General features: G+C 42.9%; 50 protein-coding genes, 2 pseudogenes and 1 riboswitch (1 of these 53 only partly in view). Of the genes and pseudogenes, 21 read left to right on the top strand and 31 right to left on the bottom strand.

Features of this window, described 5'->3' with window-relative positions; genetic code table 11:
* The 3 genes from thrS to FTU42_RS02400 all read right to left on the bottom strand — a co-directional run.
* Positions 1 to 1,480 carry the 5' portion of a threonine--tRNA ligase gene (gene thrS / locus FTU42_RS02410; protein WP_005095787.1) on the bottom strand. Its footprint begins 443 nt before the window's first position, so the window shows 1,480 of its 1,923 coding nt (coding positions 1-1,480); its start codon is at positions 1,478 to 1,480; the stop codon falls past the left edge of the window.
* 224 nt (positions 1,481 to 1,704) lie between these two features.
* On the bottom strand, positions 1,705 to 2,874 hold the full coding sequence (locus tag FTU42_RS02405; RefSeq protein ID WP_159138721.1) for an alanine racemase: 1,170 nt from the start codon (positions 2,872 to 2,874) through the stop codon (positions 1,705 to 1,707).
* 12 nt (positions 2,875 to 2,886) lie between these two features.
* Complete coding sequence (locus FTU42_RS02400) at positions 2,887 to 4,170, bottom strand: D-arabinono-1,4-lactone oxidase (RefSeq protein WP_180072058.1); 1,284 nt, start codon at positions 4,168 to 4,170, stop codon at positions 2,887 to 2,889.
* A 233-nt stretch (positions 4,171 to 4,403) separates the two neighbouring features.
* Here FTU42_RS02400 and FTU42_RS02395 point away from each other — a divergent pair, with 233 nt between their 5' ends.
* The gene (locus FTU42_RS02395) at positions 4,404 to 6,044 is read left to right on the top strand and encodes an acyl-CoA synthetase (protein ID WP_159138719.1); all 1,641 of its coding nucleotides are present in this window, start codon (positions 4,404 to 4,406) and stop codon (positions 6,042 to 6,044) included.
* Between the two features lie 186 nt (positions 6,045 to 6,230).
* Here FTU42_RS02395 and trpB read toward each other — a convergent pair whose 3' ends face one another.
* Together trpB and FTU42_RS02385 are read right to left on the bottom strand one after the other, a co-directional pair.
* A complete protein-coding gene (gene trpB / locus FTU42_RS02390; RefSeq protein WP_005095779.1) occupies positions 6,231 to 7,475 on the bottom strand; it encodes a tryptophan synthase subunit beta in 1,245 nt (414 codons plus the stop codon).
* On the bottom strand, positions 7,456 to 8,100 hold the full coding sequence (locus FTU42_RS02385; RefSeq protein ID WP_159138718.1) for a phosphoribosylanthranilate isomerase: 645 nt from the start codon (positions 8,098 to 8,100) through the stop codon (positions 7,456 to 7,458). The genes trpB and FTU42_RS02385 overlap by 20 nt, the downstream gene beginning before the upstream one ends.
* A gap of 144 nt (positions 8,101 to 8,244) precedes the next feature.
* A riboswitch (cobalamin riboswitch) is annotated at positions 8,245 to 8,457 on the top strand.
* A gap of 36 nt (positions 8,458 to 8,493) precedes the next feature.
* Between FTU42_RS02385 and FTU42_RS02380 the strand changes: the two genes are divergently transcribed.
* The 8 genes and pseudogenes from FTU42_RS02380 (at position 8,494) to FTU42_RS02350 (ending at position 16,455) form a co-directional block, all read left to right on the top strand.
* Positions 8,494 to 10,353: a TonB-dependent siderophore receptor gene (locus FTU42_RS02380; protein WP_159138717.1), complete on the top strand. Its 1,860-nt coding sequence runs from the start codon at positions 8,494 to 8,496 to the stop codon at positions 10,351 to 10,353.
* Between the two features lie 91 nt (positions 10,354 to 10,444).
* Entirely contained in the window at positions 10,445 to 11,029 is a 585-nt protein-coding gene (locus tag FTU42_RS02375) for a cob(I)yrinic acid a,c-diamide adenosyltransferase (RefSeq protein ID WP_005172582.1), read from the top strand.
* 142 nt (positions 11,030 to 11,171) lie between these two features.
* On the top strand, positions 11,172 to 11,885 hold the full coding sequence (locus FTU42_RS02370) for a glycerophosphodiester phosphodiesterase (RefSeq protein ID WP_005095772.1): 714 nt from the start codon (positions 11,172 to 11,174) through the stop codon (positions 11,883 to 11,885).
* A 440-nt stretch (positions 11,886 to 12,325) separates the two neighbouring features.
* Positions 12,326 to 13,489 carry an acyl-CoA desaturase gene (locus FTU42_RS02365; RefSeq protein WP_005095770.1) on the top strand — a complete coding sequence of 388 codons (1,164 nt, stop codon included), beginning with the start codon at positions 12,326 to 12,328 and terminating at the stop codon, positions 13,487 to 13,489.
* A 134-nt stretch (positions 13,490 to 13,623) separates the two neighbouring features.
* Entirely contained in the window at positions 13,624 to 15,069 is a 1,446-nt protein-coding gene (locus tag FTU42_RS02360; protein WP_180075554.1) for a YdiU family protein, read from the top strand.
* Between the two features lie 193 nt (positions 15,070 to 15,262).
* A pseudogene (locus FTU42_RS14750) lies at positions 15,263 to 15,673 on the top strand (hypothetical protein); the annotation flags it as partial.
* A gap of 6 nt (positions 15,674 to 15,679) precedes the next feature.
* Entirely contained in the window at positions 15,680 to 15,994 is a 315-nt protein-coding gene (locus FTU42_RS14745) for a hypothetical protein (protein WP_218945072.1), read from the top strand.
* Positions 15,991 to 16,455 carry a hypothetical protein gene (locus tag FTU42_RS02350; RefSeq protein ID WP_005095764.1) on the top strand — a complete coding sequence of 155 codons (465 nt, stop codon included), beginning with the start codon at positions 15,991 to 15,993 and terminating at the stop codon, positions 16,453 to 16,455. The genes FTU42_RS14745 and FTU42_RS02350 overlap by 4 nt, the downstream gene beginning before the upstream one ends.
* 249 nt (positions 16,456 to 16,704) lie before the next feature.
* Here the strand turns inward: FTU42_RS02350 and FTU42_RS02345 are convergent, their stop codons facing one another.
* The gene (locus FTU42_RS02345; RefSeq protein ID WP_004278304.1) at positions 16,705 to 17,391 is read right to left on the bottom strand and encodes a response regulator; all 687 of its coding nucleotides are present in this window, start codon (positions 17,389 to 17,391) and stop codon (positions 16,705 to 16,707) included.
* A gap of 13 nt (positions 17,392 to 17,404) precedes the next feature.
* A complete protein-coding gene (gene baeS, locus FTU42_RS02340) occupies positions 17,405 to 19,057 on the bottom strand; it encodes a sensor histidine kinase efflux regulator BaeS (RefSeq protein WP_159138715.1) in 1,653 nt (550 codons plus the stop codon).
* Positions 19,058 to 19,192: 135 nt separating this feature from the next.
* Here baeS and FTU42_RS02335 point away from each other — a divergent pair, with 135 nt between their 5' ends.
* From FTU42_RS02335 to FTU42_RS02325, 3 genes are all read left to right on the top strand, one after another.
* Positions 19,193 to 19,804, top strand: coding sequence for a hypothetical protein (locus tag FTU42_RS02335; protein WP_100534591.1), 612 nt, complete (start codon positions 19,193 to 19,195; stop codon positions 19,802 to 19,804).
* 303 nt (positions 19,805 to 20,107) lie between these two features.
* On the top strand, positions 20,108 to 21,910 hold the full coding sequence (locus FTU42_RS02330; RefSeq protein ID WP_159138713.1) for an acyl-CoA dehydrogenase C-terminal domain-containing protein: 1,803 nt from the start codon (positions 20,108 to 20,110) through the stop codon (positions 21,908 to 21,910).
* A 168-nt stretch (positions 21,911 to 22,078) separates the two neighbouring features.
* Positions 22,079 to 23,860 (top strand): acyl-CoA dehydrogenase C-terminal domain-containing protein, encoded by a 1,782-nt coding sequence (locus FTU42_RS02325; RefSeq protein ID WP_159138712.1) that lies wholly within the window; start codon positions 22,079 to 22,081, stop codon positions 23,858 to 23,860.
* Positions 23,861 to 23,922: 62 nt separating this feature from the next.
* Here the strand turns inward: FTU42_RS02325 and FTU42_RS02320 are convergent, their stop codons facing one another.
* Positions 23,923 to 24,129: a hypothetical protein gene (locus FTU42_RS02320; protein ID WP_005095746.1), complete on the bottom strand. Its 207-nt coding sequence runs from the start codon at positions 24,127 to 24,129 to the stop codon at positions 23,923 to 23,925.
* A gap of 173 nt (positions 24,130 to 24,302) precedes the next feature.
* Between FTU42_RS02320 and FTU42_RS02315 the strand changes: the two genes are divergently transcribed.
* Positions 24,303 to 24,800: a phosphate-starvation-inducible protein PsiE gene (locus FTU42_RS02315; RefSeq protein ID WP_005172599.1), complete on the top strand. Its 498-nt coding sequence runs from the start codon at positions 24,303 to 24,305 to the stop codon at positions 24,798 to 24,800.
* Positions 24,801 to 24,838: 38 nt separating this feature from the next.
* On the opposite strand, the gene FTU42_RS02310 is transcribed toward FTU42_RS02315, so the two are convergent.
* Positions 24,839 to 25,294, bottom strand: a complete 456-nt coding sequence (locus FTU42_RS02310) for an RcnB family protein (protein ID WP_005095740.1) — start codon at positions 25,292 to 25,294, stop codon at positions 24,839 to 24,841.
* Positions 25,295 to 25,473: 179 nt separating this feature from the next.
* Here FTU42_RS02310 and FTU42_RS02305 point away from each other — a divergent pair, with 179 nt between their 5' ends.
* Positions 25,474 to 25,926: a hypothetical protein gene (locus FTU42_RS02305; RefSeq protein ID WP_074384053.1), complete on the top strand. Its 453-nt coding sequence runs from the start codon at positions 25,474 to 25,476 to the stop codon at positions 25,924 to 25,926.
* A gap of 83 nt (positions 25,927 to 26,009) precedes the next feature.
* On the opposite strand, the gene FTU42_RS02300 is transcribed toward FTU42_RS02305, so the two are convergent.
* Complete coding sequence (locus tag FTU42_RS02300; RefSeq protein WP_100329215.1) at positions 26,010 to 27,473, bottom strand: phospholipase D-like domain-containing protein; 1,464 nt, start codon at positions 27,471 to 27,473, stop codon at positions 26,010 to 26,012.
* Positions 27,474 to 27,578: 105 nt separating this feature from the next.
* Positions 27,579 to 29,756: a zinc piracy TonB-dependent receptor ZnuD gene (gene znuD, locus FTU42_RS02295; protein WP_180082976.1), complete on the bottom strand. Its 2,178-nt coding sequence runs from the start codon at positions 29,754 to 29,756 to the stop codon at positions 27,579 to 27,581.
* A 137-nt stretch (positions 29,757 to 29,893) separates the two neighbouring features.
* On the opposite strand from znuD, the gene FTU42_RS02290 reads away from it, so the two are divergent.
* The 4 genes from FTU42_RS02290 to FTU42_RS02275 all read left to right on the top strand — a co-directional run bounded on the left by FTU42_RS02290 (position 29,894) and on the right by FTU42_RS02275 (position 33,820).
* Positions 29,894 to 30,658 carry a DUF4184 family protein gene (locus tag FTU42_RS02290; protein ID WP_034609136.1) on the top strand — a complete coding sequence of 255 codons (765 nt, stop codon included), beginning with the start codon at positions 29,894 to 29,896 and terminating at the stop codon, positions 30,656 to 30,658.
* Between the two features lie 162 nt (positions 30,659 to 30,820).
* Positions 30,821 to 32,605, top strand: a complete 1,785-nt coding sequence (gene aspS / locus FTU42_RS02285; protein WP_159138709.1) for an aspartate--tRNA ligase — start codon at positions 30,821 to 30,823, stop codon at positions 32,603 to 32,605.
* A gap of 114 nt (positions 32,606 to 32,719) precedes the next feature.
* Positions 32,720 to 32,941, top strand: a complete 222-nt coding sequence (locus FTU42_RS02280) for a hypothetical protein (RefSeq protein ID WP_004733007.1) — start codon at positions 32,720 to 32,722, stop codon at positions 32,939 to 32,941.
* Positions 32,942 to 32,959: 18 nt separating this feature from the next.
* A complete protein-coding gene (locus FTU42_RS02275; protein WP_180082975.1) occupies positions 32,960 to 33,820 on the top strand; it encodes a lysophospholipid acyltransferase family protein in 861 nt (286 codons plus the stop codon).
* A 5-nt stretch (positions 33,821 to 33,825) separates the two neighbouring features.
* Here FTU42_RS02275 and FTU42_RS02270 read toward each other — a convergent pair whose 3' ends face one another.
* Positions 33,826 to 34,656, bottom strand: coding sequence for a glycosyltransferase (locus FTU42_RS02270; protein ID WP_180082974.1), 831 nt, complete (start codon positions 34,654 to 34,656; stop codon positions 33,826 to 33,828).
* Positions 34,657 to 34,838: 182 nt separating this feature from the next.
* Here FTU42_RS02270 and FTU42_RS02265 point away from each other — a divergent pair, with 182 nt between their 5' ends.
* Positions 34,839 to 35,531 carry a glycosyltransferase gene (locus FTU42_RS02265; protein ID WP_180082973.1) on the top strand — a complete coding sequence of 231 codons (693 nt, stop codon included), beginning with the start codon at positions 34,839 to 34,841 and terminating at the stop codon, positions 35,529 to 35,531.
* Here FTU42_RS02265 and FTU42_RS02260 read toward each other — a convergent pair whose 3' ends face one another.
* The 5 genes from FTU42_RS02260 to glnE all read right to left on the bottom strand — a co-directional run bounded on the left by FTU42_RS02260 (position 35,532) and on the right by glnE (position 41,658).
* Positions 35,532 to 36,329 carry a glycosyltransferase family 25 protein gene (locus FTU42_RS02260; protein WP_180082972.1) on the bottom strand — a complete coding sequence of 266 codons (798 nt, stop codon included), beginning with the start codon at positions 36,327 to 36,329 and terminating at the stop codon, positions 35,532 to 35,534.
* Between the two features lie 14 nt (positions 36,330 to 36,343).
* Positions 36,344 to 37,090, bottom strand: a complete 747-nt coding sequence (locus FTU42_RS02255; RefSeq protein WP_180082971.1) for a glycosyltransferase family 25 protein — start codon at positions 37,088 to 37,090, stop codon at positions 36,344 to 36,346.
* 15 nt (positions 37,091 to 37,105) lie between these two features.
* Positions 37,106 to 37,828, bottom strand: coding sequence for a glycosyltransferase (locus FTU42_RS02250; protein WP_074384044.1), 723 nt, complete (start codon positions 37,826 to 37,828; stop codon positions 37,106 to 37,108).
* 128 nt (positions 37,829 to 37,956) lie between these two features.
* Positions 37,957 to 38,883: a branched-chain amino acid transaminase gene (locus tag FTU42_RS02245; RefSeq protein WP_074384043.1), complete on the bottom strand. Its 927-nt coding sequence runs from the start codon at positions 38,881 to 38,883 to the stop codon at positions 37,957 to 37,959.
* 24 nt (positions 38,884 to 38,907) lie between these two features.
* Positions 38,908 to 41,658 (bottom strand): bifunctional [glutamate--ammonia ligase]-adenylyl-L-tyrosine phosphorylase/[glutamate--ammonia-ligase] adenylyltransferase, encoded by a 2,751-nt coding sequence (glnE, locus tag FTU42_RS02240; RefSeq protein ID WP_180075562.1) that lies wholly within the window; start codon positions 41,656 to 41,658, stop codon positions 38,908 to 38,910.
* Positions 41,659 to 41,856: 198 nt separating this feature from the next.
* On the opposite strand from glnE, the pseudogene FTU42_RS02235 reads away from it, so the two are divergent.
* Positions 41,857 to 42,938, top strand: a pseudogene (locus tag FTU42_RS02235) (RNA-guided endonuclease InsQ/TnpB family protein).
* Between the two features lie 12 nt (positions 42,939 to 42,950).
* On the opposite strand, the gene FTU42_RS02230 reads toward FTU42_RS02235, so the two are convergent.
* From FTU42_RS02230 to mazG, 10 genes are all read right to left on the bottom strand, one after another.
* Positions 42,951 to 44,219, bottom strand: a complete 1,269-nt coding sequence (locus FTU42_RS02230; protein WP_180082970.1) for a sensor histidine kinase KdpD — start codon at positions 44,217 to 44,219, stop codon at positions 42,951 to 42,953.
* Positions 44,220 to 44,922: 703 nt separating this feature from the next.
* Positions 44,923 to 45,456: a ribosome biogenesis factor YjgA gene (yjgA, locus tag FTU42_RS02225; protein WP_005172645.1), complete on the bottom strand. Its 534-nt coding sequence runs from the start codon at positions 45,454 to 45,456 to the stop codon at positions 44,923 to 44,925.
* A gap of 2 nt (positions 45,457 to 45,458) precedes the next feature.
* Complete coding sequence (locus FTU42_RS02220; protein ID WP_034608740.1) at positions 45,459 to 45,728, bottom strand: HPr family phosphocarrier protein; 270 nt, start codon at positions 45,726 to 45,728, stop codon at positions 45,459 to 45,461.
* Positions 45,725 to 46,576 (bottom strand): RNase adapter RapZ, encoded by an 852-nt coding sequence (rapZ, locus tag FTU42_RS02215; protein ID WP_005172647.1) that lies wholly within the window; start codon positions 46,574 to 46,576, stop codon positions 45,725 to 45,727. The genes FTU42_RS02220 and rapZ overlap by 4 nt, the downstream gene beginning before the upstream one ends.
* Before the next feature lie 18 nt (positions 46,577 to 46,594).
* Positions 46,595 to 47,443, bottom strand: a complete 849-nt coding sequence (panC, locus tag FTU42_RS02210; protein WP_100357509.1) for a pantoate--beta-alanine ligase — start codon at positions 47,441 to 47,443, stop codon at positions 46,595 to 46,597.
* Between the two features lies 1 nt (position 47,444).
* Complete coding sequence (gene panB, locus FTU42_RS02205) at positions 47,445 to 48,254, bottom strand: 3-methyl-2-oxobutanoate hydroxymethyltransferase (protein WP_005095698.1); 810 nt, start codon at positions 48,252 to 48,254, stop codon at positions 47,445 to 47,447.
* Between the two features lie 53 nt (positions 48,255 to 48,307).
* The gene (gene folK / locus FTU42_RS02200; RefSeq protein ID WP_180082969.1) at positions 48,308 to 48,793 is read right to left on the bottom strand and encodes a 2-amino-4-hydroxy-6-hydroxymethyldihydropteridine diphosphokinase; all 486 of its coding nucleotides are present in this window, start codon (positions 48,791 to 48,793) and stop codon (positions 48,308 to 48,310) included.
* The gene (gene pcnB / locus FTU42_RS02195) at positions 48,790 to 50,262 is read right to left on the bottom strand and encodes a polynucleotide adenylyltransferase PcnB (protein ID WP_180082968.1); all 1,473 of its coding nucleotides are present in this window, start codon (positions 50,260 to 50,262) and stop codon (positions 48,790 to 48,792) included. Before pcnB ends, folK begins: the two co-directional genes overlap by 4 nt.
* A 136-nt stretch (positions 50,263 to 50,398) precedes the next feature.
* Complete coding sequence (locus tag FTU42_RS02190) at positions 50,399 to 50,812, bottom strand: ComEA family DNA-binding protein (protein WP_005172659.1); 414 nt, start codon at positions 50,810 to 50,812, stop codon at positions 50,399 to 50,401.
* Positions 50,772 to 51,584 carry a nucleoside triphosphate pyrophosphohydrolase gene (mazG, locus tag FTU42_RS02185; RefSeq protein ID WP_180082967.1) on the bottom strand — a complete coding sequence of 271 codons (813 nt, stop codon included), beginning with the start codon at positions 51,582 to 51,584 and terminating at the stop codon, positions 50,772 to 50,774. The genes FTU42_RS02190 and mazG overlap by 41 nt, the downstream gene beginning before the upstream one ends.
* A gap of 90 nt (positions 51,585 to 51,674) precedes the next feature.
* Between mazG and FTU42_RS02180 the strand changes: the two genes are divergently transcribed.
* Positions 51,675 to 52,445, top strand: coding sequence for an SDR family oxidoreductase (locus tag FTU42_RS02180; protein ID WP_100329226.1), 771 nt, complete (start codon positions 51,675 to 51,677; stop codon positions 52,443 to 52,445).
* Between the two features lie 22 nt (positions 52,446 to 52,467).
* On the opposite strand, the gene FTU42_RS02175 is transcribed toward FTU42_RS02180, so the two are convergent.
* The 4 genes from FTU42_RS02175 to FTU42_RS02160 all read right to left on the bottom strand — a co-directional run bounded on the left by FTU42_RS02175 (position 52,468) and on the right by FTU42_RS02160 (position 57,488).
* The gene (locus tag FTU42_RS02175; RefSeq protein ID WP_218946067.1) at positions 52,468 to 53,064 is read right to left on the bottom strand and encodes a 4'-phosphopantetheinyl transferase superfamily protein; all 597 of its coding nucleotides are present in this window, start codon (positions 53,062 to 53,064) and stop codon (positions 52,468 to 52,470) included.
* Positions 53,065 to 53,208: 144 nt separating this feature from the next.
* On the bottom strand, positions 53,209 to 53,904 hold the full coding sequence (locus tag FTU42_RS02170) for a hypothetical protein (RefSeq protein WP_005172668.1): 696 nt from the start codon (positions 53,902 to 53,904) through the stop codon (positions 53,209 to 53,211).
* Positions 53,905 to 53,925: 21 nt separating this feature from the next.
* On the bottom strand, positions 53,926 to 55,977 hold the full coding sequence (locus FTU42_RS02165; protein ID WP_180082966.1) for a hypothetical protein: 2,052 nt from the start codon (positions 55,975 to 55,977) through the stop codon (positions 53,926 to 53,928).
* Between the two features lie 2 nt (positions 55,978 to 55,979).
* On the bottom strand, positions 55,980 to 57,488 hold the full coding sequence (locus tag FTU42_RS02160) for a hypothetical protein (protein WP_180082965.1): 1,509 nt from the start codon (positions 57,486 to 57,488) through the stop codon (positions 55,980 to 55,982).
* Positions 57,489 to 57,671 lie beyond the last annotated feature (183 nt).

Raw genomic sequence — 57,671 nt, 5'->3', positions numbered from 1 at the left:
CATCTAAACGTTCTGGCAAGTTAAAGTCACACTGAATGGTACCACACTGCCAGACACGCCCCAGACAGTCTTTCAGAGAGAATTCAATCTTTGGACCATAGAATGCACCCTCGCCCGGCTGAAGCTCCCATTCAAGACCCGCAGCATCTAAAGCATCTGCTAAAGATTTTTCAGCCATATCCCAAAGTTTGTCATCACCGACACGTTTTTCAGGACGTGTTGATAATTTCATTTGTACTTCTTCGAAGCCAAAATCTTTGTATACGTCGAGTGTCAATTTGATAAAGTCTGCAACTTCAGGCCCAATCTGTTCTTTGGTACAGAAGATATGCGCATCATCTTGGGTAAAGCCACGTACACGCATAATGCCGTGTAAAGAACCTGATGGCTCGTTACGGTGACATGAACCAAATTCTGCCAGACGTACCGGAAGATCACGGTATGATTTTAAACCCTGGTTGAACACTTGTACGTGACAAGGACAGTTCATTGGTTTAACCGCGTAGTTACGGTTTTCAGAATGCGTGGTGAACATGTTGTCTGCATAGTTGGCAGCATGTCCTGATTTTTCCCACAGCGTGAAATCAACCACTTGCGGGGTACGGATTTCTTCATAGCCGTTGTCTTGCTGAACTTTACGCATGTATTGTTCAAGTACCTGGTAAATGGTCCAGCCGTTCGGATGCCAGAACACCATACCCGGTGCTTCTTCTTGCATATGGAACAAGTCTAGCGCTTTACCAATTTTACGGTGATCGCGTTTTTCTGCTTCTTCAATACGTTTTACATAAGCTGCAAGCTGTTTCTTGTCTGCCCACGCTGTACCATAAATACGTTGTAATTGTTCGTTTTTCGCATCACCGCGCCAGTAAGCGCCCGAGATTTTAGTCAGCTTGAACGATTTTAAGAATTTGGTATTTGGAACGTGCGGACCACGGCACATATCCAAGTAATCTTGATGGTAGTACAAGCCCATTTGTGTTTCTTCAGGCATGTCGTTGATCAAGCGTAATTTGTATTCTTCGCCACGCGCTGTGAATTCTGCAATCACTTCGTCACGCGGGGTCATTTTTTTCACAACATCATAGTCTTGATCGATGAGCTTTTTCATACGCTCTTCGATGGCTGCCATGTCGTCTAATGTGAATGGACGTGGCATCCAGATGTCATAGTAGAAACCTTCTTCAATGACCGGACCAATGACCATCTTTGCTTCTGGGAACAGTTGCTTAACCGCATGACCCACCAAATGCGCGCAAGAGTGACGAATAATTTCGACACCGGCTTCGTCTTTAGGCGTAATAATTTGTAAGGTTGCATCTTCAGTGATGAGATCAGACGCATCCACTAAACGGTCATTTACACGACCAGCAACGGTATTTTTTGCAAGACCAGGACCAATGCTGAGTGCAACGTCCATCACAGATACGGCTTGATCAAACTGTTTTTGATCGCCATTTGGCAAAGTGATAATTGGCATAAGAAATCCTTAAGGAGTGATGCCCCGTACCATGGAGCATGTCACCGCGAGATTATGATCGAGGAAAACCTCAAAAGATAAAAACGGTGGATAAATAAAATCGATTCGAATTTTACACGGCTTGGCCGCATGATTAAACCTTTTCCCCAATAAAAATCAGATTTACCCCCAAATCTTTCCCTGATCTTTAAAGACTTAGGCTCATCTCTTAATTCAAAATGTGGTTATTCCCGGAAAGTCTGCCACTCAATAAATGTTCTCTCACGATAAACATAGAGCTGGGCAAATTGTGGAATGATGGCTTCACTTTGTGTCGGCCTTAAAAACACATAATCATTGACATGAATATTGCATTGCCTAGGTACCTGAAGCATTTCCTGATTACTACTGCGACCATACAACAGATGCGGCCGGCTTTTTTCAGGATAAATATAATCTGCCTGCCAATAGCCACCATAGATAAACAGTGCTTTATGCCGATGCGGCAAATGATTCAGCATTTCCAGACCCGGAATCTGGCTATAAGACAATACCTTCAAAATCGGTGTGGCAATCCAGAGCGCACATTTTAAAGCGGATAAATTGTCCAGATCGAAGTCACTGGGTTTGAGCAGCATCGAGCCAAAAGCCAGATCATTACAGACACTCTGCTGGCAATGCTGCATAAAGGTCGGACTGCCACCACCGTTAAAACACAAATCTGCCCGCCATAAATCTGGGAATTGCTGCTGAATAGTATTTTTATATTGTTGATAAATCTGCTGCGATTGCTGATAACTTTTTTCGGGGCTTTTCAAAATATTCGGCAATTTGGCGACATGTGCATCATAGCCCATCAACCCCGAAAGCCTGAGAGCGTCGGGATGTTGCTGAATGAGTTTGAGTAAGGCTATTAACTGTTGCTGGCTACTCACCCCACCACGATGTAAGCCGACATCAATTTCAATATTGATATTTAACTGAAGATTAGATTCTTGAGCGAATTGCAGATATTGCTTCAAGCGTTTTATGTCATCGACCAGCCATTGAATATTGCTTTGATCATTTGCTTTATTTTGTTCAGGAACGTTTTGATAAAAACCTTGTACCGCATGAATCGGCATTGGCTTACCTAGCAAGATATCGGCCTGTTCAAATGCTCTCATCATTTCTAAAAGATGGGGTAAATGAAATACCATAAATCGTCGGGTATTCAGCTTTTCACTGGCCAGTTTGAGTAGCTGGATACTGGCTAGAGACTTCACCACCAGACGCGGCTTGAGCTGCGCAGGGATTTTTGCCTGTACAATCTCCAGATTCTGCTGATATTGAGCCAGATCCAGAATCAGTTGCGATGTACCAGTTCCCTGCTGCTGCAAATCTCGGGTCAGTTGCTGAAAATACTTCGATTGCATAATTCGCTCCTGCTATTCAGACAAAAATAACTGCTGTAAATGCGGATTAAGCCATTTTTGCTGCGGATCCAGTTGCTGCCGCAATCTCATAAAATAATCCCATTTTGGGTAAAGATCACACAGCGAAGCGGCTGTCATGCTGTGCAACTTTCCCCAATGTGGCCGTCCCTGATATTTCTGAAAAATCGGCTCGACCAGATCGAAAATAGCTCGGCAATCCTGTTTATAAAATTGATGAATCGAAATCGAAACCGAATCACGCTGATAAAAAGGACTCAGCCAGATCTCATCGCCTTTAACATAACGGAATTCGATCGGGAAAAACATCGGCACATTCTGCTTCCTTAAGGTGGCTAAAACCTCCTGCAGACATTGCAAGCCGGAATCGACCGGAAGCTGATATTCCATTTCATTAAATCTGGTCTGACGCGGAGTCGGAAAAATCCGGGATGACCAATCTACATAACAACTCGGTTTAACAAAAACACCCAATAATTTTTGCAGATAAGGATTAGATGCAGGAATAAATCGGGTCAATTCAGAACACAAAGTCAATAACGCATCTTCAGATGGCCAGTTCTCCTGCCTTGGCTGAATTTCATCCTCCGTTTCATCCAGGGTTTTTAGCATGACCTGATCGGCATGCAGAAAAGCCCAAAATTCAATATGCCGGTGCTGATGTTTCCATTGATCGATATGCGCAAATACTTCTTTTAATGGACACAGCCGAATCTGTTCTTTTAATTTATAGCGCGGACGATTTTGCAGGGTAATTTTGGTCAATATCCCCAGACTACCTAACGCCACACGCCCCGCTTGAAATATCTCGGTATTCTGCTGATGATCACATTGCAACAGCTCTCCATCTGCAGTCAGCAATTCAAAACCGTCCACAAAAGCAGATAAACAGGGTAAATCGATGCCGGTGCCATGCGTTCCCGTGGAAATCGCTCCCGCCAGACTTTGCTGATCAATGTCACCCTGATTGGGTAAAGCTTGATTGATCGGGGCAATATATTCACCTAAATCATATAAACGCGTACCAGCGTGCACGGTACATTGAACTTTTGCCTCATCCAAAGCCACCACACCTTTTAAATGATCGAGATGAAGCAGCACATCATTGGTTTTAGCCAAAGCACTAAATGAATGCCCCGCACCTACTGCACGAATCTTTGCCTGTGACTTCACCAAACCTTGTAATTCGCTTATTTCTCTGGGCTGAAAAACTTGAGGAGCGCTGTGCTGACTCCCTGACCAGTTTCGCCAGACTGCATTCGCCTGTTGTATTTTCATTATTATTCTCTGGCTCATATTATTTTACTGACTCAATTAGAGTAAAATACCTAAAAAATCAAATATGGGAACCCACGGGTTCAAAAAAATCAAATAGGGCTAAATATTTTAATTAATATTCAATGACTTAAAATTTATATTAATTTACTCGACTAAAGCATAAATGCAAGATTTCGAAGAAGTGCATATCTTTTCAAAAGGATATGAAAATAACGATACAACGGAGTTTTACCATGGTTAGCGCATACGATGAATTACCGCGTACCCCCGCAAATTTTGTAGCCTTGTCACCTTTACGCTATCTAGATCGTGCAGCTTATATCTATCCGAATCAAAATGCGATTATTCATGGTCAGCGCCGCATTACCTGGCGTGAAAAATACAATCGCTGCCGTCAGTTTGCCAACCAACTCCAAAAATTAGGCATCGGTAAAAATGATACCGTGTCTGTCCTGCTGCCTAACGTCCCTGCCATGATTGAAGCGCACTTTGCTGTGCCGATGGCAGGTGCGGTACTCAATACCTTAAATACCCGTCTGGATGCCAAGACTCTCGCCTTTATGCTGGAACATGCTGAAAGCAAAGTCTTATTGGTCGACCCTGAATTTACTGCACTTGCGACCGAAGCACTGGCGCTGGTTTCACAAGAGATCTATGTGATTGATGTGGCCGATGCAGAGTTTGAAGGTGAAGACAGCCGTATTGGTCAAATCGAATATGAAGACTGGATTGCCCAAGGCGATGCAAATTTTGACTGGCATTTGCCTCAAGATGAATGGGATGCCATCAGCTTAAGTTACACCTCTGGAACTACCGGCAATCCCAAAGGTGTGGTTTATCATCACCGCGGTGCCTACATTAACGCAGCCAGTAATATCATTGCTTGTGGCATGATGCCGCGTGCCACCTATTTATGGACACTGCCACTGTTCCACTGTAATGGCTGGTGCTTCGCCTGGACTATGGCGGCCAACGGCGGAACCAACGTCTGCCTGCGTAAAGTCGATGCCGAACTGATTTTCAAACTAATTGCTGAACATAAAGTCGATTACTTCTGTGGCGCACCGATTGTCCTGTCAATGCTGATCAATACCCCTGAAGAGAAAAAGACCAAAATTGACCATCGGGTCGAAGTGATGGTGGCCGGTGCTGCACCACCGGCTGCAATTATTGAAGGCATGCGCAATATTGGCATTAATGTGACGCATGTCTATGGCTTGACTGAAACCTACGGTCCTTCTGCCCTGTGTGCGTCACAAGCCGGCTGGAGCGATCTGTCTATTCAAGAACAGGCGCAGCTGCATTCCCGGCAGGGCGTCCCCTATCCGCTACAAGATGGTATGAAAGTGCTTGATCCTGACACCATGCAGGAAGTTCCGCATGATGGTCAGACCATGGGCGAGATCATGTTCCGTGGCAATATCGTGATGAAAGGTTATCTGAAAAATCCGGAAGCGACCGCAGAAGCCTTTGCCGGTGGCTGGTTCCATACCGGCGATCTGGCCGTGTGTCAGCCTGATGGCTATGCCAAAATTACTGACCGATCTAAAGACGTGATTATTTCCGGAGGGGAAAATATTTCCTCACTAGAAGTCGAAGAAGTGCTGTATCAGCATCCTGCCATTTTAACGGCAGCTGTTGTGGCCAAGCCGGATCCACGCTGGCAGGAAGTACCATGTGCCTTTGTAGAACTCAAAGCAGGACAAACTGCAACAGCGGAAGAGATTATGGAATTCTGCAAACAGCATCTGGCACGTTTTAAAGTGCCTAAAGATGTTGTGATTACCGAAATTCCAAAAACCTCGACCGGAAAATTGCAGAAATTTGTTTTACGCGAATGGGCCAAAGAACGCGCGCAAAGTGAGTTTTCTTAAAAGATTACACTCCTCCCGAATAGATCTATAGATTGTTAAGATCAATCGGGAGCACGCGGGTTTATTCATTTAAAGCTTATCCAATAAAAAATCGTGCCAGGAAGACCTGGCACGATTTTTTTATTTATCTCTGGTGAGATTCAACCTCTCCCAAACCCTCTCCTAAAAGGAGAGGACTTAAGGAAATTACATCTCAACCATTTCCACGCCATCAATACGCGCTACAGTCATCAAGTCCTTATCACCACGACCTGAAACCGTCGCAATAATAATTTGATCCTTGTCCATGGTCGGTGCAAGTTTAGACACATAGGCCATCGCGTGCGCACTTTCCAGTGCAGGAATAATCCCTTCAATCTTGGTCAAGTCACGGAAGCCTTGTAGGGCTTCATTGTCCGTGATCGGTACATAGTTCACACGTTCCATATCTTTCAGGAAGCTATGTTCTGGCCCCACACCCGGATAATCCAGACCGGCAGAAATTGAATGCGTTTCAATGATCTGACCTTCTTTATCAGACATCAGGTAAGTTCGGTTTCCATGCAGTACACCGACATGACCGGCATTCAATGGCGCTGAATGTTTACCGCTTTCAATACCCAAACCCGCGGCTTCTACACCGTACATTTGCACATCTTGATCGTTCAGGAATGGATAGAACAAGCCCATTGCATTGGAACCACCACCAACACAGGCTACCAAGGCATCAGGCAGACGACCAGCTTGCTCCTGAATCTGACGGCGTGCTTCACGGCCAATAATCGACTGGAAATCACGTACCAGCTGCGGATATGGATGTGGGCCTGCCACGGTACCAATCACATAGTAAGTTGAATCGACATTGGTTACCCAGTCACGCATGGCTTCGTTCATGGCATCTTTCAAGGTTTTAGAGCCACTTTGTACAGGCACAACTGTCGCACCGAGCAAACGCATACGGTACACGTTCATGGCCTGACGTTTGACATCTTCAGCGCCCATAAATACCACGCACTCAAGACCTAAACGTGCTGCAATTGTGGCGGTTGCTACACCATGCTGACCGGCACCTGTTTCGGCAATAATACGCTTTTTACCTGACAATTTTGCAAGCAAGGCCTGACCAATAGTGTTGTTGACCTTATGCGAACCGGTATGGTTCAGGTCTTCACGTTTCAGATAAATTTGCGCACCACCCAACTCTTTCGACCATCGTTCAGCATGATATAAAGGACTCGGACGACCGACGTAAAACGCCAGATCACGGTCAAATTCTGCCAAAAACTGTGCATCATCTTTCATACGGAAGTAGAGCTTTTCCAAGTCTTCTAAAGCCGCCATGAGTGTTTCTGACACAAAACGTCCGCCATGAATACCGAAATGCCCGCGTTCATCCGGGAATTGGGTATAGTCAACTGCCTGACTGTTCTGGCTAGTACTTTGCTGATCCACGATGGACTCCTTGCATAAAGCGTTCTATGAGTTGTTGGTCTTTAATACCTTTTGCGGACTCGACACCGCCACTCACATCTACGGCATAGGCCTGTGTGGTGAGAATTGCCTGTTCGATATTGTCAGGATTTAAACCGCCTGCCAAGATCAAGGGAATATCAAGTTTGGGAAATGTCTCCCAATCGAAGCTGTGGCCCGTACCACCTTTCAGATCAGGATGCCATGCGTCTAACAGCACTGCACTCGCGCCAGCATCTTGATAACGTTGAATTTCTACAACTACGTCAAGATCAGGTTTGACCTGAATGGCCTTGTACCAGCGGCGTCCGACCTGTTGAGCGATTGTCTGACATTGTTCCGGCGTTTCATCACCATGGAATTGCACAATATCAAGATGAACCGTTTGCAAGATATCCTGAATCTCATTAGCTGAATGATTCACAAACAGTCCAACCACTTGCACATAAGGTGCAATGGCTTGAACCAGTTGAGCAGCTTGAGCGGCTGTAACAGCTCGGGGACTCGGTGGATAAAATACGAATCCTATCGCATCTGCACCTGCGTTCACCACAGCATGAACATCTTCGACTCGGGTGATTCCACAAATTTTGGCACGGGTTCGCATATTATTCTGGCTCTAGATCTACCAATGTCTTGAACAATCTATAAGATTGGGGCAAATCATTGTAATGCAATTTTTCCGGCTTGCGTAAAGTTCATCCGGATTATTCTTGCTGTAGATTGTGTATAAGGCATACAAACTTTATACTGCGCCCATCTTGCAACGAGCCAAAGCAGCCTCCTGCTTTAGGGAAGCTGGTGTAAATCCAGCACTGCCCCCGCAACGGTAAAAATGAAACGTCTATCAAATAAACCGCTTCGGTTTACACCACTGCATCTTGATGTGGGAAGGTGGATAGACAGCAAAGCCTGTACTTTGCACATTTAAGTCCGGAAACCTGCTTGTTGTGTTCTATCACCCAATCATTCACGGGGAAGTGAATGTATGGAGCATTTCATGTCTATTCAATTTCAACCTACTGCCTTGGTAGGTGCGATCGCACTTGCGTTGGGTACCACTTCATCTGTTTTTGCTGCCGAGCAAAAAGTTGCAAAAGCATCTTTGGATACCATTGTGGTGACTGCTTCTCGTAGTGAACAAAATATCAAAGATGTACCCGCGCGTATTTCGATTATTGAGCCTGCAATTCTTGAGCAATCTCCCTTAGCCTCATTACCACACTTATTAAGTAATGAAGCATCTCTAAATATGGTGCAGTCAGGTGGCTATGGTCAACAATCATCTATTTTCCTAAGAGGCACAAATTCAACACACACTCTTGTTTTACGTGATGGTGTGAAACTTAATAGTGCAACAAGTGGTGTTGCATCTCTAGCATATATTGATACAACAGACCTCAAACAAATCGAAATACTTAAAGGTCCTGCTTCAGTTTTATATGGTACGAATGCTATTGGTGGGGTCGTACAGCTTGTTTCTAAAACTCCTGAAAAAACAGGTGTATTTGTTACAGGTGAAGTTGGTGAAAATAAAACTTATAAATCTATTGTCGGTGCTGACCTCGCTGAAAATGGGTTTTATGCCCAAATTCGTGGTCAACGCCTAGAATCAGATGGAACTCAAGTGACCAACGCTGAGCAATCTGATATTAAAACTGGTGATTTCGAACAAAAAGGTTTTAGTACTAAATTTGGTTTTGAAGATGAGCAAGTCGCTCTTTCTTTGGATTATGCACAAAACGAAGGTCAATCCACTTATGTTTCAAGTGTTTTTGCATCAGCTCCCTCTTATGCATTTTTAAATTTAAAAAATAACGCTGTCGATTTCAAAAATGAAAGTATCAATGTGAAAGCAAAATATAAACTTTCTGATCAACTTGAATTAAATGCACGTTTATCTCAATTTAAAGATGAAAGTGATCAATTAGATTCAAAAGATTTTGTAAATAGTAAAACCCAAGAAGCTGACCTATACACGAAAGTCATTTTACCAGCTCACCAAAACATCCTATTAGGTACCACTTTCCAAAATACCAAAGCCGATGCTATTTCTAGCGGATCTCCATATAAAGGAGACGTTGATTCACAAGGTTATTATATTCAGCACCAATACAGCAATCACGGTTTAAATACTCAAATTGGTATTCGTGTAGAAGACAATGACCAATTTGGCACGCATACCGTCGGTCAGGTGGCAGCTCGCTATCAAATATTGAAAAACACAAGTATTTACACTAATTGGGGCACAGCATTTAGAGCACCTAACTTAAATGAGCTCTATGTTAACTATTATGGCAATCCAAATTTAAAACCTGAAGAAAGTGCATCTTTTGAATTCGGTATTGATCAGAAGCTCCCTCTTGGATTTACCACTGGTTTGTCTGCGTATACTAACCAAGTGAAAAACCTCATTGATTATAATGATAAAAATGGCTACATCATTGACAACGTGAGTAAAGCAAAATTTGAGGGTATCGAAAGCTACGTTCATTGGGAACAAGATCAACTGTTTGCAAAACTTTCACACAACTATGTGAAAGCTACAAATGAAGAGATTCATAAGGAATTAGCTCGTCGTCCTCGTCAAAGCCTAACCTTGACAGCTGGATTACAAAATTCAGTTTATGGCATTAGCACATCGGTATCATCCAAATCAGCACCTAAAGACAATTCAAAAGTTGCTGGTTACGCAACGATTGATTTGAATGCGTATTGGAATGTAAATCCATCTGTCAAACTTTTCACTAATATCGACAATATTGGTGATGTAAAATTTGAAACCGCATCATACGGAGATGATCTTTTCTATATCAACGGCGGTCGCCTCGCTTCTGCCGGTGTAACCTTTACATACTAAGTTCAGCGTTTCAATAAATACTTTTGAGCATCATGTCATGCCTATGGCATGATGCTTTTTATTTACAGCATTTAAAAATCAAGGAAATCACATGGGTCACCGTTTAAGTAAGATTTATACCCGCACAGGCGATTCAGGCACCACAGGTTTGGGTGATGGTTCTCGCGTTGCCAAAGACGATTTACGTATTGATGCGCTCGGTGATGTGGATGAACTCAATGCCGTGATTGGTGTATTACGTGCACAGATTTCAGCAAGCACGATTGAAGATAAAGCCACTTGGGACAAATCTTTAAGCCTGATTCAACACTGGTTATTTGATCTCGGTGGTGAAGTGTGTATTCCGGGTTTTAATCTGGTACAACCTGTGTCGATTGATTTTTTAGAAAATGATATCGACCGTATGAATGAAGCCTTGCCAATGCTCAAAGACTTTATTCTGCCTGCTGGCACTTTAGTCTGCAGCTTTGCCCATCAGGCGCGCGCAGTCTGCCGCCGGGCAGAACGTAGCGTGATGTCAGTCCACTCTCGCGACCAGAATATTCAGGCAGCGTCGCTACAACTGCTGAACCGTTTATCAGACTGGCTATTTGTAGCATCGCGCACCTTGCAACGCAGCGAGGGCGGTTCAGAAGTGCTGTGGCAAAAAAATATCAATGACAGCATCGAAAACTAGAATTATTTCTTGATTCTAAATCTAAAAATACGCGTCAGATGTATCTTGATTTTACAGTGCATCTGACGACAATAAGCCTTATCATCTTTTTGTCACATAGCACGCATACAATGAAATCAACTTCTCAATTTATGGGCAGTCTATGCGCATAATTGGTCATCGTGGTGCACGTGGCGAAGCCCCTGAAAATACCCTAGGCGGTTTTCAATATATTCAAGACATCGGTATTCGCGCCGTTGAGTTTGATGTGCGTCAGCTCAAAGACAATGCCTTAATCATCATGCATGATGATGATTTTGTGCGAACCACAGGTTTGCAAAAGCATTTATATGAATGCAATCGTCAAGATCTTGCACACTATAATCATGCTGTGACCTGGTCAGACTGGAATAAAGTCGAAGCCACTCCCCTTTTAAATCAGACCTTAAATGTCATTCGAGACTTTGAGCATATTGAAGTCGAAATCAAAAGTGTCGATTCCGAAGCTGCGGCTGAGAAAATTGCACTGGGCGTTGCACAGCAACTGCAAGGCTATGAGCAGGCGGCCATCATTACCAGTTTTGATGCCAAAGTCCTGCAAGCCTTCAAACAGCAAAATTCCCGGCTAAAACGCGGTTTACTCATCGAAACCGACCTAAAATATCAAGCGATTGATCAGGCGCTAGAACTGGATTGCTGTCATATTGGCTGGATGAATGAGCTGGCCAGCAAAGACCTGATTCAGGCCACCCAGGCTGCTGAATTAAATATCAGTGTCTGGACGGTCAATGATGTGAGCCGAGCCAAAGAGCTGCGTGATTGGGGAATTCAAGGGCTAATTACCGATTACCCAAAACTGATGCTGCAGCAACTCTAAAAAACACCCTGATTATTGATCAGTTCAAATCGTTTTATTTAAGACAGCTCGATTTCATGTCAAGCTATTAAAGCGTGTCTGACTTTTAGATTGATTCGACTTGAATGTTAAATTAATTTTCTATGAGATATATTCTGCAAATTTTCTGGCAATATTGTAGAAATGATGAACAGTTAAATCGCTTAATATTAGCCCAATTAAATAGTCTAAAAGACCGATAATCCTCAGTCACTTAGTCGGAAATCAAGCCCCGTCTAGACTGGCAAAATGGTCGTTTTTGCCCTACTTATCCTGTTACTGACAAGTACAATACAACCGTACAATAATGCTAGTGATGCTATAGGCCACATGCTAATATAAACAAGATAGGCTGCTGTTAAAATCAACAGTGGTTTCTGCTTTTTGTTAAACCTTCCGAGGTTCTAGGAGTGCTGTTGGAGATGAATGCTCCCTTACCCAAAGCCCCCATTAACTGGATTGCGGTGTTTGCATTGGTGTTATTACCCATTGTCGCCCTGATTGCAATTCCGTTATATGCGTATCACCATGATTTTAGCGCCGCCGCTTGGATCAGCATGTTTGTTTTACTGGGCGTAAGCAGCCTTGGCATTACAGCAGGATACCATCGCCTGTGGGCACATCGTGCTTATGAAGCCACTCTACCATTAAAAATCATCTTAATGATTATGGGTACATTTGCTGTACAGAATAGTATCTTGTTCTGGGCATCTGGTCACCGTACTCATCATCGTCATGTCGATGATGTGGATCAAGATCCGTACTCGATCAACAAAGGTTTCTGGTATGCACATATCGGCTGGATGTTACGTGATTATCCATCAGGTGTGGCAAACTATAAAAATGCGCCAGATCTGTTAAAAGACAAAGTCGTCATGTTTCAGGACAAATACTATATTCCATTAGTGATTGCCGTTCATGCTGCTATTTTGCTTCCAATTGGCTGGGCAGTCGGCGATGTCTGGGGAGTCTTGCTGCTGGGTGGATTAGTGCGTTTAATCCTAAGCCATCATGTGACTTTCTTCATCAACTCGCTGTGTCACATGTGGGGCAATCGTCCTTATACCGACGAGAACACTGCACGTGACAACTTCGTACTTGCGATTGCCACCTGGGGTGAGGGTTATCATAACTATCACCACATTTTCCAGTACGATTACCGTAATGGCGTGAAATGGTGGCAATACGATCCAACCAAATGGTTGATCTGGACCTGTTCTAAACTGGGTTTAGCCAAAAACTTACGTCGTATTCCTAGCTTTAATATCAAAAAAGCGGAACTGGCAATGAAGTTTAAATATGCTGAACAGGATCTTGCGGTCTATGGCCATGATGTTTCTGAAGACATCATTACTGTGAAAACCAAGATTGCACAGGAATATGATGCCTTTACCCAAACCTTAAATGACTGGGCCAAACTAAAAGAGCAAGAAATTCAGGTGAAAAAGGCTTCTATGGCAGAAAAAATTCACCAGATGGATGACAAACTGAAAGTTGAATTCCAGCTGGTTGAACAGCGTTTATCCCATCACCGGGCAACCTTGAATTTACTGGTTCGTAATTTGAAAAAATCAGCAGTATCTTAATAAAACTGCTCACAAAAAAGCCCCAATCGGGGCTTTTTTTATGTCTGAAAGATAACTTGAACTCTCGTTTATACAACAGTTTTCTACAGGCAACTTTGTTATAGTCAAGGTATTCCAAGCCTGTACTAAGTGCCATGTATTTTAACTCTCGTTATCAAACCCTTCCTGCTGCCCTTTACCACCATCAAGTTCCGCTACCGTTGAAAGGCGCAAAAGCCGGGCATTTTAACGTAGCTTTGGCAGAACAACTGCAATGGTCAGATGAAGACAAAGCGCAATGGGTCGAGATGTGTAGTGGTCAGAAAGTCTTTGCTGAGTTTCAACCCTTGGCCATGGTCTACGCAGGTCATCAGTTTGGTCAATGGGCTGGACAATTGGGAGATGGTCGCGGCCTGTTAATTGCACAGATCCTTGATCAGGAAGGTCAGACTATTGACCTGCATTTAAAAGGTGCGGGTGCAACGCCCTATTCGCGTATGGGTGATGGGCGTGCAGTGCTGCGTTCAGTGATTCGTGAATATCTGGCGGGTCATGCTTTAAATTCTTTGGGTGTAGCGTCGAGCAATGCGGTTGGCTTTACTTCCTCAACGCAAGGCATTCAACGCGAAAAGCTCGAACCCGGTGCAATGATGTTACGTACCTCAGACTGTCATATTCGTTTCGGGCATTTTGAATGGATCAATCAGTATCAGTCGGATCTGCTGGCTGAATTTACCCAGAAATGTATTGAATGGCATTATCCGGAATGCCTGCAAGCCGAACAGCCGATTCTGAGCTTTGCCACCAAAGTTATTCAGCGCACTGCCGTCATGATTGCCAAATGGCAACTGGTTGGTTTTGCACATGGCGTGATGAATACTGACAATCTGAATATTACCGGCTCGACTTTGGACTTTGGTCCTTATGGCTTTATGGAACGCTTCCGTCCGAACTGGATCAATAACCATTCGGATTATCAGGGGCGTTATACCTATCAGCAACAACCAAGTATCGGGCACTGGAACTTGTGGCAATGGTTAAACAATCTGGTTCCCCTCTGCCCTGTGAATTATGACAAAGAACAATGGAAACAGGATCTGGCCGGCTGTCTGGAACATTATGAGCCGACATTCTTGGAACATTACAAACACGGTTTAAACCAGAAAATGGGTTTACCAGGTTTCCATAAAGACAGTTTTGACTGTGCGATGGCATTTTTACGAATCTTGCAAAGTGAGCAACTGGATTACACCCAGAGTTTTATCCGCCTGCAAAATAAAGACTATGACGCTATTAAAGATGATTGTCTGGATCGCCGTCAGTTTGAAGCTTTCCTGACACAATATGAAACTATTCGTGCACATCAGGATATTGAAGAACTGGATGCCGCCATGAAGCAAGCCAATCCGCATTACATTCTGCGCAATCACATGGCACAGAAAGCCATTGAACGGGCAGAGCGTGATGATTTTTCCGAAGTCGATCGTTTGTTTAAATTGCTCAGCCAGCCTTATCTGAAACAGCCAGATCTGGAACATGCTGAAGATTTAGCACCATTGCCAAGTGATGTACCGGAAGTGATGGTGAGTTGTTCGTCTTAATTTATTCACATCAAAAACAAAAACTGTGGATAATTTAAGCGTTATCCACAATCTAAACAACATACTATCCTCTGAATGCATCATAATTTTGAGCAATATTTCGTATAACAGCCATTATATTAAATTTGGCAAGGATCTCTAAGAAAATCAGTATAGTGTTAATATTTATTGATTAAAAAAGAGAGTTAAATTAGTGAAATACTCAAAAGAAAAAATAGTAAAAGCGTTATTACTTGCTCCGCTACCATTACTTTTCTTTGCAGCATTGTTCTTTATCATAATGAATCGTGAATACAGCCTATATTCAATTTTTGTGATTTTTGTAGGACATGCTCTTGTTTACTTAGCTTATTGTATTTTAACTGTACCTTTCAGCTTCATGTTTTCAATTCTTTTAAATCGCTATAGCCTCCTTAACTTGCTGACCATCTGTATTAGTTCTCTAATTATTGCTACACCATTTTTTGTTCTTTTAGGGTGGAGTCATACAGGAGAAATTTCGAAAGAATGGTGGAAGATGTATACCGATACTTGGACTATTCTTATGGCTCTATTTCCAGGTTTGTCTTATTGGTTATTTTTAACTGATTTCAAAGTTAAAGAATTTTTTATGAAAAAAATAATCTATTTTAATTGTTTAGCATTTATTTTGACTTATTTATCTTTGTTTTATCAGAAATATATATTGGTTGAACGCACAGGAATAGATGAAGTTGCAAAGGTTAAAGTCATAGCCGGAGGATTTCCTCTACAGTTCTTAGTAGATGGTGAAATATCTCCAGTCGGTAGTATAGCCATCGATCCTTTAAATATTCTTATAGGATTAGATCAATTTGTTTTTTTCAATTTTTTTATTGATTATTTGTTTTGGCTTGGGTGTCTCTTAGCCTGCTACTTATTTTTTCGAAAGATGAAAGTGAAATGACAGGATCTAGAATATTTATAAAAATAGGAATCTTGCTTATATTTCTATGCTTTTTTTTAGGCTTGATCTCGTATAAACAAAAAACTGTTCATGACAAAGAGGTGGCTAAACAGACAACAGTTTTTTTCTTAAATTCGCTTTCCATGGGAGATTTGAAATCAGCACTAAAGAATGTTTGGCCTGATAGACAACTATATTTGCAAATGCAAAGTCCTAAAAGAGTCCACTTTTTCAAAGAGGCAAAAATTTTAGAAATTATAAAAGTTGACTATGACTCAGCAAAATATAGACCTGAATACTATCAACAATTCTATAAAATTATTTCATTGATGATTAAATTAAAAATAGTACATACGGATGATGCCGGAAATCCGCCCGGAGACTATATTTTCTTTATTAATATTATGCAAAAGAATCCTAACTCTAATTGGCTCATTACAGAATTAGGTAGTGGGCCTTAAAGTAATAATTATTTATTTTCCCTAAAATTAACACAATACACCCTATATGAAATCATATTTTTTATTTATATAATTCAAAATTTTAAGTTTATTTTAAAAACACTATCACCATTAATTAGGTTTTTTAGTGATTTTTACCGTTTCATGCTCATTGATTAAGCAATGTTCCACGAGTTTGTGTAGCCAAAATTATTTTCAAAGTATAAAAAAGCGAACCCTTCCGGATTCGCTTTTTTCATTGCCTTAGACTCAGTCTTCAGGATATTCAAAACGGTAGCCAACACCATAGACCGCCTGAATCCACTCATGACGGTTGCCGGTTTCAGCAGCATCCGAAATTTTACGGCGCAAATTCTTGATATGACTGTCAATCACGCGATCCGCGACATCAAAACTGTCTGGATTGATATGATCCAGCAATTGCGCACGTGAATAGACCTGCCCGACATGTTCCAGGAATAACTCCAGTAAACGGAATTCAGTCGGGGTCAGATTCAAGGCCTTTTGTTGATACCAGATACGCTGTTGGGATTTATCCATACGGAACAGATCATTACTTTCCGGTTCTGATTTACGGTCCAGACGACGTAAGACTGCCTGTACCCGTGCAACCAACTCTTTTGGACTAAATGGTTTACACAGATAATCATCTGCACCCATATTCAGACCCAACACACGGTCAATTTCTTCAGTACGCGCGGTTACCATAATAATCGGCAAGTCTGACTGTTCACGTACCTTACGGCAAATGGTCAGGCCGTCCATACGCGGCACCATCAAGTCCAGAATCATCAGACTTGGTTTACGCTGGGTAAAACTGTTATATGCTTCCTGCCCATCATGAAACATACTGACCTCAAAACCAGCAGCTTCCAGATAGTCTCGCACCAATTGTGCAAGTTCGATTTCATCTTCAACCAGCATGACATGTTTCATCAATATATTTCCTTTAGGGTTTCATTTGTTTAGGAAAACTCAGTTTGCAGCGTAAACCACCGAGTGGTGAATGCGCAAAGCTTAAGCTGCCACCCAGCGCCTGCGTAATTTTACATGATAATGCCAAACCAAGCCCAGTTCCGCCAGTCGCCCGGGTACGCGAATCATCGACACGGTAGAAACGCTCGCCAATCCGCGCCAGTTGCTCATCGCTCAAACCAAATGGACTGTCATCGACATATAAGGTCCATTCTTTCTCATCCTGCGTGCTATGAATATGCACCTGCCCACCCGCTTCAGTATAGCGAATACTATTACTCAGCAAGTTGGCCACAATCTGTTTAAAGCGGTCCAGATCCAGATTTAACTCAGTATCTTCGCCATTTGCGGTGACCGTCAATTTAGCCTGTTCAAAGTTTGGCTGGAAGTTGATCAGTTCCTGCTGTACCACCTCCCACGGATTCACCGTCGAGAAGTAAAATTGCAATTGCTGCGCATCGGCCTGTGCCAATGCGGCCAGATCCTGTGTCAGTTTTTTCAGGCTGGTGACCTGCGCCAGCATGGAAGCAAAATGTTCAGGGGTGGGTTTACGAATCCCATCCTGCATCGCTTCAATCTGTGCCTGTAAGACTGCTAGTGGCGTTTTCAATTCATGTGAGGTATCTGCCACCCATTGACGGCGTGAGGTTTCATGCTGATCCAGAATCACAGCCAAGGCATTTAATTCATTGGACAAATCACCCAATTCATCATTGCGGTTGACTTTGACCTGATACTGATAATTGCCTTGGGTCAGAGCACGCGTACCATTCAGCAAACGTTGAATTGGTTTCTTGAAATAAGTCGCCAATAACAAGGAGGCAATCAGACTGGCCAAAATACTGAGCGCATAGACCAAAAATAAATAACGCTTTTGATTACTAAAAAAATTAATACTTAAGGCATCATCCTGATCCAGAACCGGCTTTAAGCCCAAATAGCCGACAATCTGATTATTCACCATAATCGGACGATAGGAAATCTGCTCATCTGAAGCCTCACCGACCACAAAACGACGTTTTGCATCATACAGCGAAAGACGTGAACTGAGACCAAGACGGTCCGGCATCTGGATAAACTGCTTCTTGCCGGTCGGCTGCTGTGCTGCTTGTTCGCCATTCTTACGGTCAGTTCTAAACAGATTCTGATTGGAACTCAGCGGGAATTTTAGGCCTTCAAAGGGCTGAAACTGCGAGGGTAGATTGGAAGCCAGGAGGCGTAACTCTTCTTCATTGACCTGACGCGGTGGCAAAGCCGGATCGACCATACTGGGTGCGACTTGAACCAGGGTCTGTTCCTGAAAATAGCGCTGCTGCAAGGCAATATCATACTGACGGCGTAGCCACCAGCGTGATAAACGGTCATAATCATCTGGCGCAGCCTCCCCTTCCATTTGTAGAATCTGGGCCTGAATCGCATTGCCCCAGTCCTGATACACCGCATAGACATCCGCCAGATTTTTAATCACATAATCCAGTTTCTGCATTTCGACATCAGCCACATAGCGGGCGAAATTACGCTGCATATTCAGATGCAGTACACCCAGACTCACTGTGGTAATAACCAGCGTGGTCAACAGTACAGTCAAAAATAGACGTAATGCAATCGGAATACGGCGAATGTTCAAAACAGAAATCTCAATTTTTCTTCTATATTCATTATTGTAGCGAACATGGCATCAAAAAACTCTTCATTGTTTCTTCATCTTTATTGTTTAATCTTTACCTGACATAAAATCAGGTTCTTGACGGGAATAAATACAATGCAAGCCATGACAAAAATAGCCTTAATCAGTGCCAGTGTTCTTTCTATGGGTGCTTTGACTGCCTGTCAATCTACCAGTAATGTACCGAACAATGAGCATCGCCAAATGATGAAACATCATCATGAGGGTAAAAAACAGCATCATCTTTCACCTGAACAGCGCGAGCAGTTTAAAGCAAAGCGTGCGGAACGTCTGCAATTTGCCAAACAGCTGCAACAGGCCTGTGACAATAAAGCCGTAGGTTCAGCGGTTCAAATCAAGGCCGGTGATAAAACCATTGATGGCAGCTGTACTATCGTTTTTAAAGCCGATCGTAAAAACATGCAAGGCCAGCGCGGCGAACACCGCGGCATGAAAGGTGAACATCGCCCGATGCGTGCCGATGTCCGTGGCGGCATGATGCGCGGTGAAGCATTAACTGATGCAAAACGTGCAGAATTGACCAAACAGTTTGATCAACGTCTGGCTCAGCGTCAGGCACAACAACAAGCGATGCTGCAAGCCTGTCAAGGCAAGAAAGATGGTACTGCTGCACAGATCAAAGCAGGTGAACAAACAGTGAATGGTCAATGTCATGTTCGTTTCCAGCCCAAAACATCTGCCTATTAATGCATAGGAATCAATGATTCACGACAAGCACCTTCGGGTGCTTTTTTATTGGGTGCTATTTACCCTGGATAGTTGACTATTCGTATCATACAAAATATGACTAAAGCCTTTATACTCAATATGTTTAATACGTCATGCATATTAATCTTTGACTTTACAGTCACCAAGAAATCCCCCTGAAAAGCTTGTACCGCAGGGGAAGATGTTGCAGGATTAGAATCATTCCAAACCGTGTCAGTGAAGATACGTTTTTAGTTCATCTAAGATTATAACGCTGGTTAAACCAGTATTGAGGAAACCGATATGCCACAATACAAAGCGCCTTTACGTGATATGCAATTTGTGTTGCATGAATTATTAAATGCTGAACAACACTATGCAAATCTCCCTGCATTCCAAGAAAACGTAAGCCGTGAACTGGTAGATCAGTATTTAGAAGCTGCGGCTGATTTCTGTGAAAATGAACTCTCTCCGATTAACCAGGCGGGCGACCGTGAAGGTTGTACCTGGAATGACGGCGTGGTGACTACACCAACAGGCTTTAAAGAAGCGTATCAAAAATACATCGAGCTGGGCTTCCCTTCACTTTCTGCTGAAGAACAGTATGGCGGTCAAGGCTTACCGAACTCTTTAGGGATTACCATCTCTGAAATGATCGGTACTGCGAACTGGGCATGGGGCATGTACCCTGGCCTGTCTCACGGTGCGGTTCGTACTTTAGAACACCACGGTTCAGCTGAACAAAAAGATGCTTACCTGCCTAAACTGGTTTCAGGTGAGTGGACGGGTACCATGTGCCTGACCGAGTCGCATGCAGGTTCTGACCTGGGTATTATCCGTACCAAAGCCGAGCCTCAAGCAGATGGCAGCTACGCCATTTCTGGCGAGAAAATCTTCATCTCTGCGGGTGAACACGACATGGCTGAAAACATCATCCATATCGTACTGGCACGTTTACCGGGCGCACCGAAAGGCACCAAAGGTATTTCATTATTCATCGTACCGAAGTTCAACCTGAATGCCGATGGCTCTATTGCCGATCGCAATGGCGTACGTTGTGGTTCAATCGAACATAAAATGGGGATCCACGGTAACGCAACCTGTGTGATCAACTTCGATAACGCGAAAGGCTTCCTGATTGGCCCTGAAAACCGTGGTCTGAACTGCATGTTCACCTTCATGAACACCGCACGTATCGGTACGGCAGTACAAGGTCTGGCAGCGTCTGAAGGTTCTTTCCAGGGTGCACTTGCCTACGCCAAAGACCGTCTGGCGATGCGTTCACTGTCTGGCCCTAAAAACCCGGAAAAAGAAGCAGATCCAATCATTGTGCATCCAGCTGTACGTAACATGCTGCTAACCCAAAAAGCATATGCTGAAGCAGGTCGCGCACTGGTTTACCTGTTGGCGCAATATGCGGACGTGGTTGAACATGCTGTAGAAGAAGCCGATCGTAAATTTGCAGACAATATCTTGTCTCTACTTACCCCAATCGCAAAAGCATTCCTGACTGAAACCGGTTCTGAAGCTGCGAAACACGGTGTGCAGGTCTTCGGTGGTCATGGCTTTATTTCTGAGCATGGCATGGAGCAAATCGTACGTGATACACGTATTGCCTGTTTGTACGAAGGTACCACTGAAATTCAGGCGCTGGACTTGTTAGGTCGTAAAGTGTTGGGTACTCAAGGTGCGATGTTGAAAGACTTCACCAAGATGATCCACAAATTTGCTGAAGCGCACAAAGACAATGCTGCAATGAAAGAATTCGTTGAGCCATTGGCTGCCTTGAACAAGGAATGGGGCGACCTGACCATGCAAATTGGTATGCGTGCGATGCAAAACCCTGAAGAAGTCGGTGCAGCTGCGGTCGATTACCTGTACTTCTCTGGTTATGTCACCCTGGCTTACCTATGGGCACGTATGGCACTGGTTGCTCAAGAGCAACTGGCTGCTGGCACCACTGAAGTTGACTTCTACAATGCCAAAGTGACCACTGCACGCTTCTACTTCAAGAAAATCCTGCCACGCGTTCGTTCACATGTTGACGTGATCGCAACAGGTGTAGAGCCATTGATGAACCTGGATGCAGAACATTTCGCATTCTAAGTTAGAATCAGACTAATCGCATCACAGAAAAAGGACGGTCAATGAACAGACAGTCCTTTTTCTTTATAACGAGTTACAGAATTAACCTTTAGTCGTCTAACATTCAGATTTTGAGTCCTTTAGACTGATTAAAACTTATTTAATCAAACAATAAACAGGTGACACACCATGCCAATTTATAACGCGCCACTTGCCGATATGAAATTCATCCTCAACGATGTCTTTAATGCAGAACAATTCTGGCAAGCCAATGAAAATTTAGCGCACCTCGATGCTGCAACAGCAGAAGCCATTCTGGAAGAAATGGCGAAATTTGCGCAAAATGTGACCCTGCCACTCAACCGTAGCGGTGATGAAGAAGGCGCAAAATATGAAAATGGCAATGTGACTACCCCTGCTGGCTTTAAAGAAGCCTTTAAACAATATGCCGAAGGCGGCTGGATCGGGTTGGGCGCAGATACCGAATGGGGCGGCCAGGAAATGCCGAAAATGCTAACGGTACTTTCTGATGAAATGCTGTTTGCCACCAACCCATCTTTCATGCTGTATCCGCTGCTGTCTGTCGGTGCAGGTATGGCCTTAAACAGCTATGCTTCACAAGCGCAAAAACAAACCTATTTACCTAAAATTTATTCGGGTGAATGGTCAGGCACCATGTGCTTAACCGAGCCGCATGCCGGTACAGATCTGGGGATTATCAAAACCAAAGCTGAACGCAATGAAGATGGTAGCTATAGCATCACCGGCACCAAGATTTTCATCACTGGTGGTGATCATGATCTGGCGGAAAACATCATTCATTTAGTTCTGGCCAAAACACCAGATGCACCTGCGGGTTCACGTGGTATTTCCCTGTTCATCGTACCGAAATTCCTGGTCAATGAAGATGGTTCTGTTGGCGAACGCAATCCTGTAGGGCCAGGTTCTATCGAACACAAAATGGGCATTAAAGCTTCTGCGACCTGTGTCATGAATTTTGATGGCGCTAAAGGTTATCTGGTTGGTAAAGAAAACGAAGGTCTGGCTGCGATGTTCGTGATGATGAACTACGAACGCCTGTCCATGGGAATTCAGGGCTTAGGTGCTTCTGAATTTGCTTATCAAAATGCTGCACAATACGCGACCGATCGTTTACAGGGTCGCAGTGCGGCTGGTGTTCAATCACCAAGCAAACCGGCGGACAGTATTCTGGTGCATGGTGATGTACGCCGTATGCTGCTGAATGTACGTGCCAACAATGAAGCGTCTCGTGCCTTTGCAGTCTATGTCGGTCAGCAACTGGACATTACCAAGTTCTCTACCGATCCAGAAGCGGTGAAAAAAGCCAATGACCGCGTGGCACTACTCACGCCAATCGCAAAAGCCTATTTAACCGATACTGCCTTCCAGGCAACATTAGATGCGCAAATGGTGTTTGGTGGTCATGGCTATATCCGTGAATGGGGCGTGGAACAATGTATCCGTGACCTGCGTATTTCCCAGATCTATGAAGGCACCAACGGCGTACAGTCACAAGATTTAATCGGTCGTAAAACCATTAAATGTGGCGGTGAATATATCTCTGAATATATCTCTGAAATCCGTGACTTTGCCAACAGTCTGGATGCAGACCTAAACTTCATTAAAGACGCCACTTTGGATGCAGCGACTGAAGTCGAATCGGTGACTCAGTTTATTCTGGAAGCAGCAAGAGAAAGTCATGATTTCCCGAACTCGACCGCGGTCGACTATCTGCACGCTGTCGGTCTGCTCAGCTTCTCGTATATGTTCGCACGTATTGCCAATGCTGCGAAAAATAAAGAGGGCGAGTTCTATCAAAACAAACTGGCTTTGGCGAATTATTTTGTGCAACGCATTCTGCCTGAGCTGGCTCTACGCATCACCAAAGTAAAATCAGGTTCTGACCTGATCATGAACTTCTCTGAAGATTACTTCACGACTCAAGCTTAAGCTGAAACAGCCATAATCAAAAACGCCTGCTTGATGCAGGCGTTTTTATTACAATTCGAAACTTAAACTTTCTGAATCATTAAAGAATCCGGTTGATTATTGCTTTTCGGATTCAGATGTTTATTCACAATTTTGATATTCCCCTCTGACTCTAAAGACTCGCAGAGTTCCACCACCTTTTGCATATCTTCAGCCTTAATGCCTACGCCGAGGATTAATTTTTTTCCGGCTTCTAATTGGTCAATTTTTGTTTGAATTTTATCTAACACTTTTTTCTCCTATTTATTCAATGTACCACCCATACAATATAGCAATTTAGTCTAAAAAAAGCGCAAAAGTTCAAATAATTTAATCTTTATTTTTCATCCAATCATTCTGTGCATAATTTTTGCAGGTTATTCTCTAAGTATCGTTTATATCAAATAAAAATCAGGAAGATCTTATGCCGAAACCCCATCCCAAAGTTGAAAAACTTGAAGCCCTCCTCGACCGTTTTGGTAATCTTGCTGTAGAAAGTTTTCATTATATTGCCCTGTTTGTAATTGGCTGTATGGTGATCTGGTCTGCCGGTCATACCGTCGTCGACATTCTAACCGTTAAACAGTTCGCCACCATTGACGATATTCTTTTACTGTTCATCTATCTCGAACTCGGTGCCATGGTTGGGATCTATTTTAAAACCAATCATATGCCGGTACGCTTCCTGATTTATATTGCCATTACCGCACTGACCCGCTTGCTCATTGCGGACATTCAGCACACGCATAAAGCCAGTATGGATCTGGTGATTATTACCGGTTCGATCCTGATTATGGCATTTGCCATTTTAGTGGTGCGCTATGCGTCATGGACCTACCCATCGGTGATTCGTGACAAACACAGCGAGAAACCAGTGCCACAAGGCAAAACGCCTCGTCCGGAAGATGATGAGTTGGCTTGATATAAAAAATCCCCCTTGAATAAAGGGGGATTTTTAACTTAACGATTCGGCACCAGCACATAACGTCCATTTTCATAAATCCAGTAACTGCCACGCGGTGGTGCAGGTAAGCCCAGACGCTGCCAGTCACTGATAACGCTATATCTTGAACTTTCAATTCGAGCCACATTCGGATCGCCATTCACCCAGCTATAGCTATTGGAATTTTGATAAATGGTGGTCGGCGCCTGATACTGGATATTGAGACCACTTTGACTTTGAGCAGGCGGATAACCCCAATGGGTCGGTCGTTGCGGGTAATGTGGTCTAGGTGGCATCGGACGCTGCGGATAAGAGTGCCGTGGTGGATCATAAGAGCGTGATGGTGCAGCGCGGTAATTCGGTTTAGAACGTTCAACCCCTGTATATCCACCCCAAGCGTTTCCGGCCATCGTCTGTGCAGAAGCCCCCAATAGCAATGCAGCAAATATTGCACTCAATAACACTATTTTCATTTGAGCTTCCTCTCAATCACTTGTCTATATTTTAAACAAAATAAATGCAGAAAATATGAATAAGCTTACTGACCCTGCAATTTTTTGTAATGTGCCTGCGTATTTTCAATCTAGCAGGCCCATCGGCAGGCGACTGCTTTATGCTAAAATCACTTTTTTAATGTTTCGAGTTGAATACTGTGTCTGATTTAAATTTCGATCGTTTACATGAATATTTTTCTAAAGTGCCGAGTGTTCAAAAAGAACGGATTGATAGCTATGGTTCAGATGGCAAACAGGCATGGTGGTTTAAATTTCAGATCAATGTAGATCATCCGCTGGCTTGGCAGACCGTACAGGAACTAGGTCATGTCCTGAATTATATTTCTAAAAATGAACGTCTTCCGACTCAGTTCCTGCCAGTATCGCCACCACCGTATATGAATGGTGTCGCCAAAGATTTCTTGTCTTGGGTGATTCAATGTAATCATGCCGATTTCCCGCCAGATGTAGTCTGTGACTGGCTAGAAGCGCGTTTACCCAATCCGGTCGACCATGAAGAGCAATGGAAAATTAAAACGGATCTTGCTGAACTTGAAGCATTGTCCGATAAAGAACTGGATGAACTGGTTCCACCGAATCCGGAGCCTTAAAAAATCCCTCCTACCCTCCCTTTAAAAAAGGGAGGTAAAGTCCCTCTTTTCAAAAGAGGGATTTAGGGAGATTATTAGAGATGCTAAAACGTCGACCAGCCGCTCCATTCCATAAAGCGGTACAGCCAATATTTAGACCATGAATTGTCTTCATATTGTCTATAGTCCACACTCATCACACGGCCATTCAGATTTGACCATGCACCATCAAAATATTGTTGGGCATCTTTAAACACTTCTGCCTGATGCTGACCCAGCACGCGCATATTGGTTTCCAGATTATAGTTTTTCAGATTGCGTGCGGTGAAATTGGCCGAGCCTAAAATCATTTCAGCCTGCTGAGCATTACGCTTCATCAATATTTTGCTATGACATTGCTCACCCTGGGTATTGCACCAGCGTACATCAATGCCTGCCTTGTGCAGTTCCGAAGCCACCTGCCGGTTTGGAATCCCGTTTTTCTCACGGCCAAAGGCATCTTTATTGGGATCGAGTAAAACCCGAACCTTAACCCCGCGTTCATGCGCCGCGATCAGACTTTTAATAATCTTGCGCTCGGACAGATAAAACATGGCCAGATCAATCTGTTCATTTTCTTTCGCCGTCTGAATCAGATTTAAAGTCGCATCATAAATGGCTTTTTCCGTCAGTACCTGAACTTGTGGCTGGGTATTTTCTGCCTGAAAATCGCCCGCGATAATGGCTGGCATATTGGCCTGTGACATGATGCCGACCGATTGTTCTGTTCTCAGAATATCCACGGCTGTGGTTCCCCAGACCAATAAACCGATATTGGAATGCCGCGAACTCCCATCATGCGGATTCATGGAGGTGACCAGCGCTTTCCAGCCCTGATCGGTGTCTACCACCAAGGTTTTACGATGATTGGCTTTAAAGTTAAATAAATCAAAATAACTGCGCAGAGTAATTTTTTCTGGGCCAAATGGATTCGGCAACCAGCCTTTTTCCGGATTATTACCAATGCCCTGGCAACATAAATACCAGAACCCCGACCAGCTCGGATTGGACGCCCGCAAAGGGATCAGATTGGTTTCAATTACATCGATACCATGCTGACGTAACTTGCGATACTGCTCGGACTGAATTCCGCCATAGACTGAATTGATCGGATCGGTAATGAACTTGATTTCAACTTGCGGTTGCAGCAGACGTTTACTGATTAAGGCATCGCTCAACTGTTGACTCAATGCCTGATGTTCCTGTGTCGAGGCACCGGTTTGCTGATTAAATAAAAACAGATCCAGCACAATCAGTGATTTGGCCTCTTCAATCATCTTCAGCATTTCATTAAAAATACGATGATCTAAGTGCTGTTTTCCTTGTGCATCCAGATAAGTCCGATCGGCCAGAAACTTGACTTCGGCATGGCGCAGCTTGCCGGTGTAATTCAGACCTTCTGGTAAAGGCTTATAAGTATGATAAACAGCAGATGCCAGATAACTGACCGCCAGTAGACTGATAATCAATGCCGCATAACGGCGATTTGACCAGTTCAGTTTATTGTGAATTCGTTGAAAGATACGCATAAGAAAAAACCTAACCCAATATGCTCAGGCTAGGTTTTATCAGATGATTTTTCAAGTCAATTTCAGTGACATCTCTTTGATTTGGTCAGTTATTTCATCACTACTTTAGAAATCATACTGCACACCGACGCTAAAGTTACGACCGACTTGCGGAATATTCGACAGGAATGAAGTATGGGAATAGACCTGATCATCGAGCAGGTTATTGGCCTTGAAATACACCCGATAAGCATTGTTATCTGCAAGGGTATTGGTATAGCTTAAGCCCAGATTGACCATGTTGTAGCCTTGGGCTTCCTCTTCATAACTGGCAATCTTGTCCTGATTGAAGACATGATAATATTCAGCCAGACCTGACCAGCCATCGGCAAAATCTGCTTCCACTTTGCTGCCTAAGCGACCGGCAGGAATACGTGGTGCATTCTCAGCTTCAATTTTGCCACGCACGTAATCGCCAAAGACACTCAGCTTGTACATATCATTGATCTGATAACCGGCTTGAGCCTCAGTGCCATAGAATCTGGCCTGGTCTTGGGTATATTGCACGCCGCGCAAATTACCTTTCTGCGCTACCGTTTCGCCATAAATATAATCATCAAACCAGTTGTGATAGACATGCACATGGTAATCCAGTTTATCCCCTGCATAGTGCAGACCTAATTCAAGATTATTTGACCTTTCTTTATCAAGATCAGGATTCCCCAATTCATAGGTATTGGTCGCAAAATGCAGACCATCAGCATACAGCTCTTGCGCTAGAGGCAAACGCTGTTGATGTGATCCCACTACAGACAGTTTGTAATTCGGTGCAAACTCCCAATTCGCAGCCGCAGATGCAGAAACACCCGTACCTGAATAATCTTTCTGCTCCGAATCTACTTTTACTTTTTGATGATCGACACGTGCTCCAAGTTCAACATGAACATCGCCGAACTGCTTATGTTCTAAAGCAAAAAGGCTGTATTTTTGGGTTTTGGTATCTGCCATTAACACATCATGATTATGATCCGCATGCTCACTATGATCGTGCTCATGTCCTTCATGATCGTGTTCTGCATGACTATGCGATTCTGGAGCCGATAAATTAATTTTCTGCTGTGAAAGCTGGGTGCCAATGACACCTTCCCAACCTGCAACAGGAACATGCACCAGCTCTAAACGTCCATCATAACCCTTACTTTTAAAGTTGCTGATGACTGCATTTTCTTCCAGTTCATCATGTTCATAATCGGTAAAGCTGGCATGCGCACGCAACTTGTCAAAACCGGCAAAAGGTTGTTCTAGCTCGGTACGAACATCATAACGCTCAGAGTTTAAATCTACCCACGGCCCCGCTGTTTCTTCATGATCATGCTCATCTTCGCCCGGTTTTGGACAGTGAAAATGATCGCCATGAATTTCACAGCCATGATATTCATGGCTGTGTCCTGGCAGACCATATTGGTCTTGGCGGTTACTATAAGATAAGCCGACAAAACCACGGTCATGGATCCATGATCCACCAATATTCACCGTTTGCCCTTCGGCAAAGGTATTGTCTACACGGCGTTTTTTTACACTATGTTCATGCTCATGTATATGAATCTCACCATTATCTTCAACATGCTCTTCTTTGTGGGTATGCGTATCAAAATAACCAGGGGCAATATAATCATTGGCCTTACGTTTTGAGCCTTCTACACGCAAAGCAAAATTTTCACCAATTCCAGCCGTAATTCCTGCACTGGCCAGTTTCTCATCACTACCGGTGTTATAGCGCAGACCGACTGTACCTTCCAGACCATCTTCAGGCATTTGCGTTGGAATTTTCTGATCGGTGACATTGACCAGACCACCCACTGTTCCTGCTGCATAGAGCAACGTCGATGGCCCACGAATCACTTCGACCTGTTTCGCCAAAATCGGATCGACGGTGACGGCGTGATCTGGAGATAACGTGGAAACATCGGCTGTCTCTGAAGCATGCTGCAAGACTTTGACACGTGGCCCATCTTGCCCACGAATCACCGGACGGCTGGCCCCCGTACCAAACTGGTTAGAATATACGCCCAGTTCATCTGCCAATGCATCTCCAATGGTGGTTGCACGTTCAGACAAGGCTTTCTGATCTACAACATGATCCGCTACCGCAAAGTCCGCTGCAGTTTGCACCAGTGGATGAGCTTGCACCTGAATGGTGTCCATGGTCTGCACGGGAATGAAAGATGAGGTCTGTTCTGCAAAAACTGTAGGGGCAGCTACAGCAAAAATTGAAAGTGTTATTAGATTCTTAGGGAAGGACATGACTGAAGCTCAAATTCACCATTTTGGATGAATGTTATAATATAACATTTCATTATTTTTGCAATCCTTTACGATAATCCTTCGCATATTTTATTAAAATGTGTTTTCTGGTTATTTTCATCTTTAAAAAAACTTTTATGCCCTTTACCCTGTCTCATGCTGTACTTGCGCCACCTCTTTCACGTTTAAGCGGAAACCGGCTTCCGATTGCTGCATTGGCAATTGGCTGTATGGTGCCCGATTTACATCGTCTGTTTAGTTCCAGCAATTCGAATGTTACGCATTTATGGTCCTCGCTGATTCATCCGGACCTGTGGATCGGATTGGGCTTTTGTGCAATCTGGTATGCTCTATATCGGCCAGCCATTTACCGCTTTGTCGGAATTCAGCATGATCTAAATATTCACACTCTCATTTCAGCATTCAAGTTTTTTCTGGCAGTTTGTCTGGCGGTGATCATCGGTACTGCCACGCATTTAATCTGGGATGGTTTGACTCATGTAGACTTTCGTACTTTTGCTTTTCATGATTTTCTAGCACGACCATTTCAGCTTTTTGGACACAGTTATCCGCTGCATCGAATTTTACAAATCGGCACTTCCTTTCTGGCCTTACCGTTTATGCTGTGGATGAGCGTGCATTACTATAAAAAACATCAGCAATATCTGGCAGTGAACCTGAAAATCAAAGCTTATGCCTGCGGATTATTGCTGTTTTCGATATTCACTGGCCTATTTTCAGTCTGGGATTATGCACGTTATATCTCTACAGAAGTCTGGCAATCCGATCTGTACTATTTTACCGGCCGTTCCATCAATCAATTCAGCCAGGGTTTTCTGATCACCTTTAGTCTGGGCTGTTTGCTGTTTTTATTTTTGGATCGCGACCGCCGGATGGGCTAAGCAAAGTGCTGGCTTTTATCTCATTCACTTTAAAATGATATTGTTTTTGACCCAAGTTCTTGTGACAACATGCCCAAAGAGGCATAATCCTACCTTTACTCAAAGCGGTACGCTGTTTACGTATTCGCTGACCTTAACCCATATAGTTGGATTTCTAACGCTATGATGCGAACTCATTACTGCGGTTCTTTAACCGAAGCTCAAATTGACCAAACCGTAACATTATGCGGTTGGGTACACCGTCGCCGTGACCACGGTGGTGTAATCTTCCTTGACATGCGTGACCGTGATGGTCTTGTTCAAGTGGTTATTGACCCGGATACCCCTGAAGCATTCGCAACTGCGGACAAAGTACGTTCAGAATTCGTATTAAAAATTACAGGCCGTGTACGTCGCCGTTATGAAGGCACAGAAAATGCCAATATGGTGAGCGGTCAGATCGAAGTCTTGGGTAAAGAAATTGAAGTTCTTGCTCAGTCAGACACTCCGCCATTCCCTTTGAATGACGAAAACACCAATATTTCTGAAGAAATTCGTTTGAAATACCGTTTCTTGGACATCCGTCGTCCAGAAATGTTAGATCGCCTACGTTTCCGTTCTAAATTGACCAACCTGATTCGTAACTACTTCGAAGACAATGGTTTCCTAGACGTTGAAACGCCGATCTTGACCCGTGCAACCCCAGAAGGCGCGCGTGACTATTTGGTACCAAGCCGTGTATCAAACGGTAGCTTCTATGCACTGCCACAATCTCCACAGCTATTCAAACAGTTGTTGATGGTCGGCGGTATCGATCGTTACTACCAAATCGCAAAATGTTTCCGTGACGAAGACCTGCGTGCAGATCGTCAGCCAGAATTTACCCAGATTGACGTTGAAACATCGTTCATGAGTGACGATGACATTATGGATTTGATGGAAACCTTGACAGTTAAAATGTTCAAAGAACTTTTAAATGTTGAATTCGACAAATTCCCACGTATGACTTATGCCGATGCAATGCGTGACTATGCATCTGATAAACCGGATATGCGTATTCCTTTGAAACTGGTTGACGTTGCAGACATGATGCAAGACGTTGAGTTCAAAGTATTCGCAGGTCCTGCTAAAGATCCTAAAGGTCGTATCGTTGCGCTTCGCGTACCGGGTGCAGGCTCATTGCCACGTAGCCAGATTGATGAATACACCAAATTTGTCGGTATCTACGGTGCAAAAGGGTTGGCTTATATCAAAGTCAACGAACTTGAAAAAGGCATCGAAGGTCTTCAGTCTCCAATCGTGAAATTCATCGAGCCAATCGTGCTGGACCTGTTGAAACGTGTGGGCGCTGAAAATGGCGACATCGTATTCTTCGGTGCGGACAAAGCCAAAATCGTCAATGATGCAATGGGTGCTTTACGTATCAAAGTCGGTCATGACATGAAATTGGCAACATGTGAGTGGGCACCGCTTTGGGTCGTTGACTTCCCGATGTTCGAAGAAACTGACGATGGCAAATGGACCTCTGTGCATCACCCATTCACGCTACCGAAATCAAGCGTTGAAGAGGTGAAAAACAACCCGGGTGCTGCACTTTCTGTTGCTTACGATATGGTATTGAACGGTACTGAAGTGGGTGGTGGTTCGCTGCGTATTCATAACCTTGAAATGCAAAAAGCGATTTTTGAAGCTTTAGGCATTGATGAAGAAGAAGCGGAAGAGAAATTCAGCTTCTTGCTCAATGCTTTACGTTATGGCGCACCTCCACATGGTGGTTTGGCATTCGGTCTTGACCGTCTGGTAATGTTGATGACTGGTGCATCTTCAATCCGTGACGTGATCGCATTCCCGAAAACCAAAACTGCGGAATGTCCATTGACGCAAGCACCGGCACCAGTTGAATCAAACCAACTGCGTGACCTTGGTATTCGCTTACGTGAAAAACCAAAAGCTGAATCTCAAGAATAATTCTTGAAGATTTAAGTGAAAAGCCCTGCCTTGCGCGGGGCTTTTTTTGTGTGATTGAGTCGACTCTGGAACAGTGGCATAATAGCGATAGTTTTTAATCTAAGGTAATTCGCAATGGCTATGCGTCCTGCAGTTCGTAATCGCAGCATTATGCTTATTGTATTTTCAGTGGTTCAATGGCTGTTCATGCGTTATATCCTTGCCAACAACCTGTTCAACCTCGATACCAATGAACGTATTGTGTATTTCTGCCTGAGCAGTATTTTAGGTGCCTTACTGATTTTCGTCGGTTTGATTTATATGGTGCTGAAGGGCAATCCAGATAAAGACCTATAATCTGACGCTCTGGATAGCATGTACACCTTACTCAAAAATTTCTCCAAATTTCCATTAAGATTTATTCAAAATCTTGCACAACTGGCTGGATCTCTTTTGTATCTCAGCCATTCTTCTGCACGCCGAGTAACTGAGATTAATCTGGCCTCTGCCTATCCTGAACTTTCGGAATCTGAACGCGCTGATTTAAGCAAACGCAGCCTGAAAAGTCAGTGTATGACCTATGCGGAATCGGTCAAGATTTGGGGTTCATCACCAGATTATGCATTGTCTTTAATTCGAGATGTGCATGGTGCAGATTTATTTATTCAGGCTTTAAAAAACCCGCATGGCTGCTTGGCGGTAGTGCCTCATTTTGGCACGTGGGAGCTGTTGAATGTCTGGGTCAATCAACATACCTCCCCTGTGATTATGTACAAGCCCAGCAAAAATGAAGATGTCGATCGCTTTATGCTGGAAGCTCGGCAACGTCTGAATGCGACACTGGTTCCGACCGATGATTCTGGTGTGCGTGCTTTATTTAAGCATCTCAAACAGGGTGGTTTTTCTGCGATTTTACCGGATCATGTCCCGAAAGAATCTGGTGGAATCTATTCTTATTTTTATGGTCAAAATGCGCTATCTTCCACGCTTCTTTCCAAACTTGCGGCTAAAACACAATGCTCTGTGGTTGGACTCAGTTGTTTAAGACGTGAAGATTTATCGGGTTATGATATTTACGTGACTGAATTATCAAATGATATTTTATCGAAAGATTTGCAGCTTTCCGTCGATACTTTAAATAAAGAAATGGAGCGCATGATTAATGTTGCTCCAGAACAGTATTTGTGGGGGTATAAAAGGTTTAGGAAGACTAAAACTAATACGACCTTATATTAGATAAACTACTTACTCTTTAGACCTAACTTTCTCTTAATCTTATAATATCTTTCTTTAGATATCAGGTTTTTTATAATATCTTTCGGTAAAAAAATATGCCTTAAAAGCATCTTATAAAAAATCCATGTTTTTGGTGCACATTTAATTTGTTTTATAAGTATAGAAAAAGTGTGACTTTTTTCATATAAATCAGATAATGAAAGACCATCATCATAGTATTCTATAATTTTTACAGTTTTAGGTATAATCTGAATTTTAAAGGGCAATTGATAATAAAAAATATGTTCATATCCATTTTTAAAATATAAACTTGGAAATCTTATAAGTTTTATATCATTTAGTTTAAAAACAAAATGCTTATCTCCCTTATAACCCTGACTAAATTCTTTATATGACATAGTTTCGAAATCAATAAAATCATAATTTTTAAATATATGATTGGACTTTGACTCACAATTAAAACAATACCAAGATGATTTATACTGAGAAATATATTTAGATATTATAGATAAAGCATCTTTAGATAGATAATCATCATCACTTAATGTAAAAAAATATGAATTATCTGTAACTTCATTTTTATTAAAAATTGAATCTAAAATTATATTCCTAAGCTTATTTACACCAACGTTTTCACTTTGAATATAGTTTATTTTTTCTTTATTAAGAATTAGTTCTTCCAACTCTTTATAATTTGAAGATGATCCATCATTAAAAATTATTAACTTATAATTTTCATACTCTTGATTAATAACTGACATAACTGACCTCAAGACTAAATCAGGCCGATTATAAGTCGGTAATATTATATAAAAAAAAGGTTGTTGTCTGTTCACAAATACACCATTTACACTTATCTTTTATCAATTTCTCTTTGGTTTATCAAAATTTGACTTACAAAAATTTATAAGAACCTTGCACATTCTTATAGTTCAAACAATAATATCAACTATACAATGCCCTAATATAGGAAAATCACCTGTATATTTCGTCTAATATTATATCGGAATAAATAATATTGAAAACTGAAAATATTACGCTATGTCTTACCATTGGCAAACGCCCTCAATTACTACGCCAAACCTTAAATAATCTGCTTCCAAAAGCAGAATTTAAGCAAATTATTGCTATAAATGATTTTCGTGATGAAGAAACCAACAAAGTTTTTAAGGAACTTTGCCCTGAAGGTTTACTCATCAACCTTCCAAATCAAGTAGGTCATCATAGAGCCGTCGATGAAATGTATTCAAAAGTACAAACTGAATACATTTTTCACTGTGAAGATGACTGGCTTTTCGATCAATCTATTGAATTTGAAAAATATATTGAAATTCTCAACTCTCATCCAAAAGCAACACAACTATGCTTTCGCAAATGGACAGATTTCCCTTTCTCAGAAGAGCAAAAGTCAAAAATTCAATTTATTAAGTCTTCACCGCTCAACTTAGCCCGATTTGATAGCATGCATGATCAATGGCATGGCTTCACATTCAACCCCCATATTTCTTCTATTGAATTATGGAAAAGCATGCCTAAAGGCTTTAGTGAATTTAAGAAAGAACGTCACGTTTCACGTTGGCTTCGCACACAACAACGTTACGTCCTATTTCTTGAAAATGGAATCTGCCACCATCTTGGTGAAGATGACAGCGTTGCAAATGCTTCGAAAAAATCTTGGTTTTCAAAATGGAAAGGTAAGATTTTTGGTTAATTAAAATCGATTTGGATCAACCAAAATTTCTCTCTTTACCCCAGATTCTACATATTTCAATTGACGGAGACCTAAATTAATTTGGGTCTTTATTCGTCTCATTTTGAATTTTGATTTCTCATTTACAGTCAAATCAAAATTCAATTTATTCTTTACCTGTGCAATCACTGACTCATGAATATATTTACATGAAACTTGATATTCAGGGCATTTATCACTTTGCAATAATGCAGCAGGTTCAATTTGATAGGCTTTTAATTCATAACAACTATGAATGAATTCATCAGACAAACCTATTGCACGTTTACCCATAAAATCTAATAAAATCTTAGCTCCAGTTGGGTATAACACATACCCTCCTGTTCCACTTCGATCAATGTAAATTTCAAAAAGATTATAATGATTATCTGCTAGAGAATAGGTTAACCTCTTTGCAACTGTTTTCTTCCGACCATGTACTTCCAAATTCACATAATCAATATCAGTGATTTTTTTTAAATCATTTAATATGTCTTTAAAATCTTTAACTAAAATAGCATCATCTTCTAAAACCACACAGGGCTCATTATGCTCAACAATATAATCCCATGCCTTTTTATGACTCAAAAAACACGCTAATTCTGATTGTTTTAATGGTCTCTGATTATTAAAGGCCATTTCTTTATATTCTTCTTCTGAAAAATCATAAATTGAAACAGCTGACAAACGCTCAAAATCCAAACCTAAGTCATTAAACTGGGCTTGCTGTTGAGCTAAACGATCTTTTGATTGATCTAAATTAATTAATAAAATTTTCATATTTTATACAATCTTTATGTTGAGCAAATTTTATTTTTTAAAGCCTTCAACTTATTACCCCACATTCTTTTTTGACGCGGCCAACGCTTACCTACACGCTGACGTGTAGCAGTTGAATTAACCTTTACAGCATCAATATCACTTTCCGCACCGTTCGGTTGAACCAATGGAGGATAAATAGAATATCCTTTGCTTAAACTTGTTAACCAACTTTGTAGTGCAACATCAATAGGGGCATTAATTTGGACTAAATCATTCTGAAATGCTTGAGCACCTTCACGTGACCAGACTAATCCTAGAGTGAGAACAGGGAAATAATATGCTTTTAAAAGATCATGATGATCAATCTGTTGCAGCTTTTTACTCAATTTTCGCTTAGTACTTCCAATATTTATTAAATACCAACCTTTTTGGTTTTCCTCTAACCACTGTACAGTTTTTTCAACTGTAGCGACCAAATCAGAAATCACCTCAAGGTCATCTTCAACAACAATAATAAAGTCAAAATCTGATGCTAAAAATTCGGCTACACATCGCTTGTGACTTAAGTAACATCCTATTTCAGCACCTAATAAATCACGCCCCATAAGCATATTGGCTTGTTGGCTATTATAAGACTCATAAGTTTGAACATCTAACTTACGACCATCTACAGCTGAAATTCTTTCAAATTCAATATTATGTTTTTTTAACTCAGCAGAAGCTTGGGCTAAACGATCTGTACTTGAATCTAAATTAATTAAATAGACACCTAATTTCATATTTTAAATTCCAGCTTACTGCCAAGCATCCTTAATCCACTGCGAAGGCAACACATAACGGTACCACTTTCCACCACCACCATTGACTGCATCAGGTGGATTAATTTCACCATGAAACACAATAATTTTGGCACCTTCAGGCTTCACTGGGGGCTTGAAATAAGCCATCGGAATTTTTTGCAGGCAATGATATTTATAACTCTTACACCAGCTTTCTGGCCAATAAGTCTGCTTGCCCTCTTTATCTACATACCAAGACAAATAAGCCTGCTCATTACGGAATTTTTGACGGATTTCATCAAAATTTTCACGGAAATACGGTAAAAGCCCCGGAAATGCACCCAGTTTAAAACGATACACCGAACTGTTGCCGGTAATCCGCCAAGGACGTTTCCAGTCATGGATAATCAGAAAATCACCCGGATAGCTAAAAAACTCATCGATGTTATCGACAATCACCACATCAAGATCGAGAAATAGCGCATTACCTTCTAAACCATATAAATCCGGTTCAAAAGTAGACAGCTTATTCCAGCCACGCTCAGGTGCACCTTCAGGCAATGCCAAAGGTGGAATTGGGAAACATTGTACTTCAGGATTAATTCCTTCAGTACGATCCGTCAGACAGACCATTTTGAAATCGACTGTCGTATGTCGTTTAACCATGTTGTATAAACGATTGACATATTCAGAACCGTATTTGGTTCCCCATTTCATACAAATAACGATGTTACTCATTGCGTATGCCTAAGCTCATCTTAAAATCTTCTGGATACCGAATATGATGACATAAGTTCGGCAGAATAAGTATATCCCTTAAAAAAAACCTCTCAAATGAGAGGTTTTTTCAATCAGTAAATTATTACTTATTTCACGTAAGTTAACCAATGTGCATATTTAGGATCTTTACCCTGAACTGCATCAAAATAAGCTTTCTGGATTTGCGTCGTGATTGGACCACGCACACCTTCACCAATTTGACGGTCATCATATTCACGGATTGGTGTCACTTCCGCAGCAGTACCAGTAAAGAACGCTTCATCGGCAATATAGAATTCATCACGGGTAATACGGCGTTCAACCACGTCATAACCCAGATCTTTGGCAATGGTAATAATGGTTTGACGGGTAATACCATCCAGCGCACCACCGGCAATATCAGGGGTATGAATTACACCGTCAGTCACCAGGAATACGTTTTCGCCTGAACCCTGGCATACATAGCCTTGTGGATCAAGCAACATGGCTTCATCATAACCCGAATGCGCGACTTCCTGATGCGCCAGAATCGACAGCGTGTAGTTACCAGACGCTTTGGCTTTACACATGGTCACGTTTGGATGATGGTGGGTAAATGACGAAGTTTTCACGCGAATACCCTTCGCCATGGCTTCTTCACCCAAGTAAGCACCCCAGCTCCATGCCGCAACCACAGCATGAATCGTGTTATCAGTTGCAGCAATACCCAGTTTTTCAGAACCAATAAAAAGGATTGGACGTAAATAGCAAGATGCCAGTTTATTTTCACGCACCACATCAATTTGCGCTTGTTCTAATGTTGCATGATCAAATGGAACTTTCATTTGATAAATTTTTGCAGAATTCAACAAACGCTTGGTATGTTCTTTTAGACGGAAAATAGCCGTTCCATTCGGAGTTTCATAAGCTCGGACGCCTTCAAACACACCCATGCTGTAATGCAAAGTATGGGTTAATACGTGAGTTTTCGCCTCACGCCAGTCAACCAGTTGTCCATCTTGCCAAATAAAACCATCACGATCAGCCAAATTCATGCCACAAACTCCAATTTTTCACAATTATTCACTATCCAGTGCAAAGCTTGCACTTGGATCAATTAGTCTTTGCCATAACTTGCAAACGGTCATTCGGGTATCGTGCCAGTCGCTTGCAGACACTTGCATGGATTGATTTGCAAGGGCTAAGCGGTGGCTCTCGGCGCGTTCACTGAGATAAGCTTGAATCAGAGCAGTCGCATCGTCGCTGGATAAGCAACCTGATTTTGCGGTATCCTCAAGAATTCTTACATTGTCGGAGAAATGGGCGAGATCTTTATTCGTCCCACTCCAGGCCAACACCGCATACTGTGCCATAAATTCGATGTCTACGATACCACCTGTATCTTGTTTTAAATGAAAAATTCCATCTTTTTTCTGCGCTTTGGAGGAGCCCAGATGATCCTTCATTTTCTGACGCATTTTCAGCACTTCTGCCCGCACATAATTTTCATCACGAGGCTGAATCAAAATATTACGGCGTAAGATTTCAAATTTTTGTCTTAGGCTTAACTCACCTGCAATTGGACGCGCGCGCACCAAGGCTTGATGCTCCCATAACCAGGCACTCTTAAGCTGATATTGTTCAAAGGCTTTCAGACTGGTGACCAAGAGTCCTGCTTCACCTGAAGGACGTAAACGGGTATCGACTTCATAGACCCGCCCATCCAGGGTTTGCGTGGTCATCAATGACATGAATTTTTGTGCTACACGCATGGCAAACTCAAAACCACTAATCGGCTTGAGTCCATCCGTATCGGCCTGTTCTCCCATAAAATGAATAAACACTAAATCCAAGTCCGAGCCATAACCCAGTTCAATGCCACCGACCTTGCCATAACCAATGACCGCAAAGGCAGTATGCTCGATTGAACAGCGCTTGCCTTCGGCATCGAGGGGAAAACCATGCCTTTTGGCCACCATCTGATAGGCCAAATGCAGAGCTGCATTGACAGATACTTCGGCAATATCGGTTAAGGCATCAGAAACTTTCATCAAAGGACTTTCAGCCAGAACATCACTGGCTGCGACGGCCAAGACATTGGATTTTTTAAACAGGCGCAATACCCGCATCTGATCTTCAACCTGATCAATCTCAATACGGAGTAATTGCTGGCGTAAAGAATCTTCCAGATCCTGTCGTTTCGGCAACTCAAAATCCATCGACAGAAACTCATCCAGCAATACCGGATATTGCGAGAGTTCTTCACAAATCCAGGGACTCACCGTGGCCATTTTGACCAGTCGTTGCAGTGCGCCTTTACTTTCAATCAGCATGACCAGATAGACAGTACGGCGCATCACCGACTCAACCAAGGGCATGAGACGCAACAACGCCATTTGCGGCTTGGCAGACTCCAGAATCGCTTCAATCAGATAAGGCCAAAAGGTTTTTAAACGTTGAATCGCCTTGGCCGGCAACTTTTTCAATGCATGACCATGCCAGAATTCATGAACCAGATTCTTGGCGGCATCATCCAGAACATCGTTGAGCTTCTTTTCCAGCTGGACAAAACTTTCGACCTGGGCTTCCGGTTCATTTTCCTTAATCAGATGCTCAAACTGATAAATGACTTTGGCTCGCTTCTGGTTCAGGACAGTCATAAAATCTGACCAGTCTGCAAAACCTAAGGTCTCTACCATTCGCTGACGTAAATCAGGCTCAGTCGGTAAAGATTGGGTTTGTTGATCGTTTAAGGCCTGAATCGCATGTTCCACCCGGCGCAGGAACAGATAGGCATCTTCCAGATCTTGGACTGCCTGTTCATCCAAGAGTTCGGCATCATCGAGATGGTTCAGATTGACCAGACATTGGCGATCCTGCAATTCAAGTTTGGCTCCACCATAAATCAGCTGAAAGACCTGCACGATAAATTCGACTTCGCGAATACCGCCAGCACCGAGCTTGATATCATCCTCAATATTACGCCGCTGGACTTCACGCTCGATCATGGTTTTCATTTCGCGCATGGCTTCAAAAGCACTGTAATCCACGTATTTACGAAAGACAAAAGGACGGGTCATATCAAGCAGGGCATCACCTTCCGGACTTGGATTGACAACACGCGCCTTGATCCAGGCATAGCGCTCCCATTCACGGCCATGCTGACTTAAGTATTTTTCTAAGGCCACATGACTAATGGCCAGGGCTGAACCATCACCCCAAGGACGCAGGCGCATATCGACCCGGAACACAAAACCATCCGCCGTGATCTGATCCAGCAGGTGAATCAGTTTTTGTCCCCACAGGATGCAAAACTGCTGCACATCGATACATTTGCGCCCATCGGTTTCACCCTGTTCATCGAAGGCAAAAATCAGGTCAATATCACTGGAAAGATTAAGTTCTTGCGCGCCGAGTTTGCCCATAGCGATGACAATAAGATCCTGAACTTTACCGTTATAAGCAATCGGCTGGCCATACTTGGCAGCAATCGGCATACGGGCAAAATCTTTGGCTGCACAAATACAGGCATCGGCAAAATCGGAGAGTTCTCGGGTGAGGGTGATGACATCGGTCAGTTGATTGGCATCCTGCCAGATCCAGCGAAACATCAGGCGGGCCCGCAGAATACGCATGGCGCGCATCCAGGCGGCTTCGTCTATAATATTCAGGATACAGTGCTGCACCAGCTGATCAATATATTCCCGACTGAGTGCAGCCTGAAACTGGTCAATTGCATAATCCTGTTCCAGGAGGCTCTGGTGATTGGCCAATACCTGTTCAGCATATTGGCTTGCTCTTAAGGTTTTTTGCAATTGTGCCGCATTCATCACTCAACTCTTCCCCCGAAACGTTCTGCCTAGTTATAGCAGGAGTTTTGTCTCAGGGGGAGGGTTTTAGTTTGAAATTTATCAAATGAAGCGTCAAACTCTGTCCTTCAGAGCAGAGATATAAGCGACACGACATAAAATGTCGTTTTAAGAATTGCCCAACATAGGGTATAGAGAAAAAATTGTTAATATAACCACATGAAAACACTTAAATTACGCATAAAAGACAAACATTGCAAGGTGCTAGACCAATTGGCATCTGAGGTGAATTTTGTCTGGAATTATGTCAATGATTTAGGGTTTAAACATCTAAAAAGAAAAGGTGAATTTCTATCAGCTTATGATGTTGCCAAGTACACCAAAGGCGCATCGAAAGAATGCAATCTACATAGCCAAACCATTCAGGCTGTTACAGAAGAGTTAATCACTCGAAGAAAACAGTTCAAGAAAGCAAAGCTGAAATGGCGTGTGAGCAATAAGAAGTCAGCGAGAAGATCACTTGGTTGGATTCCTTTCAAGAAAGTAGCCATCAAATACGCTGATGGATATGTTCAGTACGGCAAGCATCAATTCAAGTTATGGGATAGTTACGGATTAAGTAAATACAGCGTGAGAACAGGCTCATTCGTTGAGGATAGTCGTGGACGGTGGTATATATGCCTTGTAGTGGATTCATTTAAGCAAAATAAACCTACTGCAACTAAAGCGATTGGTATTGATCTCGGTTTAAAAGACGTTGCCACCTGTTCTGATGGTACTGTGATTTCAAATCCTAAGTTCTATCGGAAATATGAACAGAAATTAAGTATTGCTCAACGAGCCAAGAATAAAAAACGTGTACGTGCATTACACGCTAAAATTGCCAATTGTCGTAAAGATCATTTGCATAAGGCAAGCACCATGCTTGTGAGAGAAAATGCACTGATTGTTGTTGGCGATCTGAGTGCGGGTAAACTTGTAAAAACTAAAATGGCAAAATCTGTTTTAGATACAGGTTTTTCAGCATTCAAAACAATGCTCAAGTATAAATGCGAGAACGCAGGGGCAATTTTTGGAGAAGTAAGTGAGAGATTCACAACCTGAGAAACATTGTTTCGCAAGGTTCGTGCTGTGGTGAGATCACTTCTAGCAGTCCGAAAGGTAGAGCAGATTTGCGAATAAGAGTATGGGAATGTGAATGCGGAAGTTCCAATAACAGGGATGAAAATGCAGCGAAGAACATACTTGCGCTTGGGCATAAGCGTCTAGCAGTAGGAATCACCTCCGTTTCAGGGAGGTGAGGATGTCAACTTTTAGGATTTCTCAGCATGCAGATCTTCAAGCACCAGTGCCTGATGATCATTGGTGACCATTGGCAAACGCACCGTAAAGGTCGTACCTCGACCTTCTTTAGAATCCACCGCGATTTGACCATGATTCAGATCAATAAAGCGCTTGCACAATACCAAACCTAAACCAGCACCTTTCTCTTCAGCAGTACCTCGAACACTCACCATCAACGTCGGCTTGAACAGATTCTGTATCTGCTCTTCAGTCATGCCCAGACCGGTATCCTGAATGGTGATTTTAACCTGCTCACCGTCCATTTCTGCCTCTAAAATGACTTTACCGCCTTGATTAACCGGAGTGAATTTCAGCGCATTGGAGACCAGATTCTGCATCACTGAAGTAATCATATTGATATCCGCATGGACTTTAATGTCTTCGGGAATATTGTCGATTAATTCAATTTTTTTATTCAACGCCAGACTGTGCAATACACTGCAGACAATTTTACTGGATTGCTTGAGTTCATAATTAATCGGATGATATACAAAGCGTCCGCCCTCGGCCATGGCCCAGGTCAGCAAGCTTTCCAGCAGGTTATAAGTCGATTGTGCATTATCATATAAATAATCCGCGATACTCTGAATACTGGACTCATCCAAGGTATCACGTTCCTGCGCCAGAACTTCGGAAAAGCCCAGCAGTCCATGAAATGGCGCACGCAGATCATGTGCGATGATCTGAAAAAATTTGGTTGTACTAAAGTTTTGTGCACATTGCTGTTCGTATAGTTCTTTCAGCTCAGTATGTTCTTCATTGAGTTGGATTCGAATTACTAAACTTTCAGCAAATTGCTTAACGGTCTCAATATCATCCTGATCAAACATGTCAGTTTGATCATCAAAAAAAATCACCTGACCTAGCGGCTGACCAGCATTCGCTTTTAAATTAAATGCGACCAGTCGGTGATGCACCACACCCAGCTCTTTCACATAATTCGACAATTCTGCATAAGCAGGATGAGTCTGGTCGATGACATCTGCCTGTTGCAGATATGTAGGGATGGCAATTTCCTGCGGAGCATGCAAGGCCCGAAAACCGTGCGGACAGCTGTACCAGATATACGGCTCCATATGGAATCCAATAATACTGGTTTTAACACCTAGGACTTTACGGGCAACCTTACAGAAGGTGTCTAGTAAATTATTGGAGGTATAGACACCTAAAATGAGAGATATACGACATGAGCTTAAAAGCTCCGTATTCTGACCGACCTCTAGCAGTTTTAGTTCCATGTCTGCCTCTCTGAATATGTATGGAATATAGAAAACACTGCCGACCAAATTTATACAATCAATAACAAAGATTCTATATTTACTTAACGCTGAAAACTCACCTATAGGTTAAAGGATTTGTTAATCTGTTTCTATCCAAATACACTCATAACCGCAAGGCACTGATATTTAATTAATTAAGAATAACTTGAAAATTTAATCTTCAAAAAAAGTCTGCTTAAGTATTTGAAACTCAATATCTAAGCTAAAATGAAGCATGTTTATTTGTATTTACTTTAACACACTCTTGACCAAAAAATACTCAGCATCGATTTTTATCCCCTTTTAAATAAAAGTTAATGGTTTTTCAACTATATAAATTTAAATTTCGTTTAAAAAAATAAATTAGATTGGCTTCACTCTCTAATAACGCTCAAAATTCATTTTTTATTTTTAAAAAATACTTAACAATGATCTTGAGTCTCAACTTAAAGTCTCAAAAAAACTGTCTGAAAGATAGCCTTTGAATTGTAAAGAAATTACAGTCTTTAACAAATTAATTGCGAAAATTTTGTGATTTTTTATCACTCAAGCTTACATTAAAAATGGAAATTTCATGCTGAGGACGAATGAATCCAATTCAGGGTATTTTTTACACAAGGAACAGCGCACTTAAGGTAAAGACAAAAAAAGCGGCCTAAAAAGACCGCTTTTTAACGAAGAATTAATTGTCTGAAATTAACGCCACTTGCTGTACATAGTTAAATAACTTTAACTTAGACGCATTGACCTCTGCTTCAGGTGCCTGATTCTTTAAATCACGGTGTACGCGAAGATAATGCTGACGCAAGGTATGACGCTCTGTGGCATTATAGGTTTTGGTAAATTCATTAATGGCTGGGTCACCATCTTTGACAATTCGATCGACCCAACGCTGTAATTGGGCTGTCTTTTTAAGACCTTGTTTTGGTGTTAAATAAGATAAAATCACCGTTTCATTTTCATTGCGCAGTAATTTACCAATACGTGAAAATTGACGGCGACGTGCTTCATGTGAGGTAAATTCCTGTACATCGAGCAATGCTTCAATCAAACGCTCTTCAACAGGCAAGTTTTTAATTTGTTTAGCACTCAGCTCAGCCAGCTGTGCACCCAAAGCCGCCATACGCTGGACTGCTTTTTTCTGTTCGGTTTTACTTGCGCGTCCCTCTAAAGAATCAAAATCTTCTTCAGTTAAACTGTTCGGTCGACGTGCCACGATTAATCTGCCTCATAAAATTTTGCTGCAAATAGTGCCTGAATTTCAGATAAGGCTTTGTCCTCATCCGCTCCTTCAATCACCAAGCGTAAAGTTGTTCCTTTGCCCGCACCGAGCATCAGCAAGGACATGATATTTTTTGCATCTACCAGTTTGTCCGTTTTTCCAATCTGGATACTGGAACGAAATTTGGTAGTCACTTCTATAAGTTTACCAGATGCGCGTGCATGTAAACCCAGTTTATTAATTACGTCAACAGTGGTATCAATCATGACCAGTGCTTCATTTCTCGATGGAGGACTTGAATAGACCATTTTGCCTCAAGGGCTTTTTTTAGTCTATCCACAATGTAAACAGAACGATGCTGGCCACCGGTACAGCCAATTGACACAGTCATATAATGACGATGCCCTTCAGAAAAGGTTGGCAACCATTTGTCCAGAAAATGGTAAATATCATTAAACATATCTTCGACCTGATCGCTCTTTTGCAAAAACTCCTGCACCGGTTGATCGAGTCCTGAAAATTTGCGTAATTCCAGTTCCCAATGCGGATTCGGCAAATGCCGGACATCAAAGACATAATCGGCATCCAGTGGAATGCCATGCTTATAACCAAAAGACTGCAAAATCAGGATCAGGTTATCGGTCTGTCCCAACTTGGTCAATAAGGTATGTTTCAGGTCATGCACGCTTTTATCTGTAGTATCGATGTGCACGGTAGAACGCAGCTGGATGGGCATTAGCAGGATTTTTTCTTCCTGAATGCACTCGTTCAGACTCTTAAAGCGCGAAGCTAGAGGATGCGGCCGACGCGAGGCACTAAAGCGCGCAATCAGTTCCTGATCCTGCGTGGTCAGATAGATAATATCAACCGAGCCATGCTGTTGTAGCTGTTCAAAGACATGATCAAATTCTTGCAAATCGGCACGGGTACTGCGTACATCGACCCCCAAAGCCAACTGTTCCAGATTGTTCTCACTGTGCAGTTTCGCCACGATTTCGGGAAGCAATGCCAAAGGCAGATTATCAATACAGTAATAACCCAGATCCTCAAGCACCTGCAATGCAGATGATTTACCTGAACCAGATTGTCCCGTGACAATTAAAATGCGCTTCATACATGCTACCCTTTCATCCTATCCGGCAGTGTATTTGACCTGCAGGTTATCGATCAGACGTGTATTACCTATCTTTGCAGCTACAAATAACACAACATCTTGATTAAACGTATGAATTTTTTTTAATTCTGGCGTTCGTGCTTCAACATAGTCTACGACAAACCCGACATCTGTTAAAGTCTGGCGAAGCTCGGCCAATACCGTATCCAGTTCAATCGCAGCATGGAGCTGCTGTTCAGCCTTTTGTAAGCTTTGATAAATGACCGGTGCGATTGCACGATGCTCTTGGCTTAGGTAACCATTTCGAGAACTTAAGGCTAAACCATCTTCTGCACGGGCAATTGGCACGCCAATCACTTCTAGTGGAATATTCAGGTCTTGTACAAACTGGCGAATCACTGCCAACTGCTGATAATCTTTTTGCCCAAAGAAAGCATAGTTTGGCTGAACAATGTTAAACAATTTGGTCACCACCACCGCCACACCATCAAAATGGCCGGGGCGCTGCAAACCACACAAGTCATCAGTAATGTCAGAGACACTGATATTGGTCAGACGCGGTTTTTTACCATACATTTGCTCAACCGTTGGCGCGAAGACGATATCACAACCGACGTCTGCCAAAAGCTGCTGGTCCTGCTCCAGCGTACGCGGGTAGTTATCAAAATCTTCATTGGGTCCAAACTGGATCGGATTGACAAAGATACTGACCACCACCACATCACACAGCTTACGCGCTTCACGTACCAGATTTAAATGACCCTGATGCAGATTGCCCATGGTGGGTACAAAACCAATAATCTTGCGGTTGGCACGTGCCGGATTAAGTGAGGCCGCGAGTCCCTGAATGGTGGTTTCTGTTTTCATCTTACAATTCAACCTGAAAAGTTTGTGCTGGTGCCGGGAAAGATCCATCTAAAACTGCAGCATGATAAGCTTTAAAAGCATCCAGAATGGCAGTAGCACCCGATTGTTCCTGCATAAAATTACGGACAAATTTTGCAGTATGGCCAAAGGTTAAACCCAGCATGTCTTGTACTACCAAGACCTGACCATCAGTGGCTGCGCCTGCGCCAATGCCAATCACCGGAATTTGTGGAAACAGTTCTGTGATTTCCTGACCCAATTGTGCCGGTACGCATTCAAGTAGCAATAGTGCAGCACCTGCATCAACCACTGCTTTACAGTCTGCAATCAGTTGATCCGCTGCTGCACGGGTACGGGCTTGCAGCTTATAACCGCCAAAGACATGTACCGATTGCGGCGTTAATCCCAAGTGCACACAGACTGGAATACCGTTACGGGTCAGCACCTGTACGGTTTCTGCCAGCCATGCACCGCCTTCCATTTTCACCATTTGCGCACCGGCCTGCATCACGGTTTTGGAACTTTGCAAGGCATCATTTAAGGTGGCATAACTCATAAACGGCAAGTCAGTCATGATAAAGGCATGCTGGTTACCACGGCGTACCGCAGCGGTATGATAGGCCATATCTGCAACAGTCACTGGCAAAGTCGAATCGCGGCCCTGAATTGACATTCCCAAAGAGTCGCCAATCAGAATACTGTCTACTTCTGCAATTTCCATGGCTTTGGCCATACTGGCATCATAGCAAGTCAGACATGAAAATTTGCGTCCATCTGCTTTGAAGCGTCTTAAGTCACTCAGACTGACCATGAAGATGTTCCTCTATGATTGAAGTTCTCGCGAACATACCCATAACTCAAAAATTAAATATTTGCCCAGTTTGTGTCATCGAGTACCGTTAAGGTCGATTGCTTGACGATGTCCAGGTCTTTTAAGGATGTAGCATGAACCTGTATTTCAGCATCAATGTCCAGCAACGGAATGAGTACGAAATCACGCTCTAACACGCCGACATGCGGTACAGTCAGGCGTTGATTCTGTATCTGTTCATCTCCGTAGATCAGCAAGTCCAGATCCAGCGTACGCTCGCCCCAATGACGCAAACGTACCCGACCGGCTTCCTGCTCGAAGGCTTGCAGACGATCGAGGAGCTCTAATGCTGCCAGATCAGTATTCAACTGCACCACAGTATTCAGATAATTTGGCTGATCCTGTGGCCCCATCGGTGGACTTTGATACAGATGTGAAGTTTTTACCTGACCCAATGTCGCCAGTTTCTGTACAGCTTCTGCCAAAATCTGGCGTGAATCGCCCAGGTTACTGCCCAGGCCAATATACGTCACGATCATTGTGTTGGCCCAAACACCACCTGGCTTAAATCACGTTGCACCCGCTTACGTTTCATAATCGGATGATCTGCGCCAATTTCACCACTGGCACTGGCTGCCACATGTGACAGGGCTTTCGCCTTATCTTCAAACTTGGCTTTACGCACCCGGCGGTTACGTGGTTCAGGTTCATTGACTAAAGGCTCAATCTCGGCGAGATCCTGTTGTGCCGTCAGTTTCTGTTCCAGATGTTCTTCTTGAGTGGCCTTACGACGGTTCTTGGCACGCTGACGGTTGTACTGGCTAATCGCCCGCTCTTTCTCGTCACCGCTCATTTGCTGGTAGGCATCCCACCAGCTGCCCATGCCTTGTGCAGTCGCATCACCTGATTTTTCACGCAACAGTAAAAAGTCAAATCCGGCACGGAAACGCGCATGACTAGACAAGGCCTCAATTTGTTGCGGTTTTGGATTCAGCAAACGGGTCTGCATTTCCCAGACTTCACGAATGAAAGTCTCGGCGAAGCGAGGAATAATGGTTCGGGTTGCCTGACGTTTCAAAACATCCAGACCCGCTTGGGCACGTGCTTCTGCTGCGACCACGCCTTTATTCAGATAAAACTCACAACGCTCGAGGAATGGCTGCCACAACAGTACCGCATAGAAAAACGCGGGGTTAATGGTCTTGCCAATCGAAATACGCTGATCGGTATTTTTCGCAGCACGTTCCATAAATGGCGTGATCTCAGGTTTGATATCGGCAAAGAGCTGAGGCCAGATTCCAAAATCGATCAGCATGGGCAGCACACGATTCAGATGCCCCATGGTGAATAATTTCTGCGACTCATCATAGAGCCGGTGCGGAGAAACATCACGCAGTAACTGGGTCATTTCCGGAGTAAAGATATCCAGAATTGCTTCATCAATATTGAAATTCAATTTGGCAGCAAAACGTAAAGTACGTAACATCCGCACCGGATCTTCTTCAAATCTTAAGGCCGGATCACCGAGCAAACGTAAAGTTTTGCTGTGAATATCATCTACAGCATTGCAGAAATCCAGCACAATCGCTTTACGCGGCTGGTAATACATTGCATTGATCGAGAAGTCGCGACGGGCAAAATCCTGCTCGATGCTGCCCCAGTTATTATCACGCAGAATCATCCCCGCGGCCGAGGTGACTGCTTTTTTTGGAGGTGCCCGGAAAGTGGCCACTTCAACCAGTTCCCGCCCTGAATAGACATGCGCCAGTTCAAAACGCCGTCCGATAATTCGACAACGTCGTCCGAATACCTCCTTGACCTGAGCCGGGGTTGCATTGGTAACTGCATCGAAATCTTTAGGATTCAAACCTAACATCAGATCTCGAACACCACCACCCACGATATAAGCTTCATAGCCTGCCTTGTTTAAGGCATCAATCACATCGAGAATATAAGAAGGTAATTGAGCGGTTGATAAACCACATTTTGACGCGCGCAAAGTTTGCAAAAGACGCTGTCTCCTACGTCTGAACGTAAAATTCTAAGATGACGCTAATCATATCGCTTACACGACTAAAGGGCAATTTGATTATGTCAATCCTGCCGCTCAGATTGATTCTGTATTTTGCATCAATTCAGTCTATTCACAACGCGAGTCTGGCCTTGTTTTTGGCAAATAATGCCGGCCCAATGCCTTTGACCAGCTGAATATCTTCAATGCTTTTAAATTTCCCATTTTTCTGCCGATACTCAACAATGGCTTGGGCTTTCTTTTGTCCCACGCCATGCAACTGTTGCAATTGTTCAATATTTGCACTATTTAAACTAATTCTATCACCTGTCGCTTGTACCGAAAGTGCCGGTTTTGCCAGATAGTGATCTGCTTTAGTCGATGCATTCTGTTGTTTGAGCCGCGCATCATGTTGCTGTTGTCTGGTCTTCCATTCCATATAATCGGTCGCAGTTGCATGTGCAGTTCCAATAGCAATATAGCCTAGCCATAAACCCAGAAGAAGATTAATCCACGCCGGACTTGTTCGATGTTGTTGTTTGTTCATGCGCCGCTCTTTGTTTTAATTCTAATTTGGCCTGTTCCCAGAGCTGATCCAATTCAGCCAGTGACAAGCGGTCTATATTGAGTTGTTGTTTTTCCGCCTGATGTTCCATCAAGGCAAATCGAGTACGAAACTTATGGATCGTGCCTAATAATGCCATTTCACTCGAGATTCCAAGTTTACGGCCAACATTGACCAGAGAAAATAAGCAGTCACCAAATTCTTCCTGTATTTCATCGGAATTCTGGCTTGCCAAAGCTTCTTTTAACTCGGCCAGCTCTTCTTCTACTTTGTCATATGCCCCAGTGACATCGGGAAAATCAAAACCAATTTTCGCGACATTTTTCTGGATTTCATCTGCCTGTACCAAGGCCGGTGCATGCTTGACCTCATCTAAACGGGAACGTGGCTTGCCCTGCTTTTCTTGCTGTTTAATTTCTTGCCAGAGCTGAGAGACATCTTCCGGGCTCAATTTTGCAAACTGTTCAGCCTGAAATACATGCGGATGACGGCGGATGAGTTTGTTGCTAATGGCCTGCACCACATCCTGAAAATCAAAAGCGCCCTGCTCGCTGTACATTTGCGACTGGAACACCACCTGTAACAGCAGATCGCCCAGCTCATCGCGAATCTCGTCAACATTTCCAGAACGTACCGCAGCTTCTACTTCATAAGCTTCTTCAATCGCATATTGGGTCAGAGATTCGGGAGTCTGCTGCTGATCCCATGGACATTTTTTACGTAATTCACGCATGATATTAAGCAATTGTTCCACTTTTAAAACCTCTTCTTTACCAAATAGTCGCGTCAATCTGCCTGTTTCTTGTTATGCTCAAGAAAAAAAGACAATAAGGAGATCAAGCACATGCACAGTATATTGATTAGTGGGGCAGCACAAGGAATTGGCGCCGCGACAGCCATGCTATTTTACCAGCACGGCTATAAAGTCGGTATTTATGATATCAATGTGGCACAGGCCGAACAGCTGGCCCAGCAACTGGGCGAACATGCCAAAGCTGGCTTTCTGGATGTGGCAGACTATGCTTCCTGGGAAACAGCTTTGGCGGAGTTTTCAGCCTGGGCCGGTGAAATCAATATTCTGGTGAATAATGCCGGAATTTTATATTCAGGGCCTTTTGAAGACACCACAATTGCAGCGCATCATCGCACGCTGGATATTAATGTTAAAGGCCTCCTCAATGGCTGTCATGCCACTTTCCCTTATTTAAAAGAATCTTCATTTGCTCGTGTCATTAATTTATCTTCGGCATCCGCCATTTATGGACAGGCCGATTTAGCCTCTTATGCGACCAGTAAATTTGCCGTGCGCGGTCTGACTGAAAGTCTGGATATTGAATGGCAACCCTATGGGATTCGGGTGCTTGATGTGATGCCACTTTTCGTCGGTACAGCCATGGTGAAAGATATGCAGGCAGAAAGTATTAAAAAAATGGGCGTACATTTGAAAGCAGAGGATGTCGCACAAGATATTCTGAAACTGGTACAGCTTAAAGACTCTATCTGGCACGCTACGCACCATCCGGTTGGATTAAAAAGTAAATTTTTATTTCATCTATCACGTATGAGTCCACAGTTTGTGAACCGAATCAGCAACCTGTTGATTGCCAGACAATAGAGTCTATTTCTACTCTGCTGCTTTAAACAGATTGGTGAATCTGGATTAGCGGAAATCTGAAACCCTTGCATGAATGCTCACTTTGCCAGGCCACGGTGAGCATACATCCTGCCATATTATAATTTTGATAGGCATAGACGCCGATCTCTGGATGTTCACATCTTCCACCATTCTGATCTGGATGAATCTGGGTATTTAACTCATTCAGGTTGATGCGTATGCCCAGTCCTGAGGCCTTTAATACAGCTTCCTTGGTGGTCCAGACCTTAAACCAGTATTCGGAATCATAGTCCAGTGCCTGCCACTGTTTAAGCTCTTCAGGATGAAAGGCATGTTGTGCCATGGCTTCAAATCGAACCTTACGGCTCAGCTCTTCAATATCAATTCCCAAATTTTGGACATTATTGCTCGTTGCCAGAGCATAGAAATTTTGACTATGGCTATGGTTAAAGTTGAAGTCTGGATGAGTGTGGAGATAGGGTTTGCCGAATTCAGTAATGCTAAAATCTGAAGACTGGATAAGATAATTAAGTTGATCTGAAAGCAATTGGTTACGATAGGCATAGATCGCATGTTTACGAAATTTGATTTGCTCTACACGTGATTGATGAAGTTCCATTGAAAAGAACTGATCTATTTTTTGCAAATAAATGTGAATATTACGCGACAATGGAGAGCTCTTGAAAACAGTTTGACTTTTTTCATTTTACGTCGCTAGATAAAAAAAGAAAGCCTGTTCGAAAACAGGCTAGCTTTATCTGTCTTAAATTGAATCTGAAATATCGACAGGTTTTGCTGCAGCAGATTCTGGGGCCTTAAAGTTCAAGCCAGCTTTTTTCATCAGTTGTGGATACTCAACCAATGCCATAGTCGAGTTTTTGGCAATGCCGGTGACATCGCTAAGCAGACCTTTGGCATCCATAAAAGACATGCCACTATTGCTGATAGTACTTGGATTGCTCAGCAATTGCATAGACACCTGCTTACTATTTACGACCAGTTCGCGTGCAGACAGACCAGCAATGGCAAAGTTTGTCAGTGAGTTCATTAAATGCTGTTTCTGGCTGGTATTTAATGCATTAATACGCTCAAGTGTCGCAGCTTCATCTTTTTTCGAAGCTTCCAGAACCGCATTGGTTAGCTTGGTAATTTCTTTCTGGATCGCTTCTTTTTCTTTGACATCAGAAGTGGTTTTCAAGCTATTCAACTTGGTTTTCAGCTCTTCGCTGTCTTTTCGCTCAGCAAATAAGGTTGCCAATGCTGTACGACTCTGAATAAACATGGCATTGGTTGCTTGTGCCTGCTTAAAAAAACCGGCTAAATCCAGATTTTGTGAAGATGTACCTGTTGTTGTTTCCACTACTTTTGAGGCCAGACCACTGAGTGTTCCAAAACCTGCATGACTTTGTGATGTCAATACAGCACTTCCTAATATCAATATGCTTACGATTTTTTTCATAGTATTTCCCCTCATAATTCCTTACTGCCCTGAATCGGCTTTTTGCACGATCTGATTTAAAATTTTTGGTAATGCTTTAAACATTTGAATGTTGTACATGGCATGACGATGAGCAGTATTTATGCCTTTTAAATTAACTTCCTGTTGCAAACCTACAGCACCGACCCGCTCCTGTTTTTCATTAAAACGGCGTGCTCCTCCTGCCAATACCAAAGTGGCATCGCAGATGGATTGATCTGCATTGCATTTGATGGAATCTTCTTGAACCTGAATCTTAAATGCTGGCTGTAAACACTCTTCTTTTGGCACATACAGTTTCAAATCCAGCTGTTTTTTAAAGCCCGCATTTTCAGTCATTTTTACAATAGATGTTTTTAAACTGGTCTGCCCTTTAAACCCTGAACCTGTCGCATAAAACGGACGCTTGGATTGACTGGTAAACGCGTGGTAAATCAGTGGCCCAAATCCATAAAACGGAATCTCTCCAACCTGTTCAGTATGCAGATTTGAACAAAGCACCCGGGCAAGTTTTGAGTCACCGACAGCAGCGTGACTATCCACCAAGATGCTGTCTCCTGAACGTACCGGTAGACGATCATTTCCACTCACAGGAAAATCAAGCTGTGCTTTAACTTTATTGCCCTGACGCTCAACCACTGTAGCTTCCCAAGTGGGAATCAATACTTGACGTTGTGCAACTTTTTCACGGTTATAGACATGAATTTTCATGCCTGTGGTCAAGCGCTCACCCGTATCCTGAATCGTGATGGTATCGCTCCCCCCGCTCGATACCTGCAAATCGGAACGGGTAAATTGAATCCCTTTCTGAAATTGCTGACCTAATTTCACCAAAGCATTTTTGAGTGCCACTTCTTTACGCGTACCGAGTGAAAAACCCATACCTTGTGAAATGGTTTCACTTATTTCATCAGTCGCATGCGCGGAATAAATCACACGTCCCGAACGATCAATCATCTCAGCAAAAACTTCGCTATGTACCACTTGCTGCTGGGTCATCTTGCCGACTTGTTGCTGATAGCCAATCACAGGGATCACATTAATACGAATAAAAAATTCTGGTAGTTCGCGCTGGTGCTGGGTTTCCTGATTGCTTAACCCCGTCTGCTCACTGACACTTTGTGCCAAAGTGCTGTAACGTTTATTCACCGGCGTAAGGGTAAATGATGCATTCTCCCCGATGGCATCAGAAAAAATCTGCTCAATCAGGTCTTTTGATTCACCTTGGTAGGTCAATACATCTACGACCAAAGCTTTAGGCTTATTCAGCGCCTGACGGGTATTTGCCGAAATCTTGCTAAACTGGCTTGAAGTGCCACTCATCAACACCGGTAATGCCACTGCATAATCACTATCGGCATGTACAACTCTAATCAAATCTCCGGAATCCGAACTGAGTTCATCGTCTTTGGCAATGCCTTGATTGAAGCCTTTATCTAAAATCAGATAGGATTTCCAGCGATCAATCACCTTGGTCTGTACTTCAGACACCTTGAATTTCTTCTGGAGATCCTGAGTGAGTTGCTGGGTCAAGCTCAGCAAACTGCTTTGAAACTTCTGCTGGACGGCTTGACGTGTTGCAACAGTCCGAATCTCGGTCGACAACACCTGAATAGGCTGTGACAAGGTAGCACTATCGGTATAAATCACTTCCCCAGATAGAACATTGGTCAATTTTAAGCTTAAGGTGACTGGCAGAAAAATCTCGGCTGTAGATTCCTTTTGCACCACATATTCACTAGCACGCAAAACTTCCAGAGAAGCCACATAGCTTCGATGTTTATTCTGCTGGGAAATTGAAGCCACCACCTGATCTTGCAAAACCTGTTTCAACTGCTGCTCAAAAGTCTGTGCAACTTGTTTACGGATCACCTCGTTCGACACAGCCTTGCTAAAGTCACAGGAAATCGAGGAGGCATTTGCTTCTATATGATCTGCCGATTGACGACAAGGCAATTCCAAGCCATAAATTCCTTTAGCCGGAAAAACCTGAATATTGGCCTGCACACTTGCAGCAGTACCCATCAGGGCCATGGCAAGAGTAATTTTTTTCATGCTTATTTGCATTGGGTACCGCCAATACATAAGGTAATGGTATTCCCTGCTTGCAAACGTTCTGCATTAGACAGCACAGGATTTACCCGGCGTAAAGCTTTGGCCAGTTCAGCACTCAATGGCTTTTCACTTTTATAAGTCATGGTCATCTCGACCAGCTTGCCATCCTGGGTACGTATATCGATATTTTCTGCGCCGTCCATCTCATCTAAAGCCACATAGAGATCATCTCCTAAGCGGCTAGATACGCTACCCGATACACTTTTTACAAAAAGGGTAATTTCCTTACCATACATGCTACGGTTTTTCGAATAGGAAAGAATTTGTGGACCGACTTCGGACAAGGTCATTTCGCCCAGTTTACCGGCAACATTGGTACGACACGAATCTGTCGTTGCAGCCGTTGATGATTCCGTGCGGGTATCACCGCCCATCAGCGTGCCATCATCGACTGAATAAATTTTATAGCTGACAGCACCATCACACACAAACTGGCCGGTTGCACCTGAACGACCACGGTCATAAATATAGGAGCTACCGACCATAAACCAGTCTGCTTTTTCCTGACGTGCAGCAACTGCAAGTTTTGCCAATTCTGCATCACTCAGCAATTGCTGAATGGACATACTCTTGCCTTTTAAATAACGGCTACGGAATAGATCCGAATCCATTAAACGTAGATCGTATTTAGATGCTGAGCCTGCAATTGCATTCAGTGTATGGTTTTCACGCTCTGGCTTTGTAGATGGAGTCTGATATTCCACATATTTTACAAAGTTTTGAATATCATTTTGGCGTTCAGACTGGCTATAACGTGCTGACTCACTGGCGTTATAACTCGCTGAAGCTGAAGATTTACCTGAATTATTGTGACTTGCTGAACGTGCTGCGACTCCTACACCCGCACCATAATAATTATCATATGCATAACCAGATGCAGCTGATGACTTTCCTTTCGATGAATATGATGAACTCTCGCTCGCTTTGGCACTTTCTTTGGCATCATAGCTGGCCTTTTCATCATAAGCATAGCTTTTATCAGAGAAGTACGAGGTAAATTCTTTGACCGGTTTAGAGTTATCACGCGGCACACCGAAATATTCATCCATCACGATCATGATCGGACTGGTTCGGCTATTCTTTTTGGATAAACCCAGGTCATTTAAGATCTGGCGAAACTCCTGATCATCCATTTCAATTGAAATAGAGGTGACCAATTCTTTATTACTATTAGTTTGGCTGCCACGATTAAACACGTAGCCATTATCAACTTGTTTCACAATATCTGTTAGATGAGGCTGAGCATCCTGCATGGCTTGAGGGCCATTAATTTTTTTGATTAAAGCAATGACTGCATCAATTTTTGCATTATTCAATGCTTGATTACGTGTTCCTACCGGATCTTTTTTAATAATAGGGCTACTGCCCTCACCATTTACTTTGATCATTTCAGCACACGCGAGGCTTGGCAGGCCCATCATACAGATTAAAGCCAATGCAGTTTTTTTCATGTTCCCCTCACACCACCCCAATCGAGACAGTAATTTCTTATGATCTTTTTCAGCCAGCTTTCATTCTTGCGACTGAGTTAACAATTTAAAACAAATATAATACATATTACATAAATATTAAATTGATACTTATACTAAATGACTAGAAAAAAAGAAAATTTTTATTTTTGCTAAAATCAGAAT

It is taken from the genome of Acinetobacter sp. YH12102 (assembly GCF_013419125.1).
Classification (GTDB): Bacteria; Pseudomonadota; Gammaproteobacteria; order Pseudomonadales; family Moraxellaceae; genus Acinetobacter; species Acinetobacter pseudolwoffii.
This window is presented reverse-complemented; position numbering and strand designations above follow the sequence as displayed.

Bases quoted from the DNA above. Each gene is read 5' to 3' on its own strand.
- FTU42_RS02370 (WP_005095772.1), top strand. From the start codon at position 11,172: ATGCGCATAATTGGTCATCGTGGTGCACGTGGCGAAGCCCCTGAAAAT.
- rapZ (WP_005172647.1), bottom strand. From the start codon at position 46,576: ATGAAGCGCATTTTAATTGTCACGGGACAATCTGGTTCAGGTAAATCA.
- FTU42_RS02160 (WP_180082965.1), bottom strand. From the start codon at position 57,488: ATGAAAAAAACTGCATTGGCTTTAATCTGTATGATGGGCCTGCCAAGC.
- FTU42_RS02220 (WP_034608740.1), bottom strand. From the start codon at position 45,728: ATGATTGATACCACTGTTGACGTAATTAATAAACTGGGTTTACATGCA.
- aspS (WP_159138709.1), top strand. From the start codon at position 30,821: ATGATGCGAACTCATTACTGCGGTTCTTTAACCGAAGCTCAAATTGAC.
- FTU42_RS02190 (WP_005172659.1), bottom strand. From the start codon at position 50,812: ATGAACAAACAACAACATCGAACAAGTCCGGCGTGGATTAATCTTCTT.
- FTU42_RS02330 (WP_159138713.1), top strand. From the start codon at position 20,108: ATGCCACAATACAAAGCGCCTTTACGTGATATGCAATTTGTGTTGCAT.
- znuD (WP_180082976.1), bottom strand. From the start codon at position 29,756: ATGTCCTTCCCTAAGAATCTAATAACACTTTCAATTTTTGCTGTAGCT.
- FTU42_RS02400 (WP_180072058.1), bottom strand. From the start codon at position 4,170: ATGAAAATACAACAGGCGAATGCAGTCTGGCGAAACTGGTCAGGGAGT.
- FTU42_RS02405 (WP_159138721.1), bottom strand. From the start codon at position 2,874: ATGCAATCGAAGTATTTTCAGCAACTGACCCGAGATTTGCAGCAGCAG.
- FTU42_RS02310 (WP_005095740.1), bottom strand. From the start codon at position 25,294: ATGAAAATAGTGTTATTGAGTGCAATATTTGCTGCATTGCTATTGGGG.
- FTU42_RS02315 (WP_005172599.1), top strand. From the start codon at position 24,303: ATGCCGAAACCCCATCCCAAAGTTGAAAAACTTGAAGCCCTCCTCGAC.
- panB (WP_005095698.1), bottom strand. From the start codon at position 48,254: ATGGTCAGTCTGAGTGACTTAAGACGCTTCAAAGCAGATGGACGCAAA.
- glnE (WP_180075562.1), bottom strand. From the start codon at position 41,658: ATGAATGCGGCACAATTGCAAAAAACCTTAAGAGCAAGCCAATATGCT.
- FTU42_RS02290 (WP_034609136.1), top strand. From the start codon at position 29,894: ATGCCCTTTACCCTGTCTCATGCTGTACTTGCGCCACCTCTTTCACGT.
- FTU42_RS02245 (WP_074384043.1), bottom strand. From the start codon at position 38,883: ATGAATTTGGCTGATCGTGATGGTTTTATTTGGCAAGATGGACAACTG.
- FTU42_RS02300 (WP_100329215.1), bottom strand. From the start codon at position 27,473: ATGCGTATCTTTCAACGAATTCACAATAAACTGAACTGGTCAAATCGC.
- FTU42_RS02180 (WP_100329226.1), top strand. From the start codon at position 51,675: ATGCACAGTATATTGATTAGTGGGGCAGCACAAGGAATTGGCGCCGCG.
- FTU42_RS02350 (WP_005095764.1), top strand. From the start codon at position 15,991: ATGACAGGATCTAGAATATTTATAAAAATAGGAATCTTGCTTATATTT.
- panC (WP_100357509.1), bottom strand. From the start codon at position 47,443: ATGAAAACAGAAACCACCATTCAGGGACTCGCGGCCTCACTTAATCCG.
- folK (WP_180082969.1), bottom strand. From the start codon at position 48,793: ATGATCGTGACGTATATTGGCCTGGGCAGTAACCTGGGCGATTCACGC.
- FTU42_RS02175 (WP_218946067.1), bottom strand. From the start codon at position 53,064: ATGGAACTTCATCAATCACGTGTAGAGCAAATCAAATTTCGTAAACAT.
- FTU42_RS02335 (WP_100534591.1), top strand. From the start codon at position 19,193: ATGCAAGCCATGACAAAAATAGCCTTAATCAGTGCCAGTGTTCTTTCT.
- FTU42_RS02380 (WP_159138717.1), top strand. From the start codon at position 8,494: ATGTCTATTCAATTTCAACCTACTGCCTTGGTAGGTGCGATCGCACTT.
- FTU42_RS02385 (WP_159138718.1), bottom strand. From the start codon at position 8,100: ATGCGAACCCGTGCCAAAATTTGTGGAATCACCCGAGTCGAAGATGTT.
- FTU42_RS02275 (WP_180082975.1), top strand. From the start codon at position 32,960: ATGTACACCTTACTCAAAAATTTCTCCAAATTTCCATTAAGATTTATT.
- FTU42_RS02250 (WP_074384044.1), bottom strand. From the start codon at position 37,828: ATGAGTAACATCGTTATTTGTATGAAATGGGGAACCAAATACGGTTCT.
- FTU42_RS02395 (WP_159138719.1), top strand. From the start codon at position 4,404: ATGGTTAGCGCATACGATGAATTACCGCGTACCCCCGCAAATTTTGTA.
- FTU42_RS02255 (WP_180082971.1), bottom strand. From the start codon at position 37,090: ATGAAATTAGGTGTCTATTTAATTAATTTAGATTCAAGTACAGATCGT.
- FTU42_RS02345 (WP_004278304.1), bottom strand. From the start codon at position 17,391: ATGAAACATGTCATGCTGGTTGAAGATGAAATCGAACTTGCACAATTG.
- FTU42_RS02280 (WP_004733007.1), top strand. From the start codon at position 32,720: ATGGCTATGCGTCCTGCAGTTCGTAATCGCAGCATTATGCTTATTGTA.
- FTU42_RS02365 (WP_005095770.1), top strand. From the start codon at position 12,326: ATGAATGCTCCCTTACCCAAAGCCCCCATTAACTGGATTGCGGTGTTT.
- FTU42_RS02375 (WP_005172582.1), top strand. From the start codon at position 10,445: ATGGGTCACCGTTTAAGTAAGATTTATACCCGCACAGGCGATTCAGGC.
- FTU42_RS02360 (WP_180075554.1), top strand. From the start codon at position 13,624: ATGTATTTTAACTCTCGTTATCAAACCCTTCCTGCTGCCCTTTACCAC.
- FTU42_RS14745 (WP_218945072.1), top strand. From the start codon at position 15,680: ATGAAAAAAATAATCTATTTTAATTGTTTAGCATTTATTTTGACTTAT.
- FTU42_RS02230 (WP_180082970.1), bottom strand. From the start codon at position 44,219: ATGGAACTAAAACTGCTAGAGGTCGGTCAGAATACGGAGCTTTTAAGC.
- FTU42_RS02260 (WP_180082972.1), bottom strand. From the start codon at position 36,329: ATGAAAATTTTATTAATTAATTTAGATCAATCAAAAGATCGTTTAGCT.
- FTU42_RS02170 (WP_005172668.1), bottom strand. From the start codon at position 53,904: ATGAAAAAAATCGTAAGCATATTGATATTAGGAAGTGCTGTATTGACA.
- FTU42_RS02325 (WP_159138712.1), top strand. From the start codon at position 22,079: ATGCCAATTTATAACGCGCCACTTGCCGATATGAAATTCATCCTCAAC.
- FTU42_RS02165 (WP_180082966.1), bottom strand. From the start codon at position 55,977: ATGAAAAAAATTACTCTTGCCATGGCCCTGATGGGTACTGCTGCAAGT.